Source organism: Rufibacter sp. JT3400010 (assembly GCF_054956755.1).
Map to the genome: position 1 here is coordinate 57,672 of NZ_JBUDXA010000009.1, position 57,671 is coordinate 115,342.

Here is a 57,671-nt window from a genome sequence, read left to right on the forward strand (position 1 = left end):
CTACTAAATCCATTGCTGCGTATTTTATAAGGTTGTAATTGAACTCTTTTATTTTTTCTATAGAAATATCGATTTTAGTTTTCAAATCTAAATCTATTTCAGTTATTGATTTTTCAATATCAGTATGTAAGATATTTTTTATTTGTCTATCTGTAAATTGAAAATATTTCATCAAATGTAAATTGTCATAAATTTCGCTTTCGACGTGTCCATAAGGCATTGCGTAGAATTTATCAAAAACATTTAATAAATCGTTTTCTGTTCCCGCTTGGACAGCAGATACAAAGAAATGGAGTTTAATTGTTTTAAGTTTACTAAGGTCATTTATTGAAGAATTAGCTGTAGCTTCATCGTGCCATTTGGATAAATGGAAGATGATGTACTCAAAGCTTAGTATTTTGTTCTCTATTGGTGTCATAGTTGAAGCAATTTACTATTACAAATCGAATTAAGAAATATTTTAAGTTATATTATTAGTTTAAATTACGACTTATTTGAATTTATGGATGTGTTAAAAATACTATGATAGAAAGTTGCATTAATTTATAACTTTAACATATTAGAATTCAGAATGAATGTTGAAACTAATGTAAGAATTATAATTTATTTAAGTTGAATTGTTAAGCATAGTCTTTAGGTTTATATCAAGACATCGCTTGAAACCCTAACTTTGCTTCATGGCAAACCAATTTCCGCAGCAAAATCAACCACATCCATTTACCGGCTTTGTCACCGTTCGTGGGGCACGCGAGCATAACCTGAAGAACGTAGACCTCACCATCCCCAGAGATGCGCTGGTGGTGTTCACGGGTGTGTCGGGGTCGGGGAAGTCGTCGCTGGCGTTCGGGACGCTGTATGCCGAGGCCCAGCGCCGCTACCTGGAGAGTGTGAGTCCGTACGCGCGGCGGCTGTTCCACCAGATGGCCGTGCCCGATGTTGACGCCATTGAGGGCCTGCCCCCGGCCGTGGCCTTGCAGCAGCAACGCGGCACGCCCACCACGCGCTCCAGTGTGGGCAGCGTGACCACGCTCTATAACCTGGTGCGCATGCTGTATTCGCGCGCCGGAGACTACCCTGCTGGGCAATCCATCATCTACGCCGAGGCATTCTCGCCCAACACCCCCGAGGGTGCGTGCTCCACCTGCCACGGCCTGGGCCGCATCTATGACGTCACCGAACAGAGCATGGTGCCAGACCCCTCGCTCACCATCCGTGAGCGGGCCATTGCCGCCTGGCCCACTGCCTGGGGCGGCCAGAACCAGCGCGACATTCTGGTGACCCTGGGCTATGACGTAGACACCCCCTGGCGCGAGCTGCCCCAGCAAGATCGTGACTGGATTTTGTTTACCCAGGAGCAACCCGTGGTGCCCGTGTATCCCGGCTATACCCCAGAGCAAACCCGCCGCGCCCTGCAACGCAAAGAAGAACCCAACTACATGGGCACCTTCACCAGCGCCCGGCGGCACGTGTTCCATACCTTCGCCAACACCAACAGCCCCCAGATGAAAAAGCGGGTGATGCAGTACATGCTCCACACAGACTGCCCCACCTGCCACGGCAAACGCCTGAACCCCGCCTCGCTCTCCGTCCACTTCGCGGGCTATGACATCACAGAGCTGTCGCGCCTGCCCCTCCAACGCGTGGGTGATTTGCTTCAACCGTTTACCCAACCCATTGCTCCCGGCCACCCCGCGCCAGACGAGGCCCACCCAGAGCAACAGCTGGTGAAGCAGCGCATTGCCCAAGACTTGATTGCCCGTATTCAGGTGCTGCTGGATTTGGGCCTCGGCTACCTGTCCCTGGAACGAAGCACCCCCACCTTGTCGCCCGGCGAGTTGCAGCGCCTGCGACTGGCCACGCAACTGTACTCGCATCTGTTTGGCGTGGTGTACGTGCTGGACGAACCCTCGGCAGGCCTGCACCCCAGTGATACCGTGGCCCTGCTCACCGCCCTGGAGAACCTGAAGAAAGCGGGCAACTCGCTGTTTGTGGTAGAGCATAACCTGGACGTGATTCGGCAAGCCGATTGGCTCGTGGACGTAGGCCCGGCGGCGGGGGAGAAAGGCGGCGAAATCCTCTACAGCGGTCCGCCCGAAGGCCTGCAACACATTCCCAACTCCCAAACCGGCTCCTACCTGTTCGGGGCCGCCCCGGTACAGACCCGTTCGCGCCGCACGCCCACTGGCTGGCTCAAACTAAGCGGCGTCACCCGCAACAACCTGCAGAACCTGAGTGCGGAGTTTCCGCTGGGCGTGTTCACCACCGTCACGGGCGTATCGGGTTCCGGCAAGAGTAGCCTCGTGAGCCAGGTGCTGGTAGAACTGGTCGCCGATGCCTTGGGCCAGGAACTACAACCCGAGGAAGAAGAAGCCGATGCCCTGGAACGCCCCGCTCCACAGACCACCGGCGGCAGAATCGTGAGCGGCCTGGAGCACATCAAGCGGCTGGTGCGGGTAGACCAGAAAGCCATCGGCCGCACGCCCCGCTCCAACATGGCCACCTACACCGGCCTCTTCGACCACGTGCGCAAACTCTTTGCCGAGACGCCACTGGCCAAAACCCGCCGCTATGACGCGGGCCGCTTCTCGTTCAACGTGGCCAAAGGCCGCTGTGAGAACTGCCAGGGCGAAGGCTTCGTGATGGTGGAACTGCTCTTTCTGCCCAGCGTGTACGCCCCTTGCCCCGTTTGCCACGGCGCTCGCTACAATGCCCCCACGCTGGAAGTCACCTACCGCGACCTCAACATCGCCCAAGTCCTGAACCTCACCGTAGACGCCGCCCATGAGTTTTTCCACGAAGAACCCGCCATCCACCGCGCCCTCACCGTGTTGCGGGAAGTAGGCCTGGGCTACCTGCGCCTCGGCCAACCCGCCACCGAACTCTCCGGCGGCGAAGCCCAGCGCATCAAACTCGCCACCGAACTCCAACGCGCCACCCGCGGCAACACCCTGTATGTGCTAGATGAACCCACCACCGGCCTGCACCCTTCAGACGTGGAGAAACTCATGACCCAGCTGGAAAGGTTAGTAGACGCCGGCAACACCGTGATCGTAGTAGAACACACTATGCGTGTGGCGGCTGCTTCTGACTGGGTTCTCGACATCGGCCCCGGGGCAGGGGAGGAAGGCGGGCAGATTGTGGCGGCTGGTAGACCGGAGGAAGTAGCGGGGGTGGAGGGGAGTAAGACAGCTGCGTTTCTGAGGAAGGCGTTGGCGGGGTGAGTTGGGGTTTAGGAGCTGATTTTGTGGAAGGTAGGCCTAAAACATGCCGCAAGTTTGAGCGAAGCGGTAACTTGTGGCTAACCATGATGGCAGTTTGTAACTGCCCCCTAAACTATGCCGCAAGTTTAAGTGCAACGGTAACTTGTGGCTTGCTTTTTCGGCCAGTTTGCAACTGGCGCCAGTTGCAAACTGGCCATTGTTTCCACTCCAAGTTACCGCTTCGCTCAAACTTGAAGTATGGGTTCTTTAAAGGCTGTTTTTATGAAAGGACTATAAACAAAGCCTAGTCTTTATGATTCTTCTTACAAGCACGGTCATGCCCCCTAAGCTATACCGCAAGTTACCGCTTCGCTCAAACTTGAAGTATGGGTTCTTTAAAGGCTGTTTTTATGAAAATGGCTCTAAAAAGGTTACTCATGTGAAAGTCCTTTTACATGCCGCACATTACCACTTCCCTCCAACTGTAGGTTTAATCAATCCAACAAGGTAAGTTTCACCATTCCCTTACCTCCAGCATAGTCGATAGCACTGCTATATAAGTACTCCTGTGGCTCACGTACAAAGCCGGCTTCTACTGGGTTTTGATGGACGTAGTTCAACTTCTGCTCAAGCAGAAAGTTAGAGTTCAGTTCAATGGGATGGTTGTGCTGCTGCCAGAATTGGTACTGCTGGTTGTTGCTGTTGCTGCGGCCAGCCATTTGAAACATCCCAAGCAGCCACTCTTTTCTACTTTCCTGTGGGTTATCGGTGATGGCTTTTATAATGGTTTTTGCCGTGTGCTTTTTTAGATCTCGCATTATTCCTTCTAAGGGGGGTTGTCCGGTAGTGCCCAGAATTGCATGTACGTGGCTGGTCATGATGCACCACGCATACACCTCCAGACCTTTGTGCTGGATGCAGTAATTGAAGCTATCTACCAATATGTCTTTGTAAACTGGTCGAACAAAAACATCAACCCAGTTGACGGTAGAAAAAGAGAGGAAATGCAATTTGCTTTGGTCATGGATGCGGTAGTGGCGGCTCATGTGAAGGAAGTGTGTTTTGTTTCCATCTATACGAATTCAATACTTCAAGTTTGAGGTTCAATACTTCAAGTTTGAGCGTAGCGGAAACTTGGAGGAGAAACAATGGCCAGTTTGCAACTGGCGCCAGTTGCAAACTGGCCAATAACGGGAGCCACAAGTTTCCGTTGCACTCAAACTTGCGGCATTGAGGGTAGGGTAGAGCTGAAAATTTTTATGTAAAGCAGCAGCTACTTACAAGCACAATTTTTGATAATTTAGAACCATCCCCGATAATTTTGCTTGATCCAACCTAAACCCTTTCTATGATGAAAACCTTACGCCTGTATGCTGCTTTATTTGCCCTTTCTTTCCTGACCGCTAATTGTGGCAAAGACAAAGAAAAAGACCCAGATCCTGTGGTAGACGAGAGCGCCTGTTACTTTACCAGGGAGGTGTTTACCAACCCGAACACAGGGCAGACCCGGACCCGGGAGTTTGTCTATGGCAACGACCGCCTGGAGGTGATCAATGAAACCACCAACCTGCCAACGGCCACGACGCTCAACCTGGTAGCGGAGTATGATGCCCAGGGCAGGGTGTCCAGAACCGTTACCCTGGAGAATGGCCGGGAGATGCAGTTCTACACCTTTGAATACGATAACCAGAACCTGCTGCGGAAGATCAACCTGTTCACCCCACGGAATGGTGCGCTGGGACTTAATTCTTCTATGGAGTTGGGGTATAATGACCAGAAGCAAGTGGTCACGTCAAAGAATTACTTTCTGCTAGGGTCATCGCCCCTGCTCACCAATGACATTACCTATACCTATGATGCGAAAGGAAATATGATCAGAAGCCGGGAGTACCGTATTCTATCGTTCAGGGGAGCCGAGGTTTTGACGGATGTGGTGATCAATACGCAGTACACGTATGACAGCAAGATCAACCCGCATTACCGGGTGCCTTATCTGCTGTACACCAATCCTACTTCTATGGCCGTTACTTTGTCTAAGAATAACTCGGTGTCGGTGGTTTCTTCCACTTCTACAGAAGGTACCCAGAAAGGCCCCGGCACCTCAGATGTGAGACCCTTCAATTTCTCCCGCTCCTTTACGCACACCTACTCAGATGGTAACTGGCCATTAACCCGAAATGGCGCAGATGGCACCAGCACTACGTATGCCTATATCTGCGAGTAAACGGGGAAGCCTTACATAAGATAACATAGAATAGAAAAGCGGCGGAATGGGTGTGAACCCTATTCCGCCGCTTTTCTATGGGGTACCAGGTGTTTTCCCTTGATACAATATTCAACACGCTGACACGCTTCTAAAATCCGCCCATTTCTCTGGTGCTTCGGCCATTGTTCTGGGAAGAGGTACTGCCGGAACTTCCCATGCCGCCGCCGTAAGAGCTGTCATTCATAGAGCCGTAGCCACTAATATTGCCCGAGTAACTTCCGTAGGAGTTGTCGCCCCAGGTGCCGCCCATGTGACCACCCGTGTATCCGGTGCCGCCGCCGTAATTGGTGCCGCCGTAGGAACTGCCTAGGCCGGAGCCGTAAGGTTCCTGGAAGGAACGCGTACCGTAATTTGGAATACCTCGGTCTGAATGGGTGGCCGCATTACCTACGCCGCCGCCAAACTGGGAACTGCGGTATTCATTCTGGCTGCCGTCGTAATAGGCTTGCTCATCCTGACGGGCACCGTAACGCTGTTCGCTGTTAAGGGTGTTGAACCGGTCAGAGGTGCCGTCATAGCTGGAGATGCCGTACCCCTGCCTGATGTTCCCCATCAGGTCCTCGTCTTCGCCCCCAGGGGGAAGGGTTGGGTCATGCCGGAAATTATCCTGGTAGCCATCGCCAAACCGATCCTGGTTGCGGCTGAAATTGGTTTGGTAGGGGTGAGGCCCGTCCTGGTCTGTGCGGTAATGATGGGAATCTTGCAGGCGCGAGTTCTCATGCTGTCTATTATAATCCTGCCGGTGGTTCTCCGGCCGGAAACTGTGCTGGTCATGCTCCTGGTAGTGCCGGGAATACTGGTCTTCGCGGTACATGTCCCGTCCCGGTCCGTTGTAAGAGTCTTGTTGGTTCCGATGTTGGAAATTGTACCTGTCTTCCTCGTAGCGATCTCTGCTGTATCTATCCATAATTCCAAGGGTTATGTTGGTCTCACATACTCTGTTTTAACGAGGCTAAAACAGAGGGGTTTACCTGAAAATAAAACATTCCGCAAACGTGGAGTTGCAGCCCGCCGGTACCGTTTCTGGCCTCTTTTGAGGAAAGCAAAAGCAAAGCGATTCTAAAAAGAAGTAACCACGTGCAACGCCAGAACGTTTGTAAAGCGCCCGGGTGTGACAACCCCAGGCCAACAGGCAGCCGGAAAACGGCAGTTTTTTCCGGCACTTCCCGCCAGCGGGCTACCTGTAAACGCAGTAAAATCAAGCTTACCATGATGCATTCCTTGTTCTTCCGTTTCTACCCTTCTTTTCATAAAAAAACCTCAAAAACAAACCGTTTCGTGGTGTGTCTGGGGCTGCTGCTGACCCTTTGTACCGGTGTTCCGGCGCAGGCGCAAGTTGCCCCGGCAGCAGACTCTGCGGTGGCGGAAGTGCTGCCCGAATGGGCCGCTGATTCGTTGGGCAGGCGTACGCCCCGTGGAGCCGTGCAGGGCTTTATTTCGGCCTTGGCCAAAGAAGATTATGAGAAAGCCGCTCTGTATCTGAACCTGGACAGCACCTTGCAGCAGCAACAGGACGGGGCCAAGCTGGCGCATGCCTTGCAACGCCTGTTAGACCAGGGCGGGGAGATTATTCCTTACACCCTCATAAACGACACCTATACGGGCCGGGAAGATGACAACCTGGGGCCAAATCTGGATCGCATAGGATCGGCCACGGCCAATGGCGAAGAATTTGACTTGTTTCTGGAAAAACTGGAAGATCCGGAGGGTGGACCTATCTGGTTGATTTCTTCGCAGACGGTGCAGCGCATTCCCGAGATTATTGAGGAAGCCGACAAACCACTGGCCAACAAAGTGATGCCTCGCGCCGCCGTTGAAACCAAATGGAACGGCGTACCGGTGGGGCAGTGGTTTTTTATGCTGCTGATTGCGGTGCTGGCGTACACGGCGGCCTGGATTTTCATTAGACTGTTGGTGTTCATCTTGCGGCGGAGCTGGCGCAGGGCCGCCGAAGAGCACATTGAAGGCATTATCCACGCGTTCACTTTGCCTATTCAACTGTACCTGGCCTTGTGGCTGTTCATTGGGACTACGCAGCGCGTGGGCATCTCCATTATTGTGCGCCAGCAGTTCAGTCAGCTGACGGTGCTTTTGGGTTTGCTGGTGTTCCTGTTGCTTTTGTGGCGGCTGATTGAGGTGATGTCTCAGTACCTGGAGCGGCGTTTGACCCGCAAACGCAACCAGGCGGCTTTGTCGGCGGTGCTGTTTTTGAGGAGAGGAGCCAAAATTGCGATCATCGTTTTCGGGATCATTGCCTTCCTGGGCATGTTGGGATTTGATGTGACTACTGGCTTGGCGGCCCTGGGTATTGGTGGTATCGCGCTGGCGCTGGGGGCGCAGAAAACCGTGGAGAACTTTGTGGGCAGCGTGACGCTGATTGCAGATCAGCCCATCAGGGTAGGGGACTTTTGCAAGGTGGGCGATACGGTGGGCACCGTGGAGTCTATTGGCATGCGTTCTACCCGTATCAGAACCAATGATCGCACGGTGGTAACCATTCCTAACGGTGATTTCTCTTCGCAGCGCATTGAAAACTACACCCACCGCGACCGCATCTGGTTTCACCCCACCTTTGGCATACGCGCCGATACCACGCCAGACCAGATCAGGTTTTTGCTAGTAGAGCTTCGGTCTATTCTCTATGCCCACCCCAAGATTGATCCAGAGTCGGCGCGGGTGCGGTTTGTGGGAGTTGGGGATTTTTCCTATAACCTGGAAATCTTCTCCTATGTCCTGACCAATGATTTCAATGAGTTTCTGGAGATTCAGGAAGACTTGCTGCTGCGCATGATGGATGTTTTGGATACCAGCGGCACCGGCTTTGCGTACCCAACCCAGACCTTGTTCATGGGCCGTGATAGTGGAATAGCAGAGGAGAAAGCCCAGGCCACGCATGAGAAGGTGAAACGCTGGCGCGAAACCAATGACCTGCAGTTACCCCGCTTCACGCCAGAACGGATAGAAAGCCTCCGGAATACCATTCCCTATACTAACGGAAAAGAATAGTGCTGTTTAAGGGCTGTTTTCTTGAAAACAGCCCTTAAACAGCAAGAGAGTATTTTGTGTAGAAAAAGAATACTTCAAGTTTGAGCGAAGCGGTAACTTGGAGTAGAAATAATAGCCAGTTTGTAACTGGCGAAACACATGACCAGGTATAGTATCACGCCAGTTACAAACTGGCTTCAATGCCCACCACAAGTTACCGCTGCGCTCAAACTTGCGGCAGAAATGAACATAGACGAAAAGGGGCTGTTTTTAAGAAAACAGCCCCTTTTCGTATGTACTTATCTATCCCCTTCTGTTCCGTTGAATCAAGCGGTGAATGTAGGTGAGCTTTCCTATGACCGGTTCAGAGAAAGTTTCGGGGAGGATGTCTGGGAGGCCCAGGGAGCGGTTCACTTCGTTTACTTTCAGGCTGAGATCGGCGTAGCGGGCCAGCATGTCTTCTAGCTGGGTGTCTACCAAGTCATCGCTGGGCAGTTCCAGGAGGTCGTGGTTGTCGGCGGTGTCCAGGACGGCCATCATGTCCAGGTAGGTACCCCAGGTTTCGGCGAAGTCTTCCCAGGAGTGCATGGTGGCGTACGCGCTGATGTAGCTGTTTTGCCAGTTGGCTTTGGGGCCGTTTTTGTAATACTGGTCCATGGCCTCAGAATACGTAGGGTTCTCATGGTCCCCGAACACGGCTTTGTACGCTTCCTCGTCTTTGCCCTGTACCAGCAACTGCCAGTAGTAATGCCCTACCTCATGCCGGAAGTGCCCGATGAGGGTGCGCTGGGTTTCCCCGAAGGCCACCCGCAGGCGCTCGCGTTCCACCGGGTCGGCTTCACTGAGGTTGATGGTGATTTTGCCATCGGCGTGGCCGGTAAATACTTTTTCGCCTTTTTCCAGCCCTATCCAGCCCAGGACAGGAGAAGCCTCTACATCTTCTTTAAAGTCAAAGGAAAGGGGCAGTTCAAAGTTTTGGGCTTTGGTGCCGTAGGGCAGGCCCAGTTCATCTAGCAGGTACAGCAAGCGGCGTTTGGCTACTTCCAGGTCGTACCATTTCTGGGCGTTGCCCTCCACAGAGAGATCAGGGATAGTTTCGGTGTACTGACAGTAGTTGCACAACTGCTGGAAGTTACGGGCTATGTCTTGCGGGGACTCCACCATGCGGTTACACACGTTGTGCGCCGAATAGTTGAAGCATTTGACCACGTGTGCCTGGCACTGGGGGTTGGTACACACGTAGCCGCCTTTGCCGTCCAGTTCCATGGCGTGCATGCCCTCACAAACCGGGCACCAACCCACTTCTCGGTTGCAGTTCACGCAGAAGGAGTTCTCAAAAAATAGCTTGTTACCGCAAGTGCAGTGAAATGTCTTCATGTGTCTGGTTGTTAGCAGTTTCCTGCTTGTTTTTGTAAATCTGCTGCTTTACGCGGGTAAAGTACTGACTGCTGCTTGTCAGGCTTGTACGCTGGTGTGCATGGGTTCCGGGATGTTCTCAGCGCCTTGCAGGGGCGTAACCTGTACTCCATAATGGGTCTTCTGCTTGCCGTTGGTTCTGAGGGTACCTTTGATGGGGCTACAATCTGCGTAATCTGACCCGTGGGCTGCTTTGATATAGTGCGCATCGGCGAGCAAATTGTTGGTGGGGTCGAACCCCTGCCACCCAAACCCTGGAATGTAAGCCTCGGCCCAGGCGTGCATCACCGCCGAACCCGCCAGTTCCAAACCCTGGTTCAGGTACCCCGATACGTACCGGCATGGGATCTTGTTGAGCCGGGCAATGCCTATGAAGATGTGCGTGTAGTCCTGGCAAACACCCCGGCCCAGCTTTAGCACTTCGTTTGCCGTGGTGCACACGTGCGTCGGCTCGGGGTCAAACTCCAGCAGGTCATTGATGAAACTGTTCAGTTGCTGCAGGTACTCATACACGCCTTGTTCAGGTTGGCGCATGAGCAGTTTGGAGCGGTATTCTTCCTTGATGCGGGTGTAGGTGTCAAAGCCCAGGTACAAGTGGTTTTCCAGGTAAAAGGTATGGTCCTGCAGCAGGCGTTGCTCTTCTTCTACCGGCAAGGTGTCTTCCAGAGGAAAAGGCATGACGGTTTTCTCCACAATGGCCCGCATCTCAAATTGGAAGTCGTTGAAAGGCTCTACGCTGTGCAAGTTGGTCACCTCAAAACCAAAGGGGTTGGTATGCTGAAAAACCTCGGCGTCCAGGGAGTTGGTCATGGTCACGTTACGTACCACCTGGCTCTCATTCTGACAAGGCAGAATCAGGAAAGAAAAGAAGGCCTCCCTTACGTTTTCGGCATACGTGTTATGGGTGCGGTACACCACTTCGTATTCTGTCTTCATACAGGCAAGGCCTAAGCGGCCATCAATTATATTTTAAATATTTAACGTCTAACAAATAGGCAAGCTCATACACGTCATCAAGGGTTCTTTTCAGGAACTGGGAAGCTCTGTCATCTACTTCCTCTATGTTGAGGTATTGGAACCTACAGGCCAGTTTCCCGGCCATAAACTCTAGTGATTCTTTCTTGGTTTCTTCCTGCTGAAAAGAGATTCCTTCAATGCATTCTCTCACCCATTTAAGGCTATACGCAACTGACTTAGGAAATTGGGTATCTAAAAGTAAAAAATCTAACACATGGGTGCGGGTAGGGCTGGTTTTGTGGCAGCGCATGAACATGTCAAACGCCTCGGTGCTCTTGAGCGTGGTGCTCCACTGGTAGTTCTCCAGCGCGCTGCCCTGCTTTAAGGTGTCAAACTTTTCAATGTCGTCTAGCTTGGTCTGCAGAATCCTGATGACCTGGATGGCGCGTTCCAGGTGCATGCCCAATGAGATGAGCATCCAGACATCATTGTGCAGCAGCGTGTTTTCTATGTAGCCTTTGGTAATGTAGCTATTCTCTTCAATGCGGCGGGCGAAGTACTCAATTTCTTCCGCGGGCATCTCAGAAGTCATCAGTTCATTTACCTTATGGTAAAAGCGGTTAATGGCTTCCCAAAGTTCTATGGAAATACTATCGCGGGAGCCGCGGGCATTCTCCCGTATGCGGCCTATGTAACTGACAATGGAAAATAGGTTGGATTCTGAAATGGAGATAAAATCGATGACTTTGTCGTCTTCCAGCTTTTCATGCACCCCAAAGTAGGCGTCTTTGCTGCCGGCCATGTCCAGAATAGATTCCAGAATCAAATCCCGGTTCTGTCCCAGCGGCGCATCTACGGAAGATACATAATGCACCCGCGTATACCGGGCAATGTGTTCGGCTCTCTCAATGTAGCGCCCCATCCAAAACAAGCTATTTCCTATTCGTGAAAGCATATGTAGTGTAGTTCTGAGTCTTGAGTCCTGAGTTCTGAGTCAGGAGATTTATTTGTGGTGATACTTTTTTGATCGTCCCCCTTCAAAGGGGGACAAGTCTGATCCCTTTTCTTTCTGCTATTATTCGGTACCAGAATTGCCCATAGACATGCTGCCCTGCGTGCCAATAGACATGGCCTGCGGACCCATGGTCATGGTTTCGCCGTTCATGGTCATGCTTTGTTCCATGGAGCCGCTTTGTTTCATGGACATGCCCGCGCCATCATCGGCCATGACCCAGGTGTCTTTGGAACCTCCGCCTTGGGAAGAGTTTACAATCAGGCTGCCTTTTTTCAGGGCCACGCGCGATAATCCTCCTTTAAGCACGAATTGGCGGTCTTTTCCCAAAAGCGTGAACGAACGGAGGTCTACGTGCCGAGGCTCAAACTGGTCATCGCCTTCAATGAAGGTGGCGTGCATGGACAGGTTCATGATGGGCTGGGCAATGTATTTGCGCCGGTTCTCCGTCACGAGGTTCTTGAACTCGCTCAACTCTTCCTTAGAAGCCTTGCTCCCGATTAAGATACCGTACCCGCCGCTTTCGTCTACCGGTTTAATCACCAGCTTGTCCATGTTCTCCAGTACGTATTTGAAGTCGTCGTCTTTCTCGCAGCGGTAGGTGTGCACGTTGTTGAGAATGGGCTCCTGTTGCAGGTAGTATTTGATGATGTCGGGCACATAGGTGTAGACCGCTTTGTCATCGGCGAAGCCCGTACCCGGCGCATTGATGAGGTTTACGTTGCCTTTTTTGTAAGCGGCCATGATACCGGGCACGCCCAACATGGAGTCTGGCCTGAACGCCATGGGGTCCAGGAAGTCATCGTCTAGGCGGCGGTACACCACGTCCACGCGCTTAGGGCCGTTGATGGTCTTCATGTACACGAAGTTCTTGTCTACGTACAGGTCGCGGCCTTCTACCAGCGGCACGCCCATGGTGAGGGCCAGGAACGCGTGTTCAAAGTAGGCCGAGTTGTACACGCCCGGCGTAAGCACCACGCAGGTTGGGGCATCAATGCCGTTAGGCGCCACTGACTGCATGGTGGCCAGTAATTCCTGCGGATATTCCTGCACAGTATGCACATTGAACTGCCGGAACATCTGGAACAAGGTGCGTTTCATGGCCACACGGTTAGACAGCACGTAGCTGATGCCCGAGGGGCACCGCAGGTTGTCTTCCAGCACGTAGTACTCGCCGTCTGAGTGCTTGATCAGGTCGGTGCCAGAGATGTGATTGTAGATGCCGCCCACTGGTTTAATGTCCAGCATGGCCTTGAGGTAGTTCTTAGACGAGAAGATGAGCTCGGCGGGCACTACTTTGTCTCTGAGGATGTGCTGGTCTGAGTAGATGTCCTGGATGAACAGGTTCATGGCCACGCACCGCTGCAAAATGCCTTCCTCCACACGGGCCCACTCGGCGGCCGGAATAATGCGGGGAAACAAATCGAACGGGAAAATACGCTCTACCCCTTTGGCTTTGTCTGAGTACACTGAGAACGTGATGCCCTGGTTGAAGAAGGACATCTTGGCATGCTCATTCAGTTCTTTGAATTCGTCTTTGGAAAACTCCAGAAACTGCTGATACACCGCCTCGTAATGCGGATGAACCTGTCCGGGTGCCCGGAAAACCTCATCTAAAAACTGCGGCGGAATCTGATAATTGCTGAATACTTCACTTGTCTGGTTCTGGCGCAAAGCTGCATCCATATCTGTAGGTCTAAAAACGTTAGTTAGTAAGAGGTAAACCACTTTATGGGCAAAACGAGCGGTGGTTGGCTGCCCGTCATGCCCGCCTTTCTGTACTTGAGGTGCTAGGGCCCTTGCTGTTGCATGTGGCAGGTTGGCCATGTAAGTTGAATCTTTGCAGTTGCTGCGTTCTGCGTCCTGTTTGCAGCCACTCAACGTTCCTTCTCTGGCAGCCGGGTCCCTTTCTAAACGCCCCTTACGGAAAAGGGGTGCTTCTTTGTTGACCAACTACCTTGAAAAAGTGACGAAAACCAAAATAACAGTATTTGTCTGGTGGTAGGATGGTAGTTACCGCAGGTTTTCTTTGCTTGGAAAGGTAGATTTTCACTTGTATTGAGTGTGTAGTTTGCAGGTGGATGGTGGTGGATTTGGTTTGCGTTTTGTTAGGGAGTGCCTTTTGCCTGCTGCTGGCGTGGCGGCTGGTGGATGCGGTGCCCTTATGCTTTGTTGTTTCATGGTTTCCCTCCATGCGCTCACGGCCGCGAGGCCCCGTCTTCCCCTCACGCACTGCCCTTTCGGCCTGAGTTGACTTTTGCGCTTAGTTTTGCCTTTCCAGGGCCAAAAGCGAGGCGCGCTCGGGAAAGACTGGAAAGGGGAAAGTAGCGGATGGACTTCTGCCCTCTAGAGCAGAGACTCCCCCTTTGAAGGGGCGAAGGGGGATGTTTACACCTGCCGGTTCTCACGCATTCCAACTAGTAACCATGGTTCAAGTCTGTGACTTGGACCTATCATGCCCGGAAGTTTGAAACTTCCGTGAGGCGTGAGCCTCAAAAACGTTTGCGAACTCCATAAAGTCCCTGCTCTTTACAGGGTAACCATTACCTTCAGGATCACACCAGACATCAAGAAAGACCCAGAAAACTTACTGGAGCGTTTTGGGTCCGTTTTCATGAAAGTAAGCCTTAAACTTGAGGGGGCTTGTTTGAGGAATGCGGCCCACTTGGTAGAGTGGAAAGTTTGAATCAGAATGAGGTATGGAAAACTAGCGTAATATCTTTATTCTTGTAAGAACAATCCTTCGCCTTGCCTCATGAAAATTCCATACACATTCCTTGCCGCCTCACTTTGTGCCTTTTACGTGGGCTGTACTTCATTCAGAAATACTTTAGCAAATCAAACACCTGAAGAGTTGCCCGCAAGTGCGATGCAGCCGGTAGGAAGATACTTGGTGAACAAGGACCAGCATTTGGAGTTGATCAGTTCGGCGGCGCATGCGGGTTTTAGGTTTGAGGGGACGGAGGCGCGTATCATAGCCTCGGCGGCTTATGCGGGTGCCCACAGTTACCTGCAGTATGAAGTAGATGGTGTTTATCAGAAACGGGTCAGAATAGACGGGCAGCAAGATACAGTGTTGATTACGGCTCCTTCGGCGGGGAAGCATATGGTTTGGCTGTACAAAACCACCGAAGCCCATACCGGTGCGTTGGTGATTCAAAAGATTCTGGCGCCTAACGTGAAGGCGCTCCCCAAACCGACGGCACCTTTGATAGAGTTTATTGGGAATAGCATTACGTGTGGTGCAGCGGCAGATCCGTCAGATGTACCCTGCGGTACTGGCGAGTACCACGACCAGCACAACGCTTATATGGCCTATGGTCCTCGGGTGGCCCGGGCGGTAAACGCTGATTTTATTTTGAGCAGTGTGAGTGGCTATGGAGCCTACAGGAACTGGAACAGCAACGGGCCCACCTTGCCCGATGTGTATGAGAAAATAGATTTTCAGGCTAAAACGGCCCAGCCATGGGTTTTCGGTAAGTTCTCGCCGCAGATTGTTAGTATCGCCTTGGGGACTAATGATTTCAGCGACGGTGACGGTAAAACTCCCAGGCTTCCTTTTGACAGTGCTCGTTTTGTGTCAAGCTACATCAGCTTTGTGAAAAACGTGAAAGCGAAGTACCCGCAAGCCAGAATTGCCTTGCTCAGTAGCCCTATGCTGAACGGACCCAAAAAGCAGACATTGGAACATTGCCTCACGGCGATAAAGAAAGAGATTGACGCAGCGTATCCATCGACTAGGCCTGTGGCGCTCCATTTCTTCAGACCCATGCAGGCTACGGGTTGCTCGGGGCACCCCAGCGTGGCCGAACATGGCGTAATGGCCGCTGAACTGGAGCCTTTCTTTAAAGGATTGTTATAAAAAGTCTGGTTTCTTTTCTTCCTGTCTCATGGCTTGAACGAGATCGTATAGACAAGCTTCTATTTAAACAAGTTTCGATCCAGTAAATAACATCAACCCCGCCTCCTTGGCCTGTTCCCCGGCAGGCCAAGGAGGCGCGGAAGTTACTTCCTCGGTATAGAAAAGGTGTAGCTGTGCATCTTTCGGCTCCAAGTTTCCGAAGAAGGTCAAGTTCCTTTTGTAGAACAGCATGGTGCCTGCCACTCAAAAGCTGGTGGTTGGTTGCCCTGAGGTATGAAAATGAATCTAGTGGTACGCTCCTAAACCGAAAGCGGAGGGGGGAGTGCTTTGGTTTTTCTTTATTCAGTCAAAAGCAGGGGGAGTGCTTTTGACTTTTTGTTTTAACAACCGGGGGCTAGTTGCTGGTTTTAATCTGGCGGTTTATTACTTCCAGAATCAGGCGTTCAATGACATCGTTCTCTAACTCTGGATTGCTACTGGCAATGAATTCAAACACCTTGTGCTGAAGTAGTTGTTTTCCTATTTCGGTACGGTTTTTTAAGCCAGACACCTTCACGAACTGGTCAATTTTGGAGTTGACAAAAATCTCCAGGTTTTCGGGTCTCAGGAAAATGTCGGTGAAGTTATTGACGGCAATGTTGGCCTGTGCGCCAGTCCTGCCACCGGAAGCCTCCTTGCGGATGTTGTTTTTGATGGTCTTCACTTCTTCTGTCAGTTTCTCAAGGGAGTCAAGGATAATTTTGTCAGCCGTGATTTCCTTGGAAGATACCTTTTCGCTTTTGTCTTCCCCTAGCTCTTTGAAAAAAGTCACTGCTTCTGGGTTCTCTTCATAGGTTCTGTAAGTGGACTCAATTTTACTTCTGAGTTCTTTCTTGAAAGCCACAATGGGAGTAAACCGCAGGTCTCTAGGATAGGTGATGGGTTTGATAGGCGAGGCATCAAAGTTATAGTCGGTCACGTCATCTTTGATAATGATAGTGGGTTTGTCCAGAGCCAGACGCAGGCCTAGTTCAAACATCACTTTAGGGTTTTTGGCGCTTACATCAAAAACAATGATAGGATTGGTGTAGATGCTATGAACGTTCCGCTTGTGAATAATGCCTGCCTCATCTGCATTGCTCACCAGAGACGGTTCAAACCCAGCATCTTTGATGACATCCTGCACAATGGAAAATACTTCTACCCAATGCTCAGCGGGTAAACCGTCTATAGCTGAGATTGGCATAATGACTCCGCAGGTCGTGATGTCCCTGTCTTTATCGTTTTCTCCTATTTTTATTTGAGCCTTGGTACTCATATAAGTTAGTATGGGTATAAGTATATTCTTATTTTATCTTCTGATATATAGTCAAGTTGAGAGTATTGCTCCTGCCAACTATAAACAATATCTGATAAAATATTGAGATTCTTAAATGCAAAAGAAATAGAGAAGGAATCAGCCCCTTTTTCCTGGCTTCCGTAAAAGACAAGTTTTCTGGGCTAACTTCACTAGAACCACAAAAAAGCCGTTTTCAGCCTGAAAAATGTAACTGCATCTAGTTGAATAAATATTCCAAAAAAATAATATTTTGCTCTGATCCAGGAAAGGAATGGGTGCGGGCAAGTACTTGCCCCGCTAAAAAGTCGGGTAGCTTTTATTTGAACGTCAGAATGCTCGTTCTTAGTACATTGCAACTAGAAAGCAGAATCATGTAATCCCTTCTGCGCCGCGTCGTACTTATTTTGTTCAAAATATTCCCCTTTCATATTGGCGCGGTTGTCTTAGGGATAGTGGCAAGTGGTGCTATTATTTGCGGTTTTTGGGTAAGGTGGCTTGAAAATATGACTATTCTGATTGAATGCGTCTATGTTCTTTTGGGTTAGATTTGCTAAGTAGTGTAATAAAGCTCTATTGGAAGTCATCTCAAGTTCAGACAAATTATATTTATTGGTGAAGCACAGCAGTTCTTCCAAAGTTTTAGATAAAACCTTGATGACAGGGCACAACTGTACTATGAAAACTTGAACCAAGCGCAATGAAAGTTGAACAGTGAGGGGGATAGTAAAAGCTAAAACGTAGAAGCTTGCCAAAGGTTAACGCTATTGCTCTTTCAAGAACCACGCTACCGCACTTTGGGAAATGGAGTCCGGAATCTCGTGTTCACCGTCAAATTCCAGGTAGTTGACGGGTAAGCCCTGGCGTTGCAAATCATGGTTGACCTGCCGGCCGCAGGGATCAATGGGCAGCACGCCATCGTTTACTCCATGCGAAATGAACACCTCTGGCGAGCCATGTTTTTCACGGGTGAACGAGAAACCCGGTGAGAAGGCAATCAGGTGCGTGAACAGGTCGCCGTTGGTTAACCCCAGGCACAACGCGTACGAGGCCCCGTCAGAAAAACCACCTATGGCTATGTGTGTAGGATCAATGGCGTAGGTTTCCAATACCTGGGTCATGGCCTGGTCTAAGAAGATCACATCTGGCCCGAAGGAGTCACTGACAATCACATCCCAGGTGTATTTGCGCGACGCTGGGGCAATGAGGATGAGGTTATTTGCATCGGCGTAGCGCTGGAGCAGCCACATGCCTTGCTCTGGGTTTCCGCCGGAGCCGTGCAGCATAACCGCCAGGGCAGCAGGTTTAGCGGCATTATACCCTTTGGGTACGTAAAGCAACCCGTCTTTGCTGGCGTCCAGACCCAAGGGTTGCAGACCTACCATGGGCTCCTTCCCGGCGGTAGGTTCCCCGAATTTTACCGAAAGGCGGCCGGTGCTGTAGTTGTCTCTAGGAATAGTCATCTGGCTGGCTTCTTTACAGTTAGACAATATGATGCATACGGCAAAAAGCCAGACTGTTATGCACCCGCAAGCGGTTATTTTCAGGAAAGGAAAGCCAAAGAGGAACATACGCCGGGTTGGGTAAGGCGAGTACTTTTCTATCTACGTGCCCATCTTGTCACTAGCCCTGTGGTTTAGGCCTTTATTTCTGAAAACAAGAGGTAAAACAACGCAACAAATCAAGTTATATAACTATTTCTCTGCATGCGTACCTCGTTACATGGTAACGAGGCTACATTGTTGGTCTGTAGCGACGTTACCCTGTAACGTCGTCTTCTTACGAAACGGATTCGTCCTCATCCGCGAAGCAGCCGTTTTCTGCTTCTTTAGGGGTTACCAGGAACAGCAACTCGTTCCCCTTCTTGCCGGCCAGGTGAATAGCTTCCATTTTACGAAGGCAGTAGGTGATCTGTCGGCACCGGTGCAGCGGCAGTTGCAAGACTGCTTCCAGGTCGCGGTTGGAAAAGGGTTGAGGGAGGTTAGTGGGCAGGAATTGTAGAAAATCAGTGGGGTGGGAGAACCGATGGGTACTGAGGACTTCCAGCAGTTTCCGGTCTTTGATGCTCACTTTTTTGCGGTGCTTGCTGCCTTTCCCGTCGCGGCAACGCACTTCCTCTTCCCTGATGATGGGAAACTCCAGCGTGAAATTGGGATGCTTCACCAACTCCGGAATACGCACCAGTTCCTCAAAGAGGTCGGTTAACGCGCCTCGGTAGGTAGACTTGCGGCGCGAAAGCACCGAGGTTCCTTTGCCGTCTACCTGCACCACCCATTTCTCATAGGTAATAGGGTGCAGCAAATGCACGGGATGTTTCTTTAGCAAGGTCTGCAGTTTGGTCCTGATAGCCGAGAAATTACGCGTCTGTATCTCTACTAACTGCGGGCCGCGCACCAGGTCAATCACAAATCCGTCTACCGGTACTTCAAATCTATCTTGCGGCTGCGCATACCACTGTTTCAGGCCCGCGTGCAGGGAGCGTTCATTCTGTAGGTTAATTCCGTTGCGCTCGGCGGCGTGTTTCTCTTTCTCTTCCAATGCGGCCCAGCCTCCCGGTTTCAATTTCGTGCCCAAAACTACAGATTCAGGGGCTCAATTGCACTTAGAAATTGTTTTTGGTTTTTAGCGAGCCTGAAGGTGACAGTCTTCGTCTAGTACTTTCCTTCACGCGCCGGGAACGCGAGTGAGAGAGACGCTGCTTTTAAAGCGCAGTAACAAGGGAAACAAACCCCTGTAGGAAATCAGAGCCCTCAGCAAGCAAAACAATCAGCAATACTGGGAGGTGCTGCGTGAATGATTATGCAGGAGGATAACCCCAGCCAGATGTTTGAAGTAAACATAGTATCTATACTATGGTAAAAAGCGCAGAAATGTAAAGTTCTGGCTGCCATAGACTGTACCTTAACCTACGGCCATGTCAAGTAATGCTAAAATCACCAAAAGAGCGTCAAAACGGGACATTGTGGTCATTGGGTCTTCGGCGGGAGGCGTGACGGCCTTGCTGGAGTTCTCCAAAAGTTTACCCGCCGATTTTCCGGCTCCCATCTTTGTGGTGCAGCATGTGGCGCCGCATACGCACAGCATTCTGCCAGATCTTATTTCCAGAGTGTCGCGGTTGAAGGCCAAATACCCCCAGAATGGCGAGAAATACAAACCAGGGTTTATCTACCTGGCTCCGCCAGACCACCATCTGCTGCTGGAAGGCGACAAGGTGCTGGTGACCAGAGGACCCAAGGAAAACAAGTTTCGGCCGTCTATAGATGCCCTTTTCCGGTCGGCGGCGTATGTGCACGGGCCGCGCGTCATTGGCGTGGTGCTCACCGGGTATCTGGACGACGGCACCTCGGGCTTATGGACTGTGCAGCGTCTGGGCGGCATGACCATTGTGCAGGACCCCTTAGACGCCCCTTTTCCCGACATGCCTGCAAACGCCCTGGAGTTTGTAGACGCAGACCACGTGATTCCGCTGGCCGAGCTTTCGACGTTGCTGGCGCGCCTGACCACGGAAGAAGCTCCGGCTGCGCCGAAAGTGTCTACTAATGACCTGGAGAAGATCAAGATTGAGATTACCATTGCGCGGCAAGACAACGCGTTTGAGATGGGCATCATTGACAAAGGGAGCCTCACGGCCTTTACCTGCCCAGATTGTCACGGCGCCTTAACGCAGTTGATTGAGGGCAACCTCATCAGGTTCCGGTGCCATACGGGCCACGCCTACACCATCAGTTCCCTGCTCGCCGAGGTCACCGAATCGGTGGAAAGTATGCTGTATCAGGGTATGCGTGGCCTGGAGGAAACCAAGATGCTGCTGGAGCACATGGGCGATCACTTTCAGGAGGCAAAGCAGCAAGACGTGGCCAGTTTGTTTTACCAGAAAGCCGAGGAAGCCGGAAAGCAGGCGAGAGTCATCCATGACAATATCTTCAAGCATGAACTCCTGAGCGGCGACATCCAATACCAGAAGAAGAAGCTGTAACCTTACCTTGTGCTTTACATTCTGGGCCCCGGTTTAAGCCTTGTTTTCAGAAAAGCGGGCTTAAACCCAGACGGCTCACGTCCTGCCTTCAAATCCTTTTTGCCTCTTTTCAGGAAAACAGCCTCTAAACGTTTCCTGCCCGTAGGAGAAATGGGATTGGTCTGCGGGAAATACTTAAATCATGGTTCTCTGTTAACAAAACCGCTTTAGGGGCGTACCCTTTAGCAGAAGTTAACCAATTGAATTTGATAGGTATATGATAGCAGTGATCACAGGAGCATCCAGTGGAATTGGGCGGGCCACCGCGTTTGAGTTCGCCCGCAAAGGGTATGAGTTGGTGCTGGCCGCGCGTTTTGGGGCTGGTTTAGACGAAGTAGTAGAAGAATGCAACCGCCTGGGCGGAAATGCCGTGGCCGTCCCGACGGATGTTTCCAAGGAAGAAGACGTCAACGCCCTGGCTTTCCATGCGCAGTCTACCTTTGGCGGATTTGACGTGTGGGTGAACAATGCCGCCGTAGGTTTGTTCGGGCATTTTGAGGAAATCCCTACGGAAGATATCCGGCAGTTGATGGAGGTCAATATGTTTGGCTACATCTACGGGGCCCGGGCCGCCGTCCGGCAGTTCCGCGCGCAGGGCTATGGTACGCTCATTAACGTGTCATCTATGGCGGCACTGGTGGGGCAACCGTTCTCCATTCCGTATACCATGAGCAAGTTTGCGGTGCGCGGCATGAGCATCAGCTTAAGCCAGGAACTCGCCGATGAAGAAGACATCCATGTGTGCTGCGTACTGCCCGCGGTAATTGACACCCCTATTTTCCAGCACGCCGGTAACTACATGGGGCAGGCCATCAAAGCGCCAGACCCGGTGATTCCGGCCAAACGGGTAGCCAAAGCCATCTATAAGCTCACCAAAAAGCCACAGGAGCAGGTGCAGGTAGGAAACATGAGCCGCATGATGCGGTTCCAACGCATGGTGTCGCCGGCCTTGCTGTTTGACAAGTACATGCAGAAAATGATTGCCCACAACCATTTCAAGAGCAAACCTTCGCGTCCGTTCCAGGGTAATTTATACGAACCCATGACCAACTGGAACAAAGTGAATGGCGGCTGGTTGCCCGAAGATTCAGGAAAAGGCACCGGAAAAGCCCTGGCGGTTCTGGGTGGCGTGGCGCTGTTCGGGGGCATTGCATATTACCTGATGCAGCAAAAGAAAGGGGCTACATTCAGTTTCCCTTACTCTAAAAGACCCGCTTCTACGCCCGCCACGTATCCGGTAGCCGCCGATTACACCACCGGCACTTTGAGCGGTACCCCGGGAGTATACGGCAGCACCCCAGATATGACGAACGAAAGCCCTGCCAACGCCCCGGTAAGTTCAGAAAGCATCACCATTGACAACCGGTCCGAAACCAGCGGAAGTATCAGCGGCGGTTACGGCAGCACGGCTGGTTCTGACATTTACGGTACCGGAGTAGTGGGCCAGAGCGATGCCACTTCCAACACCGGAAGCGCAACTGATGAGTACCGCCCGTCTAGTGATCACCTGGGGGGAACAACCGGAACGTCTGGCGCTACCACCCCCGGAACTCTGTAAATCTTCAATTCACCTGATACCAGTAGGCAGCCAGGGCTTTCTCCAGAGAAATGGCCTGGTTGCTTCTGAGCAGTGTTGCCCTAAAAGCCAGAAAAACCACTAAAAACGGACGTGCGGTATGAAGAAGTGGAAAAGACAAGTGCGGGAGTGTTGGTTTCTGTTTTTGCTTTGTTTTCTGAACATAGGCTGTAAAGAGGCCCCGCCGCAAAGTGCCGGACAAAAGGCTTCGGCGCAGCCCGTAGCGCAGCGAAACAACAAGGCTGTCAAACTCACCATTCCCAATTATCCGCTCAGAAATGAACGGGATTTGGACATTCTCCTGCAGGAAATCGGCGATGCCCGGGTTGTGTTACTGGGCGAAGCCTCGCACGGAACTTCAGAATATTATCTGTGGCGGGCCGCCATCACCAAGCGGCTCATGCAGGAAAAGGGCTTCGACTTTATGGCCGTGGAAGGGGAGTGGGCCGATTCTTACCGCGTCAACAACTTCATCAAAGGACCCCGGAAAGACAGCCTAGCGGCCGTGCAACTGTTGGAACAGTACAACCGCTGGCCTACCTGGATGTGGGGCAACTATGAAATAGCCTCGCTGGTGACTTGGCTCAACGACTACAACCAAAACAAACCAGCCACTGAGAAAGTAGGCTTCTACGGACTGGACGTGTACTGTTTGTGGGAGTCGATGACCGAGCTCATGCCTTATGTCAAAAACAACGCAGATTTAACCAAAGCCGCGAGGGGAGTACACCAGTGCTTCCAACCGTTCTCATCTGATGCCATGGAATACGCGAACGCGGTAGCCAATGCTTCGGCCAATTGTCGGGCAGAAACCAACCGTCTCTGGAAAGAAATTCAGCAGCAAAAACCAGCCGAAGGCACCCAGCAGACCGAGGCCCAGTTCGTGGCCGAGCAGAACGTGTTGGTAGCCCTCAACGGAGAACGGTACTACCGGGCCGCCGCCAGCAGCAACACCGAGTCCTGGAACATCCGCGACCACCACATGGCACAGACCCTCAAACGCCTCCTCGACTTTCATGGGCCAGCGGCCAAAGCCATTGTCTGGGAACACAACACCCACGTAGGCGACGCCCGCTACACCGACATGGCCAGCAGCGGCGAGGTGAACGTGGGGCAATTAGTACGCAAGGAATACGGCGAAGAGAATGTCTTTGTGGTGGGTTTCGGGTCTCACCGGGGCACCGTGATTGCGGCCGGCGGTTGGGGGGCGCCCATCAAGACCATTGCGGTGCCACCGGCCACGCAAGGCAGTTGGGAACAGATATTGCATCAGTTAAGTCCTATCAATAAGATTATCCTGTCTAAGGACATAAGGGATAACAAGGTGTTAAATAGACCCGTGGGACACCGGGCCATTGGCGTGGTGTATAATCCTAAATTGGAGCACCTGGGCAATTACGTGCCCTCAGTCATGCCCAAGCGGTACGATGCCTTTATCTTCCTGGACAGCACCCGCGCCTTGCGGCCTATTGAAACCATCACCGTCCGGAATGAACCGCCAGATCTATACCCATCGGGCACTTAAATGCGTACCTCTTTTTATCATTTTTTTGTGAGTTAGCATAGGCGAATCCCTGCGGTTATACCTGTGCTGAAATAAAATAGCGCATCTTTGCGCCCTCAACTTTGTACAATGCAGTTACTACAAAAGCAAAGGATCTTCCTGAGTGTCTTCTTTTTCTTATCGGGGTTTAATTTTTCCAGTTGGGCTTCCAGAATTCCTACCATCAAACAAGCGTTACACCTCAATGAAGCCGAGTTAGGGACCATTCTGCTCACCATGCCGGTTTCTTCCTTGATTGGGGTGCCCTTGTCTGGGTGGTTGGTTTCTAGGTTCGAGACCCGAATTCCGCTGTCGGTGGGTTTTCTGCTGAATTCCGTTGCTTTGTCCCTGATTGCGTTTGCTTCTACGCCGGTCATGTTGTCATTGGTGTTGTTTCTGTTCTCTTTGAGCATGCGCATCTTCAACATCTCGGTGAATACCCAGGCCATCACCCTCCAGAAACAATTTGATAAGAAAATAAACGGTTCTTTTCACGGACTCTGGAGCACCGGCGGTATTCTGGGCGTGGGCTTCACCACCCTGTTGATTTCTATGAATGTACCCATGGTGCCGCACTTGCTCACGGTGTCGGTGATTAGTGTTTTGGTCACGTTGTATTCTTTCCAGTACCTGTTGCGCAACGACCAGTCGGCCTCGGGCAGTAAACTTTCCTTCAAAAAGCCTGATCCGTTTATTCTGTACCTGGGGCTGCTGGTGTTCTTTGCCGCCGTTTGTGAAGGGGGTATGTTTGACTGGAGCGGAATTTACTTCCAGGAGGTAGTGAAGGAAGACGTGTTCACGGTGGGGTATCTCACGTTTATGACGTTCATGGCGCTCTCGCGGTTTATGTCTGATCTTATCATTGACAAGATTGGCATGGCCACCACCTACATGCTCAGCGGCGTCTTCATTTTTTCGGGCATCAGCTTAGCCATTCTGTTCCCTACTTTCTGGCCGGCCATGCTCGGGTTTTCGCTGGTGGGTTTTGGCACGGCATCCGTCATTCCTATGACCTATACGCTGGCCGGAACGTCCAAAACCTATTCGCCGGGCATTGCCATTTCCCTCATTGCCACCTTCGGGATTGTGGGCATGCTCATAGGGCCGCCCATGATTGGCTACCTGGCGCACGCCTTCAGCCTGAAAGTCTCCTTCATCGCTTTCGCCCTGGCCGGACTCATGCTGATTCCCTTCGCCAGAATGTTCTTCAGGCTGGAGCAGCCCCAAGAGGAAGCGTATGATCTAGGAGCCAAAGAAGTAGCGTAGGCTTGTCTGGCCGAAGGTTCTAGTTTACTAAGTACGGAGACACAAAGAAAGCTTCCTTTATTTGTTTGTCATCTGGAATGATCTTGATGGCGAACGGCAGAAGCAGGTATGAATGGCAATTCTAGTTCGCCCACGAGATCCTTTCAGGATGACAGAATTTGTGTTTTATATGTTCAATTACTTAGTTAGCTAAGCCTAAGCATTCTGATGTTGGTGGCCGGTAGTCTCCATTCTGAGGTTCTGATGGTTCTAAGCGTTATTTTCAAAAATTGCCCCAAAGGGTATGCAATCCTATTCCCGAGGGCGGCTATTTTCTGGTCTCTGAGTTGGAGGCACGCCTGGTAAGGAGGCCCTGACTTTTGGTGTAGTTCATGGGCAAACCGCCAGGCCCCGTCACGGGCTACCTGAATACTGAAGCCGGTGAGCAGTTCGTCATGGTTTTTGCCGTACACATCCAGCAACCGGAACAGCGGCGACACTTTGCCCAGGTTGTCCTGCACTTTGTCTACCATGGCCTTCAGGATGGCATTGATGCGGTTGAAGTCGTTTAAGATAGGTTGAATGTCCTGGCCTTGCATGGTCTTAGCGGTGGCAATGCCCAAATCCAGGTTAATGTGCGCGTTCATACCCAGCAGCAGGTGTTGCAGAATAATAGCGTTTGAAGAGCTACAATTCTTAAAAGCTACTTCCCAGGAAAGTGTTGGCTTTTTCCCGGCTTTCCAAAGGCGCCACGCCTCCAGATAACGGTTGGCGAAGAGCACATCCAGGCGCTCCATGCGGGCATTATCCTCAAACTCCTGCTTGAGAATTCCTTCCTTTACCCGGCACGTCACGCAGTAGTACAAAACCGCAAAATAACCGGCCCGGTCATTGGCCTGAATACACTGCTGAATGATCTTGTCCAATTCAGCAATTACCTCGTCAATGGAGGTACATTGGTCTTGCATGACTAACATCTTCCTTCCCTTTAAATGTACTGGAAGTTACAATTTTTCAGGAATAAAGCCTTGCTAGTGAGGGAGATAATTGTGCGCTATTTCCCAGAAATGTACGGACAGGTCGCGACCTGTCCTACGGTAGCAGAAACCTTCTCTTGCAGATAGAAATGGTAAATTGAAAGCCAGTCACTAGCGTAAGGCAGGTGAAAAAGTAAGGGCAATCCCTTGTGGTTGCCCTCACACGTTCAGATTCTCCCTTCAAGGCCATCCTACCCCACAGGATTTTGTACGAATTCCGTCCTCCTTCAAAGGGCAGGGCCGTTAAGTTCTAAGAATTGATATGGTTCAAGTTTTCAACTTGGACCTAAAATGAGCTGAAGTTTGCAACTTCAGTGAGGCGTTAGCCTCAATTTCTGCAAGAAAGGCAATGGACTTTACCGCAGTTTAAGCCTCCAATGTAAAACTTAACGGCCCTACCTTTGAAGGGGGCGAAGGTGGATGATTACTCGTGCTAATGGCGCATTCCCGAGAATCGTTATGATTTGTTTTATTGCTGTTGCTAATGGTTCTTCCAACGCCTTGGTCATCCCCTACCCCCTTCAAAGGGGGACGAGATGCGTGTGAACCATGTGTATTGGATGAGCTTCAAGGGGAGAATCTACTATCGGAAGGATTTCTACTAGCAGAGGCGTAGTCTCTTTGGAAACAGGAAAGGGCAACCACCAGGGATTGCCCCTACATTGTGGCACATTGAAAAATCTTCCAGATTCTCATCTAAAAACCCGCAGCGGCGTCATCCCCCCTGGGGTCTGCGCCGCCTTCTAGTTGGCCGTTGGGTAAGACCAGAATTCCGGCTGCGCGGCCGATGCCTCCGGTTTTGGGGGCGATTTTGTGGCCTTTGAGCCAAAGACCCAGACCAGTTCCGAAACCAAGTGCTCCCCATTCAGACAAAATCCAGTTGGGTTTCCATTGGTGGTGGAACCGACCCGCCGAGATGGCTCCCTGCATGGTGTGACCGTGTACGGTTACGTTCTGGATGATTTGGTACACGGTGGTAATGATGGTGGACCCGCCCATGGCACCCACTACCATGAACAACTTTCCGTCTTTTTCCAGAATGGTGGGGGTCATGGAGCTGAGCATGCGTTTGCCGGGGGCAATGGCGTTGGCTTCTTCGCCCACCAGGCCGTAGCTGTTGGGGAAGCCGGGCTTGATGCTGAAATCGTCCATCTCGTTGTTGAGCAGAAATCCGGCTCCGCCCACAAATACCTTACTGCCGAAACTGCTGTTCAAAGTAGTGGTTACGGACACGGCATTGCCCTCAGCGTCTACCACGGAGTAATGGGTGGTGTGGTGGCTTTCCGGCAGGGGAGGCGTACCCGGAGAGACGGCATTGCTGGAGGTGGCTTTCTTAGGCGAATAGCCTTTCATGCGGCTCTTGATGTACGTTGGGTTTAAGAGCCCTTTTACCGGAACTTCGTAAAAATCGGCATCACCGAAATGCCGGGACCGGTCGGCGTACACGCGACGTTCGGCTTCAATCATGAGGTGCGAAGTGGCGACCGTGTTCCAGCCCCAGTCTTTTAAAGGGTAATCTTGGGAGATGGTCAGGAGCTGAATTAACGCGATGCCGCCGCTGGACGGGGGAGGCATGGAGATGATGCGGTAGTCGCCCACCTGTCCGGTGATGGGGGTTCGCCAGACGGAGCGGTAAGCCGCCAAATCTTCGTGGGTGATAATACCGGTACCCCGTTTCATCTCGGCAGTGAGCAAATCTGCGGTTCGGCCTTCGTAGAAACCCGCCCGGCCTTTGTCCCGAATCAGTTCCAGCGTACGGGCCAGGTCTTGCAGCCGGAGGGTATCGCCTTCACGCCAACGGTCTTTGAGGATGAAGTCGGGCCGGACGGTGTTGTATTGGAGGAAGTCTTTTCGCTGTTGGTTCAGCTTTTTTGCCTCTTTTTTGGTGAGAGGAAAGCCTTGGGCCGCCAGGTTTACCGCCGGTTGCACCAACACCGGCCAGGGGAGCCGACCATATTTCTCGTGCGCCTGCACCATGCCGTCTACGGTGCCGGGAACGCCCGGCGCCAGGTGCCCTTTGTAGCTCAGGTTTTCAATGACTTCGCCCTGACCGTTCAGGTACATGTCCCGGTGGGCGGCACCGGGTGCTTTCTCGCGGTAGTCCAGGGTAATGCACGTGCCGTCTTTTTGCCGAAGCACCAGAAAACCGCCTCCGCCTATGTTCCCGGCGTCTGGGTAGACCACGGCCAAAGCAAACTGCACCGCCACGGCCGCATCCACGGCATTTCCGCCGCGCCGCAGAATATCGGCCCCCACGGCCGAAGCCAGCGGGTGCGCCGACACCACCATCGCCTTCTGGGTAACTAATCCTCTGGTCTGAAGATTCGGACTGCTGCAACCCACCAGCCCCAGAAAAACGAAGAGAAACGTGATTTGCCTTTGTGCCACTTCTTGCGGAAGGATTTGGTGAGAAGAAAAACTCTTTGGAAGTGTTTACCGCAAAGGTGGGGTGGAGGTTTAGAAGGAGGCAAGGAATAGGGGTAAGTTCGTTTTGAGGCTATCATATAAGCCTTGAGAATGTCTGTTAATACTTAAAGTTTGATTTTTAATAAAAAAATTTTCACAGAATAGGATAACGCCTTCATACTGCTAAATTTGTTAGTAAATAAAAGTTCGTATTCTAACGATAATGGAAGAGATTCAAGATTTTATAACTAATATCTCAGAAAGGTAAGGAATACAAAATTACCTAAAGCAAAGGCATTGTGGCCTTTATTTGAACTGATTAGCAACTCAATTCATGCTATTGAAGAGAAAGGGAATTTAAGTTACGGCATGATAGAGATAAATCTGCTACGGCAGGGTGATGCTGAGACATTGAGACAACTTGATGATATTGAAAGATATCCCATTGTTTCTTTTATAGTTTCTGATAATGGTGTAGGTTTTACTAATAGAAACTTTAAATCATTCCTAACAGCAGAGTCAGAATATAAAATAGAGAAAGGTGCCAAAGGAATAGGAAGATTTGTATCCTTGAAAGCTTTTAGGTCTGTTCTATTTGAAAGTACATATTTGGAGGGAGACGAGGTCTGGCTTAGAAGTTTTGAGTTCAAGGCAATAGATAAAGGAATTGTTAGCTACAACAACATCAAACTTGAAAACGGTAATAGTAAAACTACAGCTACACTTAATATTTATAAAGAGGAGTATAAGAGCTACTGTCCCAAATCTTTAAATGAAATCGCCGAAAAGATAGTTGAACACTTCTTGGTTTACTTCATTCAAGAGAAATGCCCGTACATTAAACTTATCGATACTAATGGGGAAGAACTGTTACTTCAAAATTACTACGGTGAAACTTTCAAAGGATCGATCAAAAGAGAGTGCTTTGATATAAATGGTGAAACGTTTGATGTTTCACTTCTCAGAGTCTTTAATACTAGGAAAACACATCAGATTCATTACTGCGCCAATGAACGAGAAGTAAGTCACGAGACTTTGACCAAGTATTTGCCAGACTTGGGAAAGAACATAAAGGATGAAGACGGTACCCTTTTCGTTTATCACAGTTATATAACAAGTCCTTTCTTAGATGAAGCTGTTGATAATGAAAGGATAAGCTTTAGCATTGAGAGCGATAATGAAGAAAGTGATGTTGCTGAAAGTAAAGAGGAGATTACATTAACATCTATCCGTCAGAATACAGTAGCTAAAATTGAGAGTATCCTGGAACCATATTTAAACACCGTCAGGGGAGAGAAGTTTGAGGCTTACAAAGAGCACATTATTAGAGAAGCACCTCAATTTAGATCAATACTAAAATACAGGCCTGATGCTATAAAGAGAATGCCTCCTAAGCTAAAAGGTAATAAGCTAGACGTTGAATTGTTCAAGGTTCAGAATGAACTTGAAATGTCAATGAAGGAATTGGGGGAAGAGGTCTTGAATGCAGACAAGGATTTCACCAAGACGGAGGAATACTTAAGTATGTACAATGACTACCTTGAACGCTTCAATGACTTAGGGAAAGCAAATCTGGCTAAATATATCGTTCACCGCAAAGCTGTTATTGAGTTACTGGAAAAGTTTATTGGCGTGGAAACAGATGAAGAGAGTTTCCAACGCGAGGACACAATACATAATATCTTCTTTCCAATCAGGACAGAGTCAGACGAAATAACTTATGATAAGCAAAACCTTTGGCTTATTGACGAAAGATTAGCTTATCATAATTATCTGGCTTCAGACAAGACTTTTAAAAGAATTCCAGTAACTGAAAGCGAAAGTACTGATCGGCCTGATCTGCTTATCTTCAATGACAGTTTTGCATTCGTTAATGATGAGGCTCCACACCAGTCCTTTACTTTGGTAGAGTTCAAAAGACCAGAAAGGGATGATTATAGCACCTCAACTGTAAAAAGAACCCAGTTGATCAAGTACTTCAATATATCCGCACTATAAAGGAAAATAAGGCGACTGATAGAAGAGGGAAGGCAATTGATTTTTCCAACACAAACATTCCCTTCTATGTTTACATCATTGCAGATTTAAATTCTAGCCTAAGGGAGATTCTAGATGATAAAGACTTTAAGAAGACACCAGATTCTATGGGCTACTTTTTTTACCATGATAATCTTAAGGCCTATATTGAAGTTTTGACATACCAGAAACTTTTAAAGGATGCTAAAATGAGAAATAGAATCTTGTTTAGCGCCCTTGGAATTCCAACTAATTAGCTCTTGATTAGTCTCCCACTATGGCGCGGAAGTTACTTCCGTGACTTACTGACGCTTTATCGAAAGTCACGGAAGTAACTTCCGCGCCATAGTAAATGAGAGTTCCAACATCACCTCTTCTGCTACTTTCCCCAGTTCCAGTCTTCCCCGAGCGCGCCTCGCTTTTGGCCATAGATAGACAGCAGCTAAGAGCAATAGACAGTACAGGCCGAAAGGGCAGTGCGAGAGGGGGAGACGAGGCCTCGCGGCCGTGAGCGCTTACCAGAAAAGATGAAACAACAATGTATTTGCAACCACCGAATAAGTGGACAAGCCAAGGGAACAGCAAACTGCATGCACTTAATTTTTAGCCTCTTTTCCCAAAAACACCTCCAAAACCCACCTCACCCTAACAACGCCAACAACTCCTGCTTACTCAGCGCCTTCAGCATACCGCCATCAGTCTTAATCAAGTCCTGCACCAAGTCTTTCTTACTCGCCTGTAGTTTCATGATTTTCTCTTCCACCGTATCGGGGCAGATGAGGCGGATGGCGACTACGTTTTTCTCCTGTCCGATGCGGTAGGTGCGGTCGATGGCCTGGTTTTCTACGGCGGGGTTCCACCATGGGTCTACCAGGTACACATAATCAGCGCGGGTGAGATTGAGGCCGGTGCCGCCCGCTTTCAGGCTGATGAGGAACACCCGCACGTCTTCCTGCTCCTGGAACGCCGCTACCGCGCCCTGCCGGTCTTTGGTCTGGCCGGTGAGCATGGAATAGTTGATGCCGCGGGAGTTCAGCTCTTTTTTGATCAATTCCAGCATGGACACAAACTGCGAGAATACCAGAATCTTGTGGTGCGGTGCTTTGCTTTCAATCTGTTCCAGCAACACGTTCAGCTTGGACGAGGCCTCCCCAAAAGAAGCTTCCTCGGGCAGCAGGGCGGGGGAGTTGCAGATTTGGCGAAGTTTGGTGAGACCGCGCAGCACGTGCATGGGGTTCTTCTGGATTTCCTCTTCGGCCTGGGCCGAGATGAATTCCCGAATCTCCAGTTCATAGGCGGCGTAGACCTGGCGCTGCTCGGTGCTCATCTCGCAATACAGCACCATTTCGGTTTTGTCCGGCAACTCTTTGGCTACCTGTTCTTTGGTGCGCCTAAGCAGAAACGGACTGATTTTGCGCTGCAACTCGGCGGCTCGCACGCTGCTCTTGAACTGGTCGATGGGTTTGGAGTAATGGTCCCGGAAAAAGCGTTTGTTGCCCAGCAGACCGGGACAGGCAAAGGAAAGCTGGCCGTACAGGTCATAGGTGTTGTTTTCTAGGGGTGTACCGGTCATCACTATCCGGTTGCGGGCCTGCAACAAACGCACCGCCCGGTACCGCTGGCTCTCGGGGTTTTTGATGTTCTGCGACTCGTCCAGGATGATGTAGTTGAACCGATATTCCTTCAGCACCAAAATGTCTGACAGCAGCGTGCCGTACGTGGTGAGTACCAGTTCATAGCCGTCCAACTCCAGCGGATTTTTGACGCGGCTGTTGCCGTACATCGTCAAAATCTTGAGGGAAGGCGCGAACTTGGCTACTTCTTCCTGCCAGTTAAACAGCAGCGACGTGGGCACCACCACCAGGTTGGTATTTCGGGCGACTTTGCCGCGCTGGGAGAGCAGAAAGGCGAGTATCTGTACCGTTTTCCCCAGACCCATGTCATCTGCCAGGCAGCCGCCGAAATTGAACTGGTCCAGGAACATAAGCCAGTTCAGGCCCTGCTGCTGGTACTTGCGGAGGGTGGCGTGCAAGTCTTCGGGAACGGCCACCTCTGGAATGGCTTCAAAGTGGGCGAGCTTCTTCCGGTACGTGGCTAGTTCCTGGCGCACCTCCTGGCTTAACACTTCCTCCTCGTAGAGTTCTTCAATGAGGGCGAAGTTGATTTTTGGCGTGCGCAGGCGTTCGCCTACCACCTCTGACCGTTCAAAGAAGCGTTTGAGTTTCTCAATCCATTCCTGCGGCAGAATGCCCTGGGTGCCATCGTCCAGTTGCACGAAGCGGCTTTTGTTGCGCAACGTTTTGTGCAGGTTCTTGAGCGAGGCCTTCTGCTTCCCGAACTGTACATCCAAAGAAGTGTCAAACCAATTGATGCCGCTGGTCACCAGAATGGTGATTTTGACTTTGTGCGGGTTCAGGTTGGTGGCTTTCAGTTCTTTGAAGCCCAAGATGGTGATACCTTTGTTTCGCCAGGTGTCAAACGCTTCCAGAAACCAGTCCTGGTCCAGGAAACGGTCTTTGTGCAGGTAAAAACAGTCCAGGTGCAGTTGTTCCTTGAAGAACGGATGCTGCTTGAGCATTACGGCCAGAAACTGCAATTCGGCTTCCTTGTCGCGCACCACCGTGAAGGAGTTGCCCATGACATCAGTGGCGTAAATCTGCTTCTGGGAGAATACCGGAACCTCTACGTGACCGTACCGCATGACCGGCGTCAGCAGCACGTAATCATCGGACTCTGACAGGTAAATAATCTGCTCCCGTCCTTCGTCAAAGCCTTGTTCTTCCAGTTGCTTGGGGGTGGCCGGTTTCAGGTACGAGTACGAAATTTTGATTCTAGTTTCCAGGTTCGCCAAGATGTTCTCCCGGAACTCCTCAAATTTAGAGGCATGCACCAGCAGGTAATAGCCGCGCTTCTGGAAAAAATCAATGACGCGCCGCAAGTCTGGGTTATGCAGCAGATACAAACTGTTCTGAACCTGGAGGAAGTGCCCGTACTTTACCTGCAGGTGCTTCAGCGCATACGGCTGGTCTTCTATGTATAACTGCGCCGTGACCGAGTAAAAGTTGTCTTTCGCCTGCACCTCCAGCACCAACTCCAACGGCGCTTTCTTCAGTTGAATAAGCGAAACCGAACTAGCCGTAATATTACTTGACACCTCGGGGTTATGCTGGTACACGTCCAAGCCCAACGGATTTTGCACCAGAGCCTTAAGGGCTTCCAAGTCAGCCTCGGAAGGCTCGGTGTTGTAGTTGTTCTGGAAACGGGAAAGCGCCGTGTAGAACTTCAGTTCCTCGGGCTGATTAGTCTGCCAGACAAAATCCAGCGGACTCAGCGCCTTGAGCGGATTCTTGACCTTGCCGGTTTGGGTGGTACCCGCCTCCAGCAGTTCCACGTTCAGGTGCTTGTAATATTTGTGCTCTCCCAACACCATGATGCGCTGGATGTTTTCTTTAGGCCTGGGACCCGATGGCAGAAAAGGTAGTCCCGGTTTGGGCACCAGTTTCTCCTTCAGAAACGCCTTCGATTCCTCAGTGATGGGCAGTAACTCCGTGAGCCGAGGTTTGATGAGTAAGCTTTTATTCGTGTATTCCAGAGAAAAGTATTGGTCCAGGTTTTCTTCTTCGGCCAGGCCGTACTCCGCCGCCACGGGTATTATTTTCTCTTTCCGGAGCGTTTCGTCAAAAAAGGCCCTAAACTCTTGCCGGTTCAACAGCGTCTGCAGCACCTGCGATTGGTGGGCGCACAAAGCCTGTTTTGGAGCCGGACACCCGCAGGAAAGCAGCAATCCGTTTTGGAGCTGTTTTACCGAAACAGCCTGAAAACGACCAAACGGTGACACCCCCGAAATGACCGCCCGGTTTATCTCAATATGCGTTGGCTGCAAGTCAAAACCGATGGTGCCGCCTGCCATGGCCTCGGCGGAAGAGTGCCGGGCAATGATGGCATAGGTTAGACTTGCCCCAAAAATGCCTTCTAAAAAATACTCTGATGTGTGTACGCCTGCCTGCCTGGGTGCCTGTTCTTTCTCCGCCATGTCGCCGTTGATTCTGAGGGTTCAAGTTAGGAATTTTCTGGCGAAGGGTCGTTTTTGGGTTTCAATGAGCGAGTGTGTTGTTCAGGTGTTTTGGGGCAGTTTTGAGGGAAATGGGCAATAAACGGAAGGTGCCGGAAAGGGCAACAACAAGGGATTGTCACTACAAATGATGGTTGGCCTTTTCTACACATGATTTGTCTCCTGTAACTCAGCCCCTTTGCTTATTGCAACGCGTTTCTGCTTTGTTTTTAGTAACTTCAAGTTTCAAATTACCTCCAGGAAGTGTCTAAAGCACTTCTCAGAAACTGATCCTAATATGAGCAAACAAACATTATCTATTAGCAAGAAACCAAGTGTATTGGTCTTGCTGGCAATGATAGGTTGCACCTCCACGCAACCGCAGCAGCCTACCGCTGCCTTGCCCGCCACTCCGGCCGTTACCCAGGCACAGCCAGAAGCAGACAATCCGCTGCTGGCGGAATGGACGGGTCCGTTTGGCGGCGTACCGGCTTTTGACAAAATGAAGCTAGCTGATATCAAGCCTGCGATGGAGAAAGGCATGGCGATGCACCTGGCAGACATTGAGGCCATCGTGAATAACCCTGCTGCGCCCACGTTTGAGAATACCATTGTTCCGTATGAGAAAGCAGGCGAGGCGTTAGGCCGGGCCTTAATCTACTACGGCATCTGGGGCAGCAACATGTCCTCACCGGAGTACCGGAAAATTCAGGCCGAACTGGCTCCCAGAATTTCAGATTTTCGGTCGCAGATTTCTCAGAATCCAAAGTTGTACCAGCGCATCAAGGCAGTGTATGACAACGCGCAGAAAACCCCATTGGCTCCAGATCAGCAGCGCGTGGTACAGTTGATTCATGAGGAGTTCGCGATGGAAGGAGCGGGCCTCAGCCCCGAAGCCAAGCAGCGCTACGCCGCTATCAACAAAGAACTGTCTTCGCTGTACACGTCCTACGGGAATAATGTGTTGGCTGATGAGGAGAAATACGTGACCTTCCTCTCCAAAGACCAGTTGGGCGGTTTGCCCGAGTCTTTTGTGAAGGCCGCCGCCAAAGCCGCCGCTGATAACGGAAAGCCCGGAGAATATGCCGTGACGAACACCCGTTCGTCCATGGACCAGTTCCTGACCTATTCCGATAACCGGGCCCTGCGCGAGAAAGTCTGGAACACCTACTATTCCCGCGCCGACAACGGCGATGCGAACGACAACAATAAGAACATCACCCGTATTCTGGAGCTGCGCGACGAACGCGTAAAACTGCTGGGCTATGACACCTACGCCGACTGGCGCTTGCAAAACCGCATGGCCAAGAATCCGCAGAACGCCATGAACCTGATGAACGCGGTATGGCCGGCGGCGCTGGCCCGGGTAAAACAGGAAGTGAAAGACATGCAGGCTGTAGCCAACGCGAGCGGCGCCAAAATCACCATCATGCCCTGGGACTACCGCTACTACGCCGAGAAAGTGCGCCAGAAGAAATACGCCCTGGACTCTGACGAGGTGAAGCAGTATTTAGAGCTGGGCAACCTCACGCAGGCCATTTTCTTCACGGCCGGTGAACTGTTCAACTTCGCATTCAAGCCCGTACCCGCCGGAAGTGTGCCGGTGTTCCACGAAGACGTGAAAGTATGGGAAGTGACCGACAAAACCACCGGCGAGCACATTGGCTTGTGGTACTTAGACCCATTCGCCCGGCAGGGGAAACGCTCTGGAGCCTGGGCCTCGCAGTACCGCAGCTTCTCTACCTTTGACGGCAAGAAAACCGTGCTGGCGTCCAATAACTCCAACTTCATCAAGCCCGCTCCCGGTGAGCCGGTGCTGGTTTCCTGGGATGATGCCACCACCTTTTTTCATGAGTTCGGGCACGCGCTGCACTTCCTGTCCTCTAACGTAAAATACCCTACCCTCAACAGCGGCGTACGGGATTACACCGAGTTCCATTCCCAGCTTCTGGAGCGTTGGCTGTCTACCGACAAGGTGATTAACCAGTTCCTGAAGCACCATAAAACCGGCAAGGTGATGCCACCGGAGTTAGTGGCCAAAATCAAGAAAGCGGCTACGTTCAACCAAGGCTTTGAGACCACTGAGTTCCTGGCTTCGGCGTTGATGGACATGAAGTACCACACCTTGCCAGACCCCACCGGCCTGGACCCAGACAAGTTTGAGCGCGAAACGCTGGCGGCCCTCAACATGCCCAAAGAAATTGTGATGCGTCACCGATCGCCGCACTTCACGCACGTGTTCTCGGGTGAAGGCTATGCCACCGGCTACTACGGGTATCTCTGGGCAGATGTCTTGACCTCAGATGCCTCCGAGGCCTTTGAAGAAGCCCCCGGCGGATTCTACGACAAAGAAGTAGCCGCCAAACTGGTGAAATACCTCTTTGCCCCCCGCAACTCCATGGACCCCGCTGAAGCATACCGTCTGTTCCGCGGCCGTGATGCTAAAATTGACGCTCTCATGCGTGACAGAGGCTTCCCGGTTCCCGGTCAGAAGGCATCTAGCCAAAAGACTTCTAAGAAGTAGGTAGACGGTTAGATAAGTAGAAGCCCCATGTGCTCCCATGATAGGGGAAGTACATGGGGCTTTTTGGTTTGTAAAAATGTTCACTACGGTTCACTATGGCGCGGAAGTTACTTCCGTGCCTTTTTATTAGCGTTAAAGAAAGTCACGGAAGTAACTTCCGCGCCATAGCTGCCATAACGGGAATGTAAGCTTCAGAATGCCTTGATGACTACTAGAACATACTCTATGCTCATTTGGACGCATTTCGTCCCCCTTTGAAGGGGGTAGGGGGATGACAATAGCGGAAGAAGAACCATTAGAAACAGCCAAAAAACAAATCATAACGATTCTCGGGTATGCTTAATCAGCACGAGCAATCATCCCCCTACCCCCTTCAAAGGGGGACGAAATGCGCGCCTTTAAGAAAGTCTCGGAAGTGAATTCGCTTCAAGGTGTTTAAGGCCAATTGTTTACGTCCTCTTTTCCAGAAATAGCTTTCAATCTGACCATGCTCTCAGAGTTGATGCAGTACCGCAGGCCACCTGGTTCTGGACCGTCATTAAATACGTGACCCAGGTGGCCGTCGCAGACATTACATTGGGCCTCAATGCGCTGGAGGCGGTGGCTGTCATCGAAGAGGTATTTGATGGCGTTTTTGGTGAGGGGTTGGGTGAAACTGGGCCAGCCGGAAATGGCGTGGTATTTCTCGGTGGAGTTAAACAAAAGACTTCCGCATCCGGCGCAGACGTACACGCCGGGTTCATAGGAGCGGCAATACGCGTTACGGTACGGCGATTCAGTTCCTTTCAGGCGAAGGATCTGGTATTGGGACGGGGTGAGTTGCTGCTGCCATTCAGCCTCGGTTTTCTCTACGCGCCTGGGTGGCTCGGGATTACTGTATCTGGCGAATTTGAGGATGTCAATCCAGCGGAGCATCTTGGTGAATTTAAGGTACGAAAGCTATTGAAAACGCAGGGAATGGTAGAGTGGTTTAGCCTCTTTCCTGATTGCGTTGGGAGAAGGAATCATACTTTCTGCAAGACCCTCAGCGGAAAGGGGGGTATAATTGACCGGGTTTTCGGTGTATCTGCCACAGTTCGTTTTAAGCTTGTTTTCTGAAACTGGCCTTAATACGCGTTACTATGCCTGATTCATTTAGATAAAGTGCAGGTTATTGCATGTGGTCTGTCAAGCGACAGACCACGGAAGCGGATTCAAACGGGATGAAAAGTCGCTGTAGTTGGCAGAATTTTGACGGTTTTCGGTCTGAAATCAGAAGGGGAGCCTTGAAACGAGAGGGTTTTCACTTGGAAGCCGTACCTTTATCCTATATAGGGGAGAATCGGTTCGCCTTTCTTCGCCCCAGCATTGACTTCTGAGAAAGAACATGAGAGTAACAGGCAACATTTTTGACATTACTACCCAGAGAGACAGCCGGCACAAGGACATTGAAGTGTACCTGGATACCATTGAATACCTCACCAGCAAGAAAGACGGCCGGTACTACCAAAACTTTGAGTACGTAGATGAACTGGAAACCCCTTTGGTGATAACCGGCGATTGCCTGGCGCGCGTGAGTGCCAAGAAAGCCGACGACGGGGAATATGAGTTCAAGGTCTATGACAAAGTAGGCGAGGCGTACGTCCACAACCCTGACAAGAAACTGTACCTGACCCTGGAGTACGACTTTGACGAAGACCTCACCATTCTGTCCTCGGCGTCTTACTACGTGACCATGCCCAACGAGGAGTTCACGAAGTTCAAAACCGAGAAAGAGAAGGAAAACTCCCGTAAAAACTGGAAAGGCAGAAAGAGAGGGTAAACCAGCGTTGCCTGTGAACACGGCCGCAGCATTCCCTCGCCTTGTGATTTTCAAGAACCAAAGAATTTATGAACCATACACAACCAGAGCTTAGAACGGTAAATGTAGTGCGGTACGTGACCCCGCTGCGCGAAGGCGGTTCTTTGCCGGCCATTGTAGAGGCAGATGATGAGTTTCTGTACGTGCTCAAGTTCAGGGGCGCCGGGCAGGGCGTGAAAGCCCTCATTGCTGAGCTGGTGGCCGGAGAACTAGCCCGTACGCTGGGTTTCCGCATTCCGGAGCTGGTTTTCGCCAATCTGGATGAATGCTTCGGGCGTACCGAGCCCGACGAGGAGATCCAGGACCTGCTTCGCTTCAGCGAAGGCCTGAACTTGGGGCTCCATTACCTGTCCAAAGCCATCACGTTTGATGCCCTGGTAACCACCGTAGATGCCACGCTTGCCTCACAGATTGTCTGGTTGGATTGCCTCATCACCAACGTAGACCGTACCGCCCGCAACACCAACATGCTCATGTGGCACAAGGAATTGTGGCTCATTGACCACGGCGCGGCGTTTTACTTCCACCATTCCTGGAACAACTGGCTGGAGCAGGCCAAGCGGCCGTTTGTGCAGGTCAAAGACCACGTGCTACTGCCCCAAGCCACTGAGTTAGAGGCCGTGAACACTGCCTTCAAAGCACTGCTTACCCCAGAGAGAATCCAAGCCATTGTATCTTTGATCCCCGAGGACTGGCTGACCGGAGATGCGCCGTTTGCCACTCCCGAGGAACACCGGCAGGCGTACGCCCAATTTTTAGAGACCCGCCTGGCCCATACTGAAATCTTTGTCAACGAAGCCCAACATGCAAGAAAAGCACTTATTTGAGTACGCCGTCCTGAGGGTGGTTCCCTGCGTGGAGCGCGAGGAGTTTCTCAATGTAGGTGTCATTCTCTACTGTTCGTCAAAGGGGTTTCTCCAGACCGTTTTCCACCTGAATGAGGACCGGTTGCGGGCCTTCGCGGGAGAGATAGACATCGCGGAACTGCACGACCGCCTGCAAGCTTTTGAGCGCATCTGCGCCGGGGGGAAGAACGGCGGCACCATCGGAAGCTTTCCCATCGCCTCGCGTTTCCGGTGGCTTACCGCTACCCGCAGCACCATTGTACAGACCTCGCCGGTACACCCCGGCTTGTGCACTGATCCGCAGGAAACCCTCACCAGGTTGTTACAGCAATTGGTGCTGTAACGTAGCGTTTTTGCCCTGTTTAACTAAATTCAGGGCAGAAACGGAGAGTTGAGTAATATAGATAGTAACTGTTACGGTCAGGACACCAACGTAGCGTCGTTACCCTGTAACGACGTCATCCGGCAGGATGAAAGGGCTTTTGCTTTCTTAAGGAAGTCAGGTGTAATGGAGAAAAACTACTTCAAGCGGCAGTTCTATCCTATGTCCTTTCCTAAATAGTTTCAGGAGAGAAAGCTTGTTGTTCTTGGTTCTGGTTTCTAAGCCGTTTTACTGAAAACAGCTCAGAAAAGTGGCATAAATGAATTCTAGGCTTGGTTCGTTTGTTTCCTTGTGGTAAGTGGTCCATCAGCAGCGCTGAGATAGCAGAATTGAATGAAAATGACAGAAGAGGAATTTGATGATAGATTGGTGGAGACCTTAGATGGCTTCCTGGAAACCCTGGCGGAAAGCCCCGATGTGGATCTGGATCGGTTTTACACCATGACCTGTTTGCTGGAGAATCTTCGGTATTTCAGCCCGGTTTTGTACTCCGCTATCAAAAACAAAGAATAAGGTTTATCCACTGCTAGCAGGGCTCGGTTTTTGACCTGAAATCCATAAAGAGCACCCCATGCGTCTTAATCGCGTGGGGTGCTTTTTTTTAGGAACAAGCCATTCCCTAGCTAGAAAAGCCTTCTCCCGTTCCGTCACATATTTGAGGAGATTCGTCACAAATTTTATTTTTCCTGTCTTCTTTCCTCTATCATTGTTTCAAAAGAAGAAGACAATGAATGATCTAATTTCAAATCCTTCCTACTTCAGAAAGGTAGAGTTCTGGGCGGCCACCACCATCTTTGTTTTTGCGGTGTTTTTCCTGAATACCACGCCTTCCTGGCAATCCAGACGGCTGTTTGAGGAGGCAGGCATCCCGTTCCATTATTATGAAGATTACTACTTTCCGTTGCTCATCAGGTACACGCTGGTGTATCTGTCTTTCCTGTTCCTGAACTTCAAAGTGGTGCCCAAGGCCTTCGCCCTGACGCAGCATAGCCGGGTAAAAGGCATCCTGTTTACGCTCATGCTCACCCTCATTCCGTTTCTGATTTTAGGGATGGCCTTTGGCATCACCGATACTTACTCCAAAAACTATCTGTTTCAGGAATATGCCACCGAGGATGAAACTTATGAGGTCATCTTCAAAAACAGTTTCTTCTTTGCGTTCCGGCTGCTGTTGCTGTTCGGGTTTTATTCCTTCGTTAAATATACCGGCCTGTACCTGTTAACCAGTTCAGAGGCCATTCAGTCTAAATACCGGATTATTACCCGGGACGGAGTTTCAGCAATTGTGCTCTGGTTGATCAGTATGTTCCTGCTGCTGGTGGTAGATGCTGAGGGAGAACTGGTGCTTGGCTGGGGAATTGTAGGCCCTTCCGGCCTCTTGCTGTATTGTTATTCGTTTTATGCCCTCATTCCTCAATCTTTGCCCAAAAAGAAACCGTTCAGGGCGTATCTAGGAAAAGCGGCGCTGGTTTTGGCCGCTTCTATTCTTCCCATCGGGTTTCTGGCGCTGCTTCTGGTTCATGATGATGAATATGCTTTCTCCATGGCCATCTTCAACGTTTTCTTTCAGTTACTCATCACGGTGCCGCTTTCCTGGGTGCTGTACCGGCGGCAGCTGCAGGGCAACGCCGAGATTCACGTCCTGAAAAAAGAACTGGGCCAGTCTAACGCCAACTTTGACTTTCTGCGCTCCCAGATCAATCCGCATTTCTTGTTCAATGCCCTTAACACCGTGTACGGCACCGCCATTCAGGAGAAGGCCGAACGTACCAGCGAAGGCATTGAGCGATTGGGCGAGATGATGCGCTTCATGCTGCAGGAGAACCTGCAGGAGCGCATCTCGCTGGCCCGCGAAATTGAATACCTCAACAACTACATCAGCTTTCAGAAACTGCGCACAGATCCTAACCCCATCATCAGGATTGAAACCCAGATAGAGCAGCAGGTGAACACCATCCAGATTGCGCCCATGTTATTGATCCCTTTTGTGGAAAACGCCTTTAAACACGGCATCAGCTTCCGGGAACCGTCTCACATTCACACCACGCTAGATGTCAAAGACAAGACCCTTTATTTTGATGTCCATAACAGCAAGCACGAAAAGCAGGGGAATGACCCCGAGAAAGATAAAAGCGGCATAGGCCTGAACAACGTCAAGCAGCGGCTGCAACTGTTGTACCCCAACAAACACGAACTGGTGATCAGAGAAACCGCGAAAGAATTTTTTGTTCACCTCACCATTCAGTTATCTTAGTCAGGCTTATTGAATTATACATTTATATGAAAGCCATTGCCATTGATGATGAACCCATTGCGCTGGACATTGTACGGTCGCACGCCTCCAAAGTCCCGTTCCTGGATTTAAAGGCCGAGTTCACCGATGCGTTTAAAGCCCTGGAATACCTGCAGAAAGAACCCATTGACCTGATTTTCCTGGACATTAAAATGCCCGATATCTCGGGGATAGATTTCTTCAATTCGCTCAGTAAAAAGCCGCTGCTCATTTTTACCACTGCGTACTCAGAACACGCCGTCACCAGCTTTGAGATGGACGCCGTAGATTATCTGCTGAAGCCGTTTTCCTTGTCGCGGTTTATCAAGGGCTGCAACAAGGCGTTTGAGCTGTATAATTTCAGAAACACCTCAGAAACTACCGACCACCTGTACCTGAAAACCGGCTACGAGCAGATCAAGGTTTTCTTTGAGGACATCCTGTACCTGGAGGCCACCGGCAACTACGTCACTTTCGCCCTGAAAGACAAAAACGTTCTCTCCAGATGCACCTTCGTGGAGGCCATTAATCTGCTACCGGTAGACAAATTTGTGCGGGTACACCGCTCGTATGTAGTTTCTTTAGATAAGATTGACAAGGTGGAAAGGCACCAGGTAACCATCAACCACAAAACCATTCCTTTAAGTGAGGCTTTCCGGCAGAGTTTAACGGAATCCTTGAGCAGGTAGGTTTTACATACTTCTTTTAAGATAGTTCCAGAAAAGCAATGATTCACTCGCTCGCGTCTCGCGAGTGTGAGCTACCCCGGCGTCTTGCCGCTTTGTACTAAGGAAGTAGCAGCCAGAGGCTGTAGGTAGCCCACACTCGCCGGAGGCGAGCGAGTGTTATGTTTTGTATATCATTACTTTTCTGGATCTACCAAATATAAAAGGCCGATCAGCACATACGCTGACCGGCCTTGCCGTTTAGGGGCGCTTTTGCTTAGGTCCAGTATAAAATAGGAGCAGATGGGAAGCGTCTTTTCAGTTCTGCGTAGAAAAAGCTTTTGAGCATGCCCATGGTGGCTGCATTGTAGACGTATTTCTTACCACCGAACTTGTTGTACTTCATAGATCGGGTGCTTTCGTCAAAGTCAATGCTGGTGTTGGGGTACCATTCCTGCAGGAGCGCTTTGGAGCCCGGCGTAAACCGGTGGCTGATCAACTCAAACGTAAACTCACACGGAAAATCCAAAGTCTGCTCCAGGCGGTCCAGCAAGTAGGTGTACTGTTCTTCCCAATCCGGCACGGCCATGATAGGAGCAATCACCAACCCGATTTTATAACCGCCACCACCCGCCGCTTGGGACAGTGCTAATTTCCGGATGGCGGCCAATCTGTTCTCCAAAGAAGCCGTGCCGCCTTCCATTCGGCGCGAGATGAAATCTGAGTTGATGCTGATTCTGGGCTGCGTGTGGCCGTTATGCGGAATGTTGAGCAACCCGTCTACCTGGTCGAACTTAGAAACCCAGCGCAAGTGCATGTTTTCCTGCTCGCCAAAAAAGCGGATAGTCTCGGCTAAACTGCCGGTCAGGTGCTCAATGCCCAGTGGGTCTGTGTAACAGCTCGCCTCAAACGTCGTCACCTCGTTCGGCTTTCTGTAGTTCACCAGATTGTTCAGAATGGTAGGCAAATTGGCAAAGGTTCTGATCACCGGCGGACCTTGTAAACTTCCGGCCAGATAGCAATACTGGCAGTGGGCCGGACAGCCTTCGGCCAGGTGGAACTGATAATCGGCGGAGGGCGGAATAGGTTGCAGCTTCAAGGCACTGGGTGGGGCGGTGACAATGGCCAGCGTGCTTTTGGCTTTCTGGTACGTTTCCCGCTCGGTTTCGCCGCGCAACCCGGTAAGGCGGTTCTGCTTCAACTCCTGCACGGGCAAGCCCAACGCTTGTACGCGCTCATACATCTGCCTTCCCCAAGGTTCGTCCAGTGCCGCCGGGGTTATCAATACCTGTTTGGGCATCCAAAGTTTAGAAGGGCGTTTTTCTGCTATGGGTTGTATGATCTCCTGAACTGCTTCCATGTGCTTCGTTTTCTGTGACATGCGTCTGATTTCTAGCCAGGCAAATGCCCCTTAAAAGGCTGCATTGCCGCTATAGAATCAACAGAATACCTTCCGGTTTAATTCAGTTTTAGATGTTTTAATTAGTGTGTAAATGATTGATTTACAAGGATTTGTATATTTATTTATCTGAACCTAACCCTCTATGCCTCTGTTATAAAAGGGTATGCAGAAATTCAATCCGAGTACCATTCTTTATACGCCAGATGCCCTGAATGCACGCGGGCAGCAGGTATTGCTTTCCTATCCTGACGCGGTGCGGCAAGAGATCAAACAACATAACCGGTTGCCCGAGTTAGACGGAAACCACTTTCAGGTAAAGTCTGATGTGTTAGTGTTGGGACGCCTGAAAACCCTGGTGTGCCGGGAAAGCGGCCGAAGCTCAGACTTCATTGCGCCCAGCCTGGCCAACGGCTGCATGGGTGCCTGCGCCTACTGTTATGTAGACCGAAACAAGGCCGTAAACCCCATCACGCTTTTCACCAACACCGACGAGATTTTGGCGGCGGTACACAAACACGTCCAGAAACAACCCTGGCCTAAAATCCCCAACCAGACGCACGCACAGTTTTACACCTATGACATCGGTTGTAACTCAGATGTGTCTGTAGATGCGTCTATTTCTGATGGGGTAGCCGCGGCAGTGCATTTCTTCCGGGAGCACCCCAAAGCATTTGCCACCTTCGCCACCAAGTTCGTGAACCCCGAACTGCTCACGTATGACCCGCAGGGAAAGACCCGCATTAGGCTCAGTCTCTTGCCCCAGCAAGTCAGCAAACTGGTAGATGTCCGCACCGATGCATTGGCAAAACGCCTGGCGGCTATCCCAGACTTCTACCAGGCCGGTTATGATGTGCACGTGAATTTTTCGCCCGTGATTGTCTATGAAGGCTGGCTGCAAGATTACCGCGAGTTGTTTGAACAACTGAATCAAGTAGTACCGCCAGCCCTCAAAAAGACCATGAGCTGCGAAGTGATCTTCCTTACGCATAACCAATGGCAGCACGAAATCAACCTCTCCATCAACCCCAAAGCCGAAGACTTGATCTGGGCACCCGCCATTCAGGAAACCAAGCAAAGCCAGTTTGGAGGCATCAACGTCCGGTACCAGTACCAGCTCAAAGCCCAGTGGATTCATGAATTCAAAGCGCTTCAGCAAGAAGTGATTCCCTGGTGTGCTATCAGGTATATTTTCTAAAAACAGCTTAAAAACAAGAAGCAAGCACTGGTTATTTGCTTACCACCACACGTAACTGGTCTACTTTGCTACCTCTAACCAGACGGCAGATGTACATCCCTTTCGCCAGAGATTGGCCGCTGAGGGATACCTCATAGTCACGTCCGCTTTCCGTTTGGGCATCAAAGAGAGTGGCTACCAAGCGGCCCATGGCATCATATACCAATAGCTTGGTTTGCGCAGATTCGGCTGCACGGAAGTGGATGGAAGTCTGATCGGTGAAAGGGTTAGGGTAAGCGCCAAAAGCCAGCAGCTGACCGCCTTGCTCCAGTGTTTCCTTGGTGCTAGCCAACGTAGAGCTAGGAGTGCAGGTACCGGTCACATTAATGGTTACGGTCTCTGAAGAGGAGTTGCCATGATTGTCGGTGACGGTAATCGTTACCTGGTTCGCTCCCAAATCGGCGCAAGTGAAGGTTGTTTTGTTCAGGGTCATGGAAACGACGCTGCCGCATCTGTCATAACTCCCCCAATCCACGTCGGCGGCCTCAATGGTGCGGGTTCCGTTGCTGTTTAGAGCAACCGTGAAACCACTGGCCAATATTACAGGACCCTCACCGTCTACTACATTAATGGTTACGGTTTCCGAAGCGCTGTTTCCGCTGTCATCTGTAACGGTGATGGTTACCTGGTTGGCTCCCAAATCGGCGCAGGTGAAGGTAGACTTGCTCAGGGTCATAGAGGCAATGCTGCCGCATCTGTCCCAGCTTCCCCAATCCACGTCGGCGGCCTCAATGGTGCGGGTGCCGTTTTTAGTGATGGCAACCGTGAAGCCAGCCGCCCGAATGATGGGTGGCGATGTATCAAGACCAGCATCTCCCTTGCCCGTAATAGTTGCATTAGAAGTGGTCACTAAAAGTTTATCAAGGTGCGCCCCGTCTTCTCTATAGGCAATTGTGATGGTGTGCTGCCCTACCGTGAAATTGGTGCTCGTCAATCTTAACCATTGCCAGCCTGAGGTAGCAAGTCCGTTTACGGTTACAAAAGGTCCGTTGTCTATCTTCACCCAGTAGCTATCATCATCTGCGGTAGGGGCGTTGAGCCTTGCCACAATGTTGTAAGTGGCCGCGCTATCTACCATAAATGGAAAGACAACAGAACCTCTGGCACCAGCCGGAGCGGCGGCAGTACTGTTTAAACCACTTTTCACCGTTACATAAGACCCATTGGCAGCAGCCGTGTCCGCTACTATATTCCAGTCAGAACCAACAATAGCGCATTCTGCTTCCATCCATATTCTCTTCCCAAGCGGTTCAGCGGGTAGAACAGGGTTGCCGGTTCCCCACCACTGGTACCAGCGCTGGTAGTCAATCTGTGGGTAAGGATGAACCATGATGTCTGTATTCACATTGGTGTTCCCCAGCATGAATTTGTCAACGAAGGCTTCAATGGCAGGGCGTTGGGTGGTGGGTATGGCGCAGTGAAAGTGTCCTCCATCAATATAGAATCCAAATCTGTCTCCTATCCCCAATGTCTTGTACACTTCGTGGGTTGCTCTAGCAGATACATAGGCAGCTGGGTTTGCCAACCACTCATAATCTGTGTTGCCCGTTACCAATAGTGCTCTTGGTGCAATCATAGCCATTAACTCATGGTGATCATGTGGCAGTCTTGAAACATTGCTGCCTGAGAATTGGCGCATGTCATCTTTAAACCATCTGTAGTCGGTTGCCCCTAGTTTTTCAACGCTACCCAGGGTTTCAGAGACCCGCCAGGCTGGAGCACCACCGCCACCAGATTCTTGGGCAATAGTTAAAGCAATTCTTTCGTCTAAGGCACCAGAGAAAAGCGCCATTTTACCGGCATAGGAGCATCCGGTTACGGCTAAGTGTTTTAAATCAATGGGTAGCGTTGATTTTACCAACTCCAAACCATCTATAAGGCGACTCACCCCCCAGGCCCAAGCACTGTACTGGCCTGTATTCTCAAGGTTCTGGTTTGGGTAAAGACGGAAGAATGGGTCTGTTATTTGTGGGTTGCCATACGTGGTTACCTGATTGGCGTTGAAAGCAATTCTGGCAATACTACGACTAGAAAATATGTCGGTTGGCACACTGCCATTCTGGCTATTCATCCCAATAACCGCAGGGAAAGGACCAGTACCTGCCGGAAGAATAACCTGTGAGGTGAGGGTCAGCGTTTGGCCGTTCACCGTCACATTTACGGTGAGGGTACCGCCGGTTGCGCTAGGGGTAAAGGCAGCGGTGATGGTTTCCGGCCGGTTAGGCTTCGTTCCTATCTCGTAATGTTCAATCTCGGCTTTGATTTCATTCCGGCGGCGTTCCCAGTCACTGAAATTGGTAGAACGTCCGCTTCCGTCAGACCACATGAACGGGTCTGTCAGTGGTTCTATGACAGGCAGTTGGCCAAAGGAGGGTAAAGGAGGGAGCGTATAACCTGCGCCGGTATTTTCAGAACTGTAAACAAGCGGTATCTGCGCATGCAATCGTTGGCAGATAAAACTAAGAAGAAGGGCTAAGATGGTAATTTTTGCTTTCATCTTGTTTGGTTAGGGGGTTAGAAAATTTATTAAGAATTAAAGGAAATGATCAAATTAATGTAATTATTCACGCCTTCTCTTTGCTCTTCGTCTCTACCTTCCCTGTGCCCACCCTGGTAATACCAAGTTGTTAAAGCCGAGACCAGAAGATGCGGCTTTACTTGATTTCATAGCACCTTTCCAAGTAAGTCAGGTACTACTGTAAACCTCTTCACCTCCTTAAAGTCCCTTTTGCTTTAACCGCTATAACAGGAGCATACTCTATAAATTCATCACCAAGCTTCTTTTGTCTTTCTAGTTGAAAGTCCTAATCACTCAAAAAACCTTGCTACTCTTCGCCAACACAGTTCCTGCTTACAATCTAGCAACACTTGGCACCTACATTCTAAAGCAGTCAACCTCCTAGTTGAAATAAACTTATAATATATTTACCATAATTGCAACCGATTGCAGAATAAAACTTATAATTTTAATTTTTAATCAGAATTAAAGCGTTTATTCCTTGATAATAATATTGCAACCGATGCCAATGTTTTTAACTCTGAAGTAGAAAAGACATGTGCAGGGTTACACTTGATGCTACTATTAGCTGCCAGGAGGCCTGGGTGAAAATGGCTAACTCTTATATATGGAGTTCTGGGAAAATCAGAAAAGAACTTACTATACTAAGTGTGGCTACTACTAACATCTGGGGTAGAGCACAGGAAGTAAGCTGCCTGGTGGCTTTTAGGTTACTCTCAGGAAAGTACTAGCAAACAAGAGGGTATTAGTTCTTGGGTATTCTTGTACCCTATTTTCATAGAGAAGATGAATGATTCTGGCCCGCTTTCTTGAAAGTAGCCTCTAAACGTACTTGCAGGTGTGTCTTGTGCCAACACCTGAGTAGTACAAAAACCAGCAGCAGAAACGCTGTCTTGGCTCGTCTTTTACTTTACGGCAGTAGGCTTTCTAAACCCCTTTGATACCTGTGAAAGGGTGGGCCATCACCGTATTCATTTTATTTTTTGAAAGGTAGAAAAACAGGTAATAGCTTTTTTACAAAACATCGTATACTGCATGAAATTTCCAGACAAGACTAATGGAGAAAGACCTGAACAACGCTGTTTCACCCACACACGCGCCAAAATTGAAAGAACTGTCGGCGACTGCTATTTGCGGGAACGACATTACGTCTTCGTGCCTCTACGTATCGGCGCTAGCCATTATTTATGCCGGTCAGTACGCCTGGGTGGCGCTTCTGATGGTGGGTGGGGTGCTGTACCTGTTCCGGAGTATCTATGGCGAGGTAGTGGGTGCCTTGCCGCTGAACGGGGGGGCGTACAATGCGTTGCTCAACACAACCAGCAAAACCACGGCCTCTATGGCGGCTTGCCTTACGTTGCTGTCCTACATGGCCACGGCAGTTATCTCGGCTAGCGAGGCCATGCATTACGTGCATCATCTGTGGGAAGGATTACCTATCATTTACGCCACTATCGGGCTTCTGGCTCTTTTCATGGGTTTGACCATTATGGGAATTGGAGAATCTTCTATTGTGGCGGTCATCATTTTTATCACGCACATTACCACGCTCACCCTTTTGATTGTGGTTGGAGCCGTTTTCCTCTTTAATAATGGACTTGATACCCTTGTGGCCAATTACCAGCAACCCTTGCAGGGAAGCATCTGGAAAGCCCTGTTTTTCGGCTTTGCCGCCGCCATGCTAGGGATTTCCGGTTTTGAGAGTTCAGCCAACTTTGTGGAAGAACAGGCACCGGGCGTTTTCCCTAAGACCTTACGCAACATGTGGATGGCGGTCACCTTCTTTAACCCGCTCACCGCCTTTTTGGCTATTGCTATTATTCCTTTGGCCCAAGTAGCCGAACACCAGACGGCTTTGCTGGCCTTTATGGGCGAAGTAACCGGCGGAAAGTGGCTGGCCATTCTGGTCTCTGTGAATGCCGCCATGGTGTTGAGCGGCGCGGTGCTGACGTCGTATGTGGGCGTGACCGGATTGGTACACCGCATGACGCTAGACCGTTGTTTGCCCCAGTTCCTGCTAATCACCAACAAAAAAGGCTCGGCCTTTCTGATCATGATCAGTTTCTTTCTGCTGTGCGTTTCCATCCTGTTAATCACGAAGGGCGACATAGCAGCTTTGGCGGGCGTGTACACCATCTCTTTTCTTAGCGTAATGGCCTTGTTTGGGGTAGGAAACGTGCTGCTGAAGATGCGTCGGAACCGGTTGCCCCGTCCGGTGCGTGCCTCTGGTCTGGTGCTGTTTGTCGCCATTTCGGCCATTTTAGCAGCTCTGGTGGGGAATGCTATTTTAAATCCTGCCTACGTATTGGTTTTCCTGAAGTACTTTATTCCCACTGTATCGGTGGTGTTTATCATGTTGTTCAGGATCAGAATACTACGCCTTTTAACTTACCTGTTGCAGCAAATTGAGGAGCCTCTGGAGAAGATTCTGCCCATAACCTCCTATACCATGATGCGCCTGATCAATACCATTAAGTCGCAGGAGTTTGTCTTCTTCACCCGCGGAGACAACATCGCGAACATAAACCAGGTCATGCGCTACATTGTGGAGAATGAGCATACCAGCCGTATTAAGATTGTGAATGTTTTGCGAGAAGGGGAGGAGCCCCCTAAAAAGCTGATGCACGAGGTGGAAGTTCTGGACCGCGCCTACCCAGAGTTGGTAGTCGATTTCGTGATTATCAGAAATCGGCAATTTGGCCCAGATCTTATTCAGGAGCTTTCGTCTAAGTGGAAAATCCCTAAAAACTTCATGTTCATCGGTTCGCCGGGAGACCGCTTCCCTTATGGTTTGCAGGAACTGGGCGGGGTACGGCTGGTCATCTAACGCGCTTCTTCGGCCTTGCCGGTGGTGGTCTGGTATACTTTACAATTACGTTAGAATATCGCAGATTCATGTAAAAAGTAAGAATATACCACTAATTGGCCGAATCTTTGCTTTATACCTACCGAACTTAAAATGGGTATGAGTAAAGCAGGTCAGACTACCGGTAATTCGTCTTCTGGAGAGGTGCCTAATGCCTCTGAAAACCGTAGCAGCCAATACATGGTGGTAAGGCACGGGGTTAAACTAGAGCAGCGCTTTGCCAGTTTTTACGAGGCGTATATGTATGGATTGAATAGATTCTGTTCGCAGAATTTTTTAGTACAGAAGCTGGATTAATGCCTTTATCTGAATTTAGAATATCACATTCAAATAACCAGAAAGCAAGGGAATAATCCAGCTTCTGTAATTTCTTTTTGAAATGCATAGAAAAGGAAGACGTTAAACTGAACTGATTAGGAGTTGTGGTTGAGAACACCAATAACGGCGAGAATTTCCATCTATAGACAAAAAGCCTGCGGCCGAAAAGAAACACTTTCGGCCGCAGGCTTTTTGATTGTACCTAAAATTCCAGGTAGTGGATTAGCTTGTTACTCCCGAATTTTTCTGTCTGATTCGGCGGACTAAGCTTACGATCTTTTCAATAATAAACCCTAGAATCAAGCCACCAATGCCGCAGGCTACCGCTTTGGCAAACCAGGCTAGGGCAGGTATGTCGGCTAGGGCATGTTCCAGGTCATGGAGGGCGTGGCTCGTGAACGGAATACCGTGGGCTATGATTTCGGCCCCAACCCACAGCATGGCGGCGGTGCCTACGTAACCCAGTGTTTTCAGAAAATGGGGCATAAACGTAATAATACCTTTACCTATTTTCCGGACTTGCGGATGGTTCTTTTCCTTGGCAATGTGCAAGCCAAAATCATCGGCTTTCACAATTAAGCCCACAAACCCGTACACGGCAACCGTGATAAATACCGCCACGGCCAGCATTACCAGTATTTGGGTGGTCAAGGGTTTGTCTGCCACCGTTGAATACGTGATGGCCACAATTTCGGAAGAAAGGATCAAATCTGTCCGGACGGCTCCGGTCACTCTTTCCTTTTCCAGTTCTTCGGGCGTAATAACCTTCACGTCTTCTCCTTGGGTGTCATGGTCCTCATGCTTGCTGAACATAGAATGGACTTTTTCATAGCCCTCAAAGCAGAGAAAAGCCCCTCCCATCATCAGAATGGGGGTAATAGCCCAGGGCGCGAAGAAACCCAGCAACAGAGCCGCCGGACTCAAGAGGAATATCTTGTTGATCAGTGATTTTTTGGCAATCTGATAAATGATGGAGAGTTCGCGCGAGGGGTCTAACCCCACCACATATTTAGGGGTAACGGCGGTATCATCTATCACAATACCAGATACTTTACCTGTAGTTTTTGCCACCTGCGTGGGAACATCATCTAAACTTGCGGCGCTTACTTTCACTAAGGCCGCAATGTCATCTAATAAAGCAAGAAGTCCTGAAGGCATGGGTTAGTTTTTTCCAAAGGTAAGAAGTAGACGTATTTCCCCGCAGCTTTTTTGCTGGATGTTTCTAGGTAACATCGGTTTTAACGGTTTTGACTCATACGGAAGAGGAATCTCATATTTATAAAATGACAAAAGATTTCAAAGTTAAAGAGCAGCGTGTTTGAAGCGTGTTTTGGTAAAACCAGCCTAGAAATAGACGGCATCTTTTCAGGAAGACATTTTAATTGTAGATTGCTAATCTGATTATTCACCTCAATCAAAGTATGCGTAGAATAAATATGTGCCGCAGGAAAGTTGTGTATGCTGCCCTGGCTCTTTTATGCCTGTTTCAGGCAGAGGCCTTTAGCCAGGTAAGACTGCCCAAATTGGTAAGCGACGGAATGGTGTTGCAGCGCGATGCCAAAACCAACATCTGGGGCTGGGCCGCACCCGGCGAGAAAGTGACGGTTAGTTTCAGAGGGAAGAACTACAAGGCTACCACCAACGCCACCGGAAAATGGGAAATAGCCTTGTCTCCTATGAAGGCGGGCGGTCCTTATACCATGGACATCAAGGGCAGTAACCAGATCACAGTAAAAGACATTTTATTGGGTGATGTGTATTTGTGCTCTGGTCAGTCTAACATGGTGCACCAGATGTCGCTGCATAATATTACGTATGCCAACGATATCATAACGGCTAATTACCCACAGATCCGGCATTTCTGGATTCCTACCAGCGCCAACATGGAGGGTCCCGCACAGGATTTACCTCAGGGTGCTTCCTGGAAATCAGCGAACCCGCAGGATGTGAACAATTTCTCGGCTGTGGCCTATTTCTTCGCCCGTAAGCTTTACGACCACTACAAAATTCCTATTGGGTTGATCAACGCCAGCGTAGGTGGCACGCCCATTGAAGCCTGGACCAGCGCAGAAGGCCTGAAGGAGTTCCCGGCTATTATGGCCACCATCAACAAGAACCGGGACACCAGCTACGTGAATCCTATCCAACGCCGGGCCGCGGCTGTTGCGGCGGCCAACCGGCAAAAGCCCGAGTTAGATAAAGGTCTTACCGGATCGGTAAAATGGTTTGACCCTGCGTACGAACCAAAAGGCTGGCGCAACATCAACATACCGGGTTATTGGGAAGACCAGGGCATCAAAGACCTGAACGGGGCCGTTTGGTACCGCCGCGAAATTGAGGTTCCGGCTTCTATGGATGGGGTACCGGCCAAGGTATTCCTGGGCCGCATTGTGGACGCTGATTTCCTGTATATTAACGGAAAACAGGTCGGAAACACAGGGTACCAATACCCGCAGAGAAGGTACAGTCTGCCAGCAGGCACCCTGAAAGCCGGTAAGAATCTCTTTGTGATACGAGTGCTGAACAACGGCGGCAAAGGCGGTTTCGTGCCAGACAAACCCTATTACATAGAAGCCGAAAATGGCCAGACGCTGGACCTGAAAGGCACGTGGCAATACAAAGTAGGCGAGGTGTACCGTCCCGCCGCTAGTGCATTTGAAGGTGGAATAAGCGCCCAGAATCAACCCACTGCACTGTATAACGCCATGGTAGCGCCCGCCATTGACTATACCCTCAAAGGAATACTCTGGTACCAGGGCGAAACCAATGCCGGTAACCCTACTGAGTACAAAAAGCTGTTACCCGCTTTAATATCTGACTGGCGGAACAAATGGCAGCAAGGCAACATCCCGTTCCTGTTTGTGCAGCTTCCTAATTTCATGGAAAGAACGTACCTGCCTGCAGAAAGTAACTGGGCCATGATGCGCGAAGCCGCTTTGCAAACGCTATCGGTGCCCAATACGGCTATGGCGGTCACCATTGAATTAGGCGAGTGGAATGACATTCACCCAGATAACAAGAAAGACGTAGGCGAACGCTTAGCCTTGGCTGCCCAGAAATTAATCTATGGCGATAAAAAGATAGTTTCATCAGGCCCGCTGTACCAATCCTCAAAAATTGAGGGGAATAAAATAGTGCTGAGCTTCACCAATGTGGGCAGTGGACTGATTGCTGTTGACGGGGAAGAACTTAGCCAGTTCGCCATTGCCGGATCCGATAAAAAGTTTGTCTGGGCCAAGGCCCGAATTGAAGGCGACAAAGTAGTGGTATGGAGCGACGAGGTACCAGCCCCGAAATACGTGCGCTACGCCTGGGCAGACAACCCCGATGGTGCCAACCTATACAACAAAGAAAAGCTACCCGCTTCCCCCTTCCGGACGGATCAATAAAGCACTAAGTGTACAGAGCATGTAGATATACCGCCTTGGGGAATGCCTTAACAGGAATTCCCCAAGGCGTTTTTTTTATGGGTTTTAATAAATGCTTTTAAAGGCATGTCCAATGCTTGGGTGTAGAATTGTTTTAATAGCTGTTCCGGGTGTTTTCTTTTAAATGGCTCCTGGCGTAACAGTAGTTGTAAGAATGAGACGAATAAAGGAAAGTGTCGCATAAATCAATGTTTTTCATTAATATAACTGCGCATTGAAAGATGATAGTAATGTCTCTTACTTAAGAAGCCACCCTATGTCTAGCCTTTCTAAATGGTTTTTAGCCATACCTGTTCTTATTATAGTTCTGGGCTTTTATATCTTATTATCTGGTGAGGCTGTACTTGGGAAGCTAAACCCCAGAGAAGCAACGTCCGCCAACCGTCAGGCTGCTCAAGAGAGCAAGGGCAGTGCTCAAGTGAATACTGCTCAGAAGACTGTTTCAATAGCAGATCTTAAAACAAATAGAGAGTCTGCATACCCGTATTTTCTCCTGGGTACAGGTCTTTTGGTAGTTCTGCTGATTCTGCCTAAGCTAGGAGAACTGTCCTTTTCGCCTACCAATGGTATCACCATAAAGGTGCTGAATGAATTGAAAGACGCCGTTGACGAAGCCAAAACTACCACCCAGGCGGTGGCCTTCAAGACAAACCAAGCCTCTATGAGGAGTGCCCCGGAAGCTCTGACTGATTCTGGCCCCGATTTTACAAACGAGCTAAAAAAGCTGGAGGAAAACGCCGTCAAGTTAACGGCCTATTCAAATCTACTGGAGAAGCTCTCTGAAAGTAAAGGGAAAACGAAATAGACACCTTGACCCATGGAACAAAGCAAGCGTGAAAAATTGAAGCATATTGTACGCAGCCTGGCCGAGCCGTACTTACAACTCCCCAACATCAACTCCGTGGGAATTGGCCTGAAGGAAATTGACGGTGTTTCCACCGAAGTGATTCAGTTTACGGTTGATTCCACTTATTCCTCAGAGCCAGAAGCCCTGTCGTTCGTACCTGCTGGCCAAAGCCTTGGGGCTGTCATACCAGACCATTTTGAGTTTGACGGCCTGGTGGTTCCTACCGATGTGGTGAGTAGAAAGTTCAAGCCAGAGTATATCATTGTCCCCGAACCGGAGAAAGATTATAGGAAACAGCGGCAGCAAGTTATAAGCCCTGGCTTAAGCGTAAGCCACCCCACAGTAAGCGCGGGCACCATTGGCTGTATTGTGTATGACCAAAAATCTGGACAACCCTACATCTTAAGCAACTGGCACGTCTTGCAAGGTCCCAGCGGAAACATAGGTGACGCCATCCTGCAGCCAGGCATGGCCGATGACAACAACATGACGGGTAACATCATTGGCAAATTAGTGCGGAGCCATTTAGGAGTAGCCGGAGACTGTGCCATTGCCACCATTGAAAACAGGCAATTTGATTCCACTGTGTACGGGCTGGATACTGTGCCCTCCATTGTTGCCAAAGCCGAACTGAATGATAAAGTGGCTAAATCAGGGCGGACAACGGCCATTACGTACGGCATTGTTAGAAGGGTAGAGGTGACGGCTAAAATTTTCTATGGCGACGGTGTAGGTTACCAGAGCATTGGCGGTTTTGAAATAGGGCCAGATCCAGATAAGCCAGCGGTTGACCTGGAAGTATCAAAGGGCGGAGACTCCGGTAGTCTCTGGCTGGCGTTTAATGCAGAGACGGGTAAGTACGAAATACCCTTAGGCCTTCATTTTGCCGGCGAAACCGTTTCTGATCCAGATGAACACGCTCTGGCTAGTAACATCCATTCGGTGCTGGAAAAGCTGGAAGTAAGTTTTCAGCCGCCCCAGATGTTGGAGGCTGCTTCTGTTCAAGCCATCAGAAAAGGATACCAGGAAGGTTTCTTGAGTAGTTTTGTGGTAAAACATCCCACCTTGCAAGGCGAAGCAGCCAAAACAGAATTACCCATCCCCAGTGCAGAAAATAATCTGCTCCATTATGTGCATTTTTCCCTGAAGATGAACCAGGAGCGGCGAACGGCTATCTATGTGGCCAGCAACATAGACGGCATGCACATTGTGAAAATCAGTAATGATGACAACGAGTGGAAGTTGGATGACCGCATAGAGGCCAGATACCAGACCGGCAATGAGTATTACAGAAACAATGCCTGGGACCGGGGCCATCTGGCCCATAGAGAATCTTTGATCTGGGGACTTTCTGTGGAAGAAGCCAGACAGGCCAACAGCGATTCCTTTCATTTTACCAATGCCGCCCTGCAGCACGAAAACTTCAACCAGGACGAATGGGTAGCGCTGGAGAACTGGGTGCTTGATTTCGCCAAAAATGACAATTACAAGCTATGTGTGTTTGTAGGCCCGGTTTTCCGAAAAGATGACATACGGCTTTCTGATATTAAGATTCCGGCTGCTTTCTGGAAAGTGGTGGTGTTAGAGAAGCAGGATGGTACTATCACGGCAGTTACTTTTCTGATGAA

39 protein-coding genes (2 of these 39 cut by a window edge) are annotated in these 57,671 nt (G+C 50.2%); 22 read left to right on the forward strand and 17 right to left on the reverse strand.

Annotation, left to right across the window (positions count from 1 at the left end; genetic code table 11):
* A protein-coding gene (locus ACY0JR_RS10840; RefSeq protein ID WP_462634105.1) for a Panacea domain-containing protein crosses the window boundary here: on the reverse strand, window positions 1–418 show its 5' portion. Its footprint begins 152 nt before the window's first position; only the first 418 of its 570 coding nucleotides appear in the window; its start codon is at window positions 416–418; the stop codon falls past the left edge of the window.
* Window positions 419–677: 259 nt separating this feature from the next.
* Between ACY0JR_RS10840 and uvrA the strand changes: the two genes are divergently transcribed.
* On the forward strand, window positions 678–3,221 hold the full coding sequence (uvrA, locus tag ACY0JR_RS10845; RefSeq protein WP_462634106.1) for an excinuclease ABC subunit UvrA: 2,544 nt from the start codon (window positions 678–680) through the stop codon (window positions 3,219–3,221).
* Window positions 3,222–3,694: 473 nt separating this feature from the next.
* On the opposite strand, the gene ACY0JR_RS10850 is transcribed toward uvrA, so the two are convergent.
* Window positions 3,695–4,246, reverse strand: a complete 552-nt coding sequence (locus ACY0JR_RS10850; protein WP_462634107.1) for an REP-associated tyrosine transposase — start codon at window positions 4,244–4,246, stop codon at window positions 3,695–3,697.
* 302 nt (window positions 4,247–4,548) lie between these two features.
* Here ACY0JR_RS10850 and ACY0JR_RS10855 point away from each other — a divergent pair, with 302 nt between their 5' ends.
* Window positions 4,549–5,424: a hypothetical protein gene (locus ACY0JR_RS10855; RefSeq protein ID WP_462634108.1), complete on the forward strand. Its 876-nt coding sequence runs from the start codon at window positions 4,549–4,551 to the stop codon at window positions 5,422–5,424.
* Window positions 5,425–5,554: 130 nt separating this feature from the next.
* On the opposite strand, the gene ACY0JR_RS10860 is transcribed toward ACY0JR_RS10855, so the two are convergent.
* The gene (locus ACY0JR_RS10860) at window positions 5,555–6,373 is read right to left on the reverse strand and encodes a hypothetical protein (protein ID WP_462634109.1); all 819 of its coding nucleotides are present in this window, start codon (window positions 6,371–6,373) and stop codon (window positions 5,555–5,557) included.
* Between the two features lie 302 nt (window positions 6,374–6,675).
* Here ACY0JR_RS10860 and ACY0JR_RS10865 point away from each other — a divergent pair, with 302 nt between their 5' ends.
* Window positions 6,676–8,472: a mechanosensitive ion channel family protein gene (locus ACY0JR_RS10865; RefSeq protein WP_462634110.1), complete on the forward strand. Its 1,797-nt coding sequence runs from the start codon at window positions 6,676–6,678 to the stop codon at window positions 8,470–8,472.
* Window positions 8,473–8,754: 282 nt separating this feature from the next.
* Here the strand turns inward: ACY0JR_RS10865 and ACY0JR_RS10870 are convergent, their stop codons facing one another.
* From ACY0JR_RS10870 to ACY0JR_RS10885, 4 genes are all read right to left on the reverse strand, one after another.
* A complete protein-coding gene (locus ACY0JR_RS10870; protein WP_462634111.1) occupies window positions 8,755–9,828 on the reverse strand; it encodes a zinc-binding metallopeptidase family protein in 1,074 nt (357 codons plus the stop codon).
* 78 nt (window positions 9,829–9,906) lie between these two features.
* The gene (locus ACY0JR_RS10875; RefSeq protein WP_462634112.1) at window positions 9,907–10,803 is read right to left on the reverse strand and encodes a transglutaminase domain-containing protein; all 897 of its coding nucleotides are present in this window, start codon (window positions 10,801–10,803) and stop codon (window positions 9,907–9,909) included.
* 22 nt (window positions 10,804–10,825) lie between these two features.
* The gene (locus ACY0JR_RS10880; RefSeq protein WP_462634113.1) at window positions 10,826–11,779 is read right to left on the reverse strand and encodes an alpha-E domain-containing protein; all 954 of its coding nucleotides are present in this window, start codon (window positions 11,777–11,779) and stop codon (window positions 10,826–10,828) included.
* A gap of 120 nt (window positions 11,780–11,899) precedes the next feature.
* On the reverse strand, window positions 11,900–13,522 hold the full coding sequence (locus tag ACY0JR_RS10885) for a circularly permuted type 2 ATP-grasp protein (RefSeq protein ID WP_462634114.1): 1,623 nt from the start codon (window positions 13,520–13,522) through the stop codon (window positions 11,900–11,902).
* A gap of 1,168 nt (window positions 13,523–14,690) precedes the next feature.
* Between ACY0JR_RS10885 and ACY0JR_RS10890 the strand changes: the two genes are divergently transcribed.
* Window positions 14,691–15,698, forward strand: coding sequence for an SGNH/GDSL hydrolase family protein (locus ACY0JR_RS10890; protein WP_462634115.1), 1,008 nt, complete (start codon window positions 14,691–14,693; stop codon window positions 15,696–15,698).
* A 394-nt stretch (window positions 15,699–16,092) separates the two neighbouring features.
* Here the strand turns inward: ACY0JR_RS10890 and ACY0JR_RS10895 are convergent, their stop codons facing one another.
* From ACY0JR_RS10895 to ACY0JR_RS10905, 3 genes are all read right to left on the reverse strand, one after another.
* Window positions 16,093–16,995, reverse strand: coding sequence for a hypothetical protein (locus tag ACY0JR_RS10895; protein ID WP_462634116.1), 903 nt, complete (start codon window positions 16,993–16,995; stop codon window positions 16,093–16,095).
* Between the two features lie 782 nt (window positions 16,996–17,777).
* Complete coding sequence (locus ACY0JR_RS10900) at window positions 17,778–18,476, reverse strand: alpha/beta hydrolase (RefSeq protein ID WP_462634117.1); 699 nt, start codon at window positions 18,474–18,476, stop codon at window positions 17,778–17,780.
* A gap of 316 nt (window positions 18,477–18,792) precedes the next feature.
* Window positions 18,793–19,587 carry a hypothetical protein gene (locus ACY0JR_RS10905; RefSeq protein WP_462634118.1) on the reverse strand — a complete coding sequence of 265 codons (795 nt, stop codon included), beginning with the start codon at window positions 19,585–19,587 and terminating at the stop codon, window positions 18,793–18,795.
* A 340-nt stretch (window positions 19,588–19,927) separates the two neighbouring features.
* Here ACY0JR_RS10905 and ACY0JR_RS10910 point away from each other — a divergent pair, with 340 nt between their 5' ends.
* The 4 genes from ACY0JR_RS10910 to ACY0JR_RS10925 all read left to right on the forward strand — a co-directional run bounded on the left by ACY0JR_RS10910 (window position 19,928) and on the right by ACY0JR_RS10925 (window position 25,413).
* Window positions 19,928–20,989: a chemotaxis protein CheB gene (locus ACY0JR_RS10910; protein ID WP_462634119.1), complete on the forward strand. Its 1,062-nt coding sequence runs from the start codon at window positions 19,928–19,930 to the stop codon at window positions 20,987–20,989.
* Between the two features lie 256 nt (window positions 20,990–21,245).
* Window positions 21,246–22,586 carry an SDR family oxidoreductase gene (locus ACY0JR_RS10915; RefSeq protein ID WP_462634120.1) on the forward strand — a complete coding sequence of 447 codons (1,341 nt, stop codon included), beginning with the start codon at window positions 21,246–21,248 and terminating at the stop codon, window positions 22,584–22,586.
* Window positions 22,587–22,704: 118 nt separating this feature from the next.
* Entirely contained in the window at window positions 22,705–24,129 is a 1,425-nt protein-coding gene (locus ACY0JR_RS10920; protein WP_462634121.1) for an erythromycin esterase family protein, read from the forward strand.
* Between the two features lie 108 nt (window positions 24,130–24,237).
* Window positions 24,238–25,413 (forward strand): MFS transporter, encoded by a 1,176-nt coding sequence (locus tag ACY0JR_RS10925; protein WP_462634122.1) that lies wholly within the window; start codon window positions 24,238–24,240, stop codon window positions 25,411–25,413.
* A gap of 185 nt (window positions 25,414–25,598) precedes the next feature.
* On the opposite strand, the gene ACY0JR_RS10930 is transcribed toward ACY0JR_RS10925, so the two are convergent.
* Together ACY0JR_RS10930 and ggt are read right to left on the reverse strand one after the other, a co-directional pair.
* Complete coding sequence (locus ACY0JR_RS10930) at window positions 25,599–26,360, reverse strand: DUF5995 family protein (RefSeq protein ID WP_462634123.1); 762 nt, start codon at window positions 26,358–26,360, stop codon at window positions 25,599–25,601.
* Between the two features lie 765 nt (window positions 26,361–27,125).
* Complete coding sequence (gene ggt, locus ACY0JR_RS10935) at window positions 27,126–28,817, reverse strand: gamma-glutamyltransferase (RefSeq protein WP_462634124.1); 1,692 nt, start codon at window positions 28,815–28,817, stop codon at window positions 27,126–27,128.
* 387 nt (window positions 28,818–29,204) lie between these two features.
* Between ggt and ACY0JR_RS10940 the strand changes: the two genes are divergently transcribed.
* A complete protein-coding gene (locus tag ACY0JR_RS10940; protein WP_462634125.1) occupies window positions 29,205–30,833 on the forward strand; it encodes an ATP-binding protein in 1,629 nt (542 codons plus the stop codon).
* A gap of 658 nt (window positions 30,834–31,491) precedes the next feature.
* On the opposite strand, the gene ACY0JR_RS10945 is transcribed toward ACY0JR_RS10940, so the two are convergent.
* Window positions 31,492–34,884 carry a DEAD/DEAH box helicase gene (locus ACY0JR_RS10945; RefSeq protein WP_462634126.1) on the reverse strand — a complete coding sequence of 1,131 codons (3,393 nt, stop codon included), beginning with the start codon at window positions 34,882–34,884 and terminating at the stop codon, window positions 31,492–31,494.
* Window positions 34,885–35,200: 316 nt separating this feature from the next.
* Here ACY0JR_RS10945 and ACY0JR_RS10950 point away from each other — a divergent pair, with 316 nt between their 5' ends.
* The gene (locus ACY0JR_RS10950) at window positions 35,201–37,426 is read left to right on the forward strand and encodes a M3 family metallopeptidase (RefSeq protein ID WP_462634127.1); all 2,226 of its coding nucleotides are present in this window, start codon (window positions 35,201–35,203) and stop codon (window positions 37,424–37,426) included.
* A gap of 435 nt (window positions 37,427–37,861) precedes the next feature.
* Here the strand turns inward: ACY0JR_RS10950 and msrB are convergent, their stop codons facing one another.
* Window positions 37,862–38,341 (reverse strand): peptide-methionine (R)-S-oxide reductase MsrB, encoded by a 480-nt coding sequence (msrB, locus tag ACY0JR_RS10955; RefSeq protein WP_462634128.1) that lies wholly within the window; start codon window positions 38,339–38,341, stop codon window positions 37,862–37,864.
* 451 nt (window positions 38,342–38,792) lie between these two features.
* On the opposite strand from msrB, the gene ACY0JR_RS10960 reads away from it, so the two are divergent.
* The 6 genes from ACY0JR_RS10960 to ACY0JR_RS10985 all read left to right on the forward strand — a co-directional run bounded on the left by ACY0JR_RS10960 (window position 38,793) and on the right by ACY0JR_RS10985 (window position 43,454).
* Window positions 38,793–39,227 (forward strand): hypothetical protein, encoded by a 435-nt coding sequence (locus ACY0JR_RS10960; protein ID WP_462634129.1) that lies wholly within the window; start codon window positions 38,793–38,795, stop codon window positions 39,225–39,227.
* 68 nt (window positions 39,228–39,295) lie between these two features.
* Window positions 39,296–40,093 carry a HipA family kinase gene (locus ACY0JR_RS10965; protein ID WP_462634130.1) on the forward strand — a complete coding sequence of 266 codons (798 nt, stop codon included), beginning with the start codon at window positions 39,296–39,298 and terminating at the stop codon, window positions 40,091–40,093.
* On the forward strand, window positions 40,071–40,454 hold the full coding sequence (locus ACY0JR_RS10970) for a DUF3037 domain-containing protein (protein ID WP_462634131.1): 384 nt from the start codon (window positions 40,071–40,073) through the stop codon (window positions 40,452–40,454). Before ACY0JR_RS10965 ends, ACY0JR_RS10970 begins: the two co-directional genes overlap by 23 nt.
* A gap of 372 nt (window positions 40,455–40,826) precedes the next feature.
* Window positions 40,827–41,006 (forward strand): hypothetical protein, encoded by a 180-nt coding sequence (locus tag ACY0JR_RS10975; protein ID WP_462634132.1) that lies wholly within the window; start codon window positions 40,827–40,829, stop codon window positions 41,004–41,006.
* 214 nt (window positions 41,007–41,220) lie between these two features.
* The gene (locus ACY0JR_RS10980; RefSeq protein ID WP_462634133.1) at window positions 41,221–42,747 is read left to right on the forward strand and encodes a sensor histidine kinase; all 1,527 of its coding nucleotides are present in this window, start codon (window positions 41,221–41,223) and stop codon (window positions 42,745–42,747) included.
* 26 nt (window positions 42,748–42,773) lie between these two features.
* Window positions 42,774–43,454 carry a LytR/AlgR family response regulator transcription factor gene (locus ACY0JR_RS10985; protein ID WP_462634134.1) on the forward strand — a complete coding sequence of 227 codons (681 nt, stop codon included), beginning with the start codon at window positions 42,774–42,776 and terminating at the stop codon, window positions 43,452–43,454.
* A gap of 253 nt (window positions 43,455–43,707) precedes the next feature.
* Here ACY0JR_RS10985 and ACY0JR_RS10990 read toward each other — a convergent pair whose 3' ends face one another.
* Window positions 43,708–44,811 carry a spore photoproduct lyase family protein gene (locus ACY0JR_RS10990; protein ID WP_462634135.1) on the reverse strand — a complete coding sequence of 368 codons (1,104 nt, stop codon included), beginning with the start codon at window positions 44,809–44,811 and terminating at the stop codon, window positions 43,708–43,710.
* 184 nt (window positions 44,812–44,995) lie between these two features.
* On the opposite strand from ACY0JR_RS10990, the gene ACY0JR_RS10995 reads away from it, so the two are divergent.
* Window positions 44,996–46,027 carry a spore photoproduct lyase family protein gene (locus ACY0JR_RS10995; protein ID WP_462634136.1) on the forward strand — a complete coding sequence of 344 codons (1,032 nt, stop codon included), beginning with the start codon at window positions 44,996–44,998 and terminating at the stop codon, window positions 46,025–46,027.
* 31 nt (window positions 46,028–46,058) lie between these two features.
* On the opposite strand, the gene ACY0JR_RS11000 is transcribed toward ACY0JR_RS10995, so the two are convergent.
* Window positions 46,059–48,563, reverse strand: a complete 2,505-nt coding sequence (locus tag ACY0JR_RS11000; RefSeq protein WP_462634137.1) for a glucuronyl esterase domain-containing protein — start codon at window positions 48,561–48,563, stop codon at window positions 46,059–46,061.
* Between the two features lie 1,078 nt (window positions 48,564–49,641).
* On the opposite strand from ACY0JR_RS11000, the gene ACY0JR_RS11005 reads away from it, so the two are divergent.
* Together ACY0JR_RS11005 and ACY0JR_RS11010 are read left to right on the forward strand one after the other, a co-directional pair.
* Window positions 49,642–51,411: an APC family permease gene (locus tag ACY0JR_RS11005; RefSeq protein WP_462634138.1), complete on the forward strand. Its 1,770-nt coding sequence runs from the start codon at window positions 49,642–49,644 to the stop codon at window positions 51,409–51,411.
* 138 nt (window positions 51,412–51,549) lie between these two features.
* On the forward strand, window positions 51,550–51,747 hold the full coding sequence (locus tag ACY0JR_RS11010; RefSeq protein WP_462634139.1) for a hypothetical protein: 198 nt from the start codon (window positions 51,550–51,552) through the stop codon (window positions 51,745–51,747).
* Between the two features lie 243 nt (window positions 51,748–51,990).
* Here the strand turns inward: ACY0JR_RS11010 and ACY0JR_RS11015 are convergent, their stop codons facing one another.
* The gene (locus ACY0JR_RS11015) at window positions 51,991–52,926 is read right to left on the reverse strand and encodes a DUF808 domain-containing protein (RefSeq protein WP_462634140.1); all 936 of its coding nucleotides are present in this window, start codon (window positions 52,924–52,926) and stop codon (window positions 51,991–51,993) included.
* Between the two features lie 263 nt (window positions 52,927–53,189).
* Here ACY0JR_RS11015 and ACY0JR_RS11020 point away from each other — a divergent pair, with 263 nt between their 5' ends.
* The 3 genes from ACY0JR_RS11020 to ACY0JR_RS11030 all read left to right on the forward strand — a co-directional run.
* Complete coding sequence (locus ACY0JR_RS11020) at window positions 53,190–55,157, forward strand: sialate O-acetylesterase (RefSeq protein WP_462634141.1); 1,968 nt, start codon at window positions 53,190–53,192, stop codon at window positions 55,155–55,157.
* A 295-nt stretch (window positions 55,158–55,452) separates the two neighbouring features.
* On the forward strand, window positions 55,453–56,001 hold the full coding sequence (locus tag ACY0JR_RS11025; RefSeq protein WP_462634142.1) for a hypothetical protein: 549 nt from the start codon (window positions 55,453–55,455) through the stop codon (window positions 55,999–56,001).
* 12 nt (window positions 56,002–56,013) lie between these two features.
* Window positions 56,014–57,671, forward strand: partial view of a DNA/RNA non-specific endonuclease gene (locus ACY0JR_RS11030; RefSeq protein ID WP_462634143.1) — the 5' portion only. 229 nt of this gene lie beyond the right edge of the window; the window shows 1,658 of its 1,887 coding nt (coding positions 1–1,658); its start codon is at window positions 56,014–56,016; its stop codon lies beyond the right edge, outside the window.

Coding starts and splice junctions, on each gene's coding strand:
- uvrA (WP_462634106.1), top strand. CDS start 678: ATGGCAAACCAATTTCCGCAGCAAAATCAACCACATCCATTTACCGGC.
- ACY0JR_RS10850 (WP_462634107.1), bottom strand. CDS start 4,246: ATGAGCCGCCACTACCGCATCCATGACCAAAGCAAATTGCATTTCCTC.
- ACY0JR_RS10855 (WP_462634108.1), top strand. CDS start 4,549: ATGATGAAAACCTTACGCCTGTATGCTGCTTTATTTGCCCTTTCTTTC.
- ACY0JR_RS10860 (WP_462634109.1), bottom strand. CDS start 6,373: ATGGATAGATACAGCAGAGATCGCTACGAGGAAGACAGGTACAATTTC.
- ACY0JR_RS10865 (WP_462634110.1), top strand. CDS start 6,676: ATGATGCATTCCTTGTTCTTCCGTTTCTACCCTTCTTTTCATAAAAAA.
- ACY0JR_RS10870 (WP_462634111.1), bottom strand. CDS start 9,828: ATGAAGACATTTCACTGCACTTGCGGTAACAAGCTATTTTTTGAGAAC.
- ACY0JR_RS10875 (WP_462634112.1), bottom strand. CDS start 10,803: ATGAAGACAGAATACGAAGTGGTGTACCGCACCCATAACACGTATGCC.
- ACY0JR_RS10880 (WP_462634113.1), bottom strand. CDS start 11,779: ATGCTTTCACGAATAGGAAATAGCTTGTTTTGGATGGGGCGCTACATT.
- ACY0JR_RS10885 (WP_462634114.1), bottom strand. CDS start 13,522: ATGGATGCAGCTTTGCGCCAGAACCAGACAAGTGAAGTATTCAGCAAT.
- ACY0JR_RS10895 (WP_462634116.1), bottom strand. CDS start 16,995: ATGAGTACCAAGGCTCAAATAAAAATAGGAGAAAACGATAAAGACAGG.
- ACY0JR_RS10900 (WP_462634117.1), bottom strand. CDS start 18,476: ATGACTATTCCTAGAGACAACTACAGCACCGGCCGCCTTTCGGTAAAA.
- ACY0JR_RS10910 (WP_462634119.1), top strand. CDS start 19,928: ATGTCAAGTAATGCTAAAATCACCAAAAGAGCGTCAAAACGGGACATT.
- ACY0JR_RS10915 (WP_462634120.1), top strand. CDS start 21,246: ATGATAGCAGTGATCACAGGAGCATCCAGTGGAATTGGGCGGGCCACC.
- ACY0JR_RS10920 (WP_462634121.1), top strand. CDS start 22,705: ATGAAGAAGTGGAAAAGACAAGTGCGGGAGTGTTGGTTTCTGTTTTTG.
- ACY0JR_RS10925 (WP_462634122.1), top strand. CDS start 24,238: ATGCAGTTACTACAAAAGCAAAGGATCTTCCTGAGTGTCTTCTTTTTC.
- ACY0JR_RS10930 (WP_462634123.1), bottom strand. CDS start 26,360: ATGCAAGACCAATGTACCTCCATTGACGAGGTAATTGCTGAATTGGAC.
- ACY0JR_RS10940 (WP_462634125.1), top strand. CDS start 29,205: ATGATAGAGATAAATCTGCTACGGCAGGGTGATGCTGAGACATTGAGA.
- ACY0JR_RS10945 (WP_462634126.1), bottom strand. CDS start 34,884: ATGGCGGAGAAAGAACAGGCACCCAGGCAGGCAGGCGTACACACATCA.
- ACY0JR_RS10950 (WP_462634127.1), top strand. CDS start 35,201: ATGAGCAAACAAACATTATCTATTAGCAAGAAACCAAGTGTATTGGTC.
- msrB (WP_462634128.1), bottom strand. CDS start 38,341: ATGCTCCGCTGGATTGACATCCTCAAATTCGCCAGATACAGTAATCCC.
- ACY0JR_RS10960 (WP_462634129.1), top strand. CDS start 38,793: ATGAGAGTAACAGGCAACATTTTTGACATTACTACCCAGAGAGACAGC.
- ACY0JR_RS10965 (WP_462634130.1), top strand. CDS start 39,296: ATGAACCATACACAACCAGAGCTTAGAACGGTAAATGTAGTGCGGTAC.
- ACY0JR_RS10970 (WP_462634131.1), top strand. CDS start 40,071: ATGCAAGAAAAGCACTTATTTGAGTACGCCGTCCTGAGGGTGGTTCCC.
- ACY0JR_RS10975 (WP_462634132.1), top strand. CDS start 40,827: ATGAAAATGACAGAAGAGGAATTTGATGATAGATTGGTGGAGACCTTA.
- ACY0JR_RS10980 (WP_462634133.1), top strand. CDS start 41,221: ATGAATGATCTAATTTCAAATCCTTCCTACTTCAGAAAGGTAGAGTTC.
- ACY0JR_RS10985 (WP_462634134.1), top strand. CDS start 42,774: ATGAAAGCCATTGCCATTGATGATGAACCCATTGCGCTGGACATTGTA.
- ACY0JR_RS10990 (WP_462634135.1), bottom strand. CDS start 44,811: ATGTCACAGAAAACGAAGCACATGGAAGCAGTTCAGGAGATCATACAA.
- ACY0JR_RS10995 (WP_462634136.1), top strand. CDS start 44,996: ATGCAGAAATTCAATCCGAGTACCATTCTTTATACGCCAGATGCCCTG.
- ACY0JR_RS11000 (WP_462634137.1), bottom strand. CDS start 48,563: ATGAAAGCAAAAATTACCATCTTAGCCCTTCTTCTTAGTTTTATCTGC.
- ACY0JR_RS11005 (WP_462634138.1), top strand. CDS start 49,642: ATGGAGAAAGACCTGAACAACGCTGTTTCACCCACACACGCGCCAAAA.
- ACY0JR_RS11010 (WP_462634139.1), top strand. CDS start 51,550: ATGAGTAAAGCAGGTCAGACTACCGGTAATTCGTCTTCTGGAGAGGTG.
- ACY0JR_RS11015 (WP_462634140.1), bottom strand. CDS start 52,926: ATGCCTTCAGGACTTCTTGCTTTATTAGATGACATTGCGGCCTTAGTG.
- ACY0JR_RS11020 (WP_462634141.1), top strand. CDS start 53,190: ATGCGTAGAATAAATATGTGCCGCAGGAAAGTTGTGTATGCTGCCCTG.
- ACY0JR_RS11025 (WP_462634142.1), top strand. CDS start 55,453: ATGTCTAGCCTTTCTAAATGGTTTTTAGCCATACCTGTTCTTATTATA.